Below are 55595 nucleotides of genomic sequence, written 5' to 3' on the forward strand. Positions count from 1 at the left end.
TCCGGATCAGCCGGTAGTCGAGCAGATCAAGTCGCTCTTCCACATTGCGTGGCCGCTCTTGTTCGGCGCCCTCTGGGTGATGATCCTGTTTGCGGCCTATTACATCGCCAGCCGCATCGTCCAGACGTCCGGCAAGGGCCTGCGTCCGCGCGAGGACATGCCGTCGACGCTGCGCATGCACCGCTATGCCATCTTCGCCTTCCTCGGCGGCCTGGTTCTCGCCTTCATGGGCGGCACGCCGGCCGTTATCGGCGCACTCATCTGCGGCACCTTCGGCGCGGGCTTCCTGCTTGCCGGGTTCGCCGTCTTCCATTTCCGCACGCGCGGCAAGTCCTGGCGGCTGCCCGTTCTGTGGATCGGCTACATGTCGGTTCTGATCTTCCAGGTGCCGGCATTCTTCTTTCTCCTGTCGGGTCTGATGGACACGCGGCGCGCCATCGCGCTGTCGCCGGCAGGGAAAACAACTGACACTGAAACAAAAGAACTCTGAACAGACAAACGAAAGGATATCATCATGCAAGTCATTCTTCTCGAACGCGTTGCCAAGCTCGGCCAGATGGGCGAAACCGTCAAGGTTCGCGACGGCTTTGCCCGTAACTACCTCTTGCCGCTCGGCAAGGCGCTGCGCGCCAACGAAGCCAACAAGAAGCGTTTCGAAGCCGAGCGTTCGACGCTCGAAGCCCGCAACCTCGAGCGCAAATCCGAAGCCCAGACCGTTGCCGAACAGCTGGACGGCAAGTCCTTCATCGTCGTTCGCTCGGCCGGCGAAACCGGTCAGCTCTACGGTTCGGTCGCTGCCCGCGACATCGTTGACGTTCTGGCTGCCGAAGGCTTCAACATCGGCCGCAACCAGGTCGACCTCAACAACCCGATCAAGACCATCGGCCTGCACAACGTCGTCCTGCACCTGCATGCCGAAGTCGAAATCAAGGTTCAGATGAACGTTGCCCGCTCGGCTGAAGAAGCAGAACGCCAGCTCAAGGGTGAAAGCCTCACCTCCGCCGACGCCATCTACGGCGTTGACGAAGATGCCCTGAAGCCGGAAGACTTCTTCAACCCGGAAGCAGAATTCGAAGCCGAAGAAGAGTAAGCCTGAAGAGCGGCGGCGCCGGAGCCGGCGCCCTCTTCGACAAACAGAAAGGCCCGCGATTGATGTCGCGGGCCTTTTTTCGTTCTCGCGCGCCGCTTGCTTTTCCCGGCACGCTGCAGTTTTTCCATGCCATCCCGCAGCAAAAACTCCTGCAAGTAAATTCAAGAGGCGGTAGAATCCTGCGTAGACGTCGACGGCAGTGATTCGGGCGAAACCCGGTCAATGACCAATGCCCCGTATCGACGGAATTTTCGCGTTCAACTGTGAAGCCCTGTGAACAACGGTGACGGCTTGCCCCCGGATCAAATGCGTCGGCAGCTGTTGCAACCATACACTAGACCCCTGGCCGCAATGCCCGCACATCGGTACCCGCACCCATGAGACCACGCGAGACAGAGACGGAACGCCATGAACGAAGCAGCGCGCAGACTTGTCCCCATTGCCAAGGACCAGGCCGAAGCACAGTATCGCGAAGCGCCGAACAATCTCGAGGCCGAGCAGGCGCTCCTGGGCGCCATTCTCGTCAATAACGATGCCTTCTATCGCGTCTCGGACTTCCTGAAGCCGGTTCACCTCAACGAACCGTTGCATCGCAAGATCTTCGAGGTCGCCGGCGACATCATCCGCATGGGAAAGACCGCCAACCCGGTCACCATCAAGACCTTCCTGAAGGCCGACGAGAAGGTCGGCGACATGACGGTGGCGCAATATCTCGCCCGTCTCGCCTCGGAGGCCGTCTCGATCATCAACGCGGAAGATTACGGCCGGGCAATCTATGATCTGGCGCTGCGCCGCTCGCTGATCACCATCGGCGAGGACATGGTCAACATTGCCTATGACGCGCCGCTCGACATGCCGCCGCAGAGCCAGATCGAGGATGCCGAACGCCGCCTGTTCGAACTCGCGGAAACCGGGCGCTACGACGGCGGCTTCCAGTCGTTCAACGACGCGGTGGCATTGGCGATCGACATGGCGGGACAAGCCTTCGAGCGCGATGGTTCGCTCTCGGGTGTCTCGACCGGCATTCACTCGCTCGACGCCCGCATGGGCGGCCTGCAGCGCTCCGACTTGATCGTGCTTGCCGGGCGTCCGGGCATGGGCAAGACGTCGCTTGCAACCAACATCGCCTATAACATCGCTGCCTCCTATGAGGGCGAAGTGCAGGCCGACGGTTCGATGAAGGCGAAGAACGGCGGCGTCGTCGGCTTCTATTCGCTCGAAATGTCGTCAGAGCAGCTGGCAACGCGTATCATTTCAGAGCAGACGGAGGTCTCCTCCTCGAAAATCCGCCGTGGCGATATTTCCGAGCACGATTTCGAAAAGCTCGTCGCCTGCTCCCAGCACATGCAGAAGGTGCCGCTCTATATCGACCAGACCGGTGGCATCTCGATCGCCCAGCTTTCCGCCCGCGCCCGCCGGCTGAAGCGCCAGCGCGGTCTCGATTGCCTTGTGGTGGACTATATCCAGCTGATGACCGGCTCGGGCAAATCCAGCGACAACCGCGTGCAGGAAATCACCCAGATCACCACCGGTCTGAAGGCGCTCGGCAAGGAGCTGAACGTGCCGATCATCGCGCTTTCCCAGCTCTCCCGTCAGGTGGAAAGCCGCGAGGACAAACGGCCGCAGCTCTCCGACCTTCGCGAATCCGGCTCGATCGAGCAGGACGCCGACGTCGTGCTCTTCGTGTTCCGCGAGGAATACTACGTCAAGAACATGGAGCCGCGCGACGAGTTCGACCCGAAATATGAAGAATGGAAGATGCAGTTCGAAAAGGTGAAGGGCACCGCAGACGTGATCATCGCCAAGCAGCGTCACGGACCGACCGGCACCGTCAAGCTCGCCTTCCAGTCGGAATTCACCCGCTTCACGGACCTCGCCGATCCGTCCTTCACCCAGTACGAGCATTGACTGGAAAAGACCGCTCTGGGGGGCAAATGGGGTTCGGCACGTTGCAAATTGCCGGACTTCCGGGTAAGCGGAAAGAAAATTAGCTGAATAGCCACGGCTGCAATGGCTGCGGTACAACATCTTTAGTCTGGGGAAATCTGTTCATGGACGCCTTTATCGCGCTGCTGCAGGTGCTTGCGATCGACCTCGTGCTCGCAGGCGACAACGCCATCGTCATCGGTCTGGCGGCCGCCGGCCTTCCCAAGGAACAGCGCGGCCAGGCGATCCTGATCGGGATCGGGGCTGCGACTGTGCTGCGTATCGCCTTTGCGCTGCTTACGACGCAATTGCTCGAAGTTCTCGGCCTGCTGCTCGTCGGTGGTATCCTTCTGCTGTGGGTCTGCTGGAAGATGTGGCGTGAGCTCAGGACTACCTACAAGCAAGAAGAAGAAGGCGTGGAGACGCTGACGGGCGAGGATATCGATCAAAACGGCGTTGTCGGCGATCGCGCGCCGCGCAAGTCGCTGAAACAGGCAGCCCTGCAGATCGTCGTTGCCGACGTCTCGATGTCGCTCGACAACGTGCTCGCCGTTGCCGGTGCCGCGCGCGAACACCCCAACATCCTTATCATTGGCCTCGCCGTTTCAGTCGCGCTGATGGGCATTGCCGCGTCGTTCATCGCCAAGCTGCTGCACCGCTATCACTGGGTCTCCTATGTGGGTCTCGCCATCATCCTCTTCGTCGCGCTGAAGATGATCTACGAAGGCTTCATGGAAGTGGAACCGATTCTGACCTCGTCGTTCATGTAGTCGGCAAATGGCTGCCGGCGGGAAAGACCGCCGGTTGCCACTATGAAAATACTCCGGGGAGCGGCTACCGGCTACCGACTTGCCGCTTCCGCGAATGCTGCAATTGCAGTTCGGGACACTTGGCTGTATCCCTTTTGCCATGGCCCAATCGCACGATCCCTCCTCCGCCCTTCCCGCATTCGATGCTGCCTCCAACCGTTTGATCATTGATCTCGGTGCGCTCGCTGACAATTGGCGCAAGATGGACAACCTGTCCGGCAAGGCGCGGGCGGCCGCTGTGCTGAAGGCCAATGCTTATGGCATCGGCATCGAACCGGCAGCCGAAACCCTTTACGCCGCCGGGGCCCGGGATTTCTTCGTCGCCAATGCCGAGGAAGGGGCTGCACTGCGCCCGCTGGTGCCGGACGGGCGGATCTACATCCTCGCCGGCATGTGGCCGGGCAACGAACAGCTTTTCTTCGACAACGGCCTGGTGCCGATCATCAATTCGGAAGAACAGTTGGCCTTCTTCATGTCGGTACTGTCGGAACGCGGTGATCATCCTTGCGTGCTGCACGTGGATACCGGCATGAACCGGCTGGGACTGAACGCTTCCGAGGCTCTGGCGCTGGCAAACGACCCTGCCCGCCCGGCAAGCTTTTCGCCTGTCCTGGTGATGAGCCACCTCGCCTGCGCCGACGACCCCACCCATCCGCTGAACCGCCGTCAGCTTGAATCATTCCGGATGGTTGCCGCCGCTTTCGAAGGCATCGAAGCAAGCCTGGCCAACTCGGCCGGCGTCCACCTTGGACCGGATTTCCATTTCGACCTCACCCGTCCCGGCATTGCCGTCTACGGCGGCGAGGCCGTCAACGGCGTACCGAACCCGATGAAACCGGTGGTGACGGCTGAGGCACGCATCCTGCAAATCCGCAGCGTCAGGACGGGCGAGACTGCGAGCTATGGCGCCTCGGCGCAGTTTTCCCGCGACAGCCGCGTGGCGATCGTCGCCATCGGTTATGCCGACGGGTACCATCGCTCGGTGTCCGGCGGCGGCGTGACCTTGCGCCAAGCCAGGCCATCGGGCGCATTCGGGTTCCTCAACGGTCACAAGGTGCCGCATCTCGGTCGCGTGACCATGGATTTGAGCCTGTTCGACATCACAGACCTGCCGAAAAATGCGGTCCGGCCAGGGGACTACATAGAGTTGTTCGGCAAAAATATCGCGATCGATGACGTGGCGCGGGCGGGCGGCACGATCGGCTACGAGATGCTGACGAGCCTTGGGAGCCGATACGAGCGTGCCTATATCGAAGCATAGGCGGGTAGGAACTGTTCCCACCTCGTGTTAGATTGACGGCAAAGGAGTTTCCCCATGTCCAACGCGAAAAAATCCTTTGTCATCGGCGATCACTTTGACGGCTTCATCGAGGAACAGGTGAAGTCGGGCCGTTTCAACAATGCAAGCGAAGTCGTGCGGGCGGGGTTGCGGCTGCTCGAGAGGGACGAGGCGAAACTCACGGAATTGAGGCGGCTGATCAAGGAAGGCGACGACGACATCGCGGCGGGGCGTGTCTATGAGTATGAAGATGGCGAGGCGCTGCTGAACGATATTATGCTCGGGCAGCATGACGATTAACAGCCGCAAACCAATCTTCTCGCAGGCGGCTCGCGCGGACCTTCGTTCGATCTTCAAATACATCGCGATCAAAAATCCTGAAGCAGCCGCCAACTTCGTTCTCGACATCAACCTGAAAGTTCGCTCCATCGGCCAGGCCCTTCGCGGCTTGCCCTATCGCGACCGATGCATCTATTTCCGCGTGACGGATTCCCATATCTACATCGTCCGCATCCTCCACGGCCGCCAGGACATCTCTTCCGAAGACTTCCCCGAAAGCGAAATTTGATGGCGAAAGCCCGGACACAATTCATCTGCCAGAACTGCGGCACCATTCACCCGCGCTGGGTGGGAAAATGCGAAGGCTGCGGCCAGTGGAACACCATTGTCGAGGAAGACCCGATGGGTGGCATCGGCGGTGGCCCCGGCAGGACGCCGAAGAAGGGCCGGCCGGTGGCGCTGACGACTCTTTCCGGCGAGATCGAGGACGCGCCGCGCATCACCACCGGCATTTCCGAACTCGACCGGGCGACCGGCGGCGGCTTCGTGCGCGGCTCGGCCGTTCTGATCGGCGGCGACCCCGGCATCGGCAAATCGACCGTGCTGATGCAGGCGGCAGCGGCGTTGTCGCGTTACAAACATCGGGTCATCTATGTCTCGGGCGAGGAAGCCGTGGCGCAGGTTCGCCTGAGGGCTCAAAGGCTGGGGGCAGCCGATACCGACGTGCTGCTGGCGGCCGAAACCAATGTCGAGGATATTCTGGCGACGCTGGGTGACGGCAAGCGGCCCGATCTCGTCATCGTCGATTCGATCCAGACGCTGTGGAGCGACATCGTCGATTCGGCCCCGGGCACGGTGACGCAGGTGCGCACCGGCGTCCAGGCGATGATCCGTTTTGCCAAGCAGACGGGAGCGACGGTCGTGCTCGTCGGCCACGTCACCAAGGAAGGCCAGATTGCCGGGCCGCGCGTCGTCGAGCACATGGTCGATGCCGTGCTTTATTTCGAAGGCGACCGCGGCCATCACTACCGTATCCTGCGCACCGTCAAGAACCGGTTTGGCCCAACCGACGAGATCGGCGTGTTCGAGATGTCGGACAAGGGGCTGCGCGAAGTCAGCAACCCGTCGGAGCTTTTCCTCGGCGAGCGCAATGCGAAATCTCCGGGCGCTGCCGTCTTTGCCGGCATGGAGGGAACGCGGCCGGTGCTGGTCGAGGTCCAGGCGCTGGTCGCGCCGACATCGCTCGGCACGCCGCGCCGCGCCGTCGTCGGCTGGGACGGGGCGCGGCTGTCGATGATCCTTGCGGTCCTGGAAGCGCATTGCGGTGTGCGGCTCGGCCAGCACGATGTTTATCTCAATGTCGCCGGCGGATACCGCATTTCCGAGCCCGCCGCCGATCTTGCCGTCGCTTCGGCGCTGGTTTCATCGCTTGCCGGTCTTGCCCTTCCCTCCGATTGCGTCTATTTCGGCGAAGTCAGTCTGTCCGGCGCCATCCGGCCGGTTGCCCATACAGCGCAGCGCCTTAAAGAAGCCGAAAAGCTCGGCTTTTCACAGGCCGTCCTGCCGTCCGCCTCCGCCGACCTGCCCAAGGGCAACGGCATGAGCTGGAGCGAGATGGAAAGCCTGCCGGATCTGGTGGCGCGCATCGCCGGCTCGAAGGGAGCCTTGAAGCAGGCTGACAACGATGATTGAGGAAAACGCCGCTGAAAATTCGGCGAATTCCGGTGAAAACAGTGTTCAACGATGAACCATCGAAAGACGCCTTCGGCGTGATGATATATGGTTCGCGGAAAATCAGCGTGGGGTCGCGCTGCATAGTTTTTAAATCGCCGTTCGATTTAAAAACTATGCAGCAGATACAAAGGGGTGCTGCGTCCTTTGCGCGTCCGACTGGACGCGCGGCGCAGCAGGCGGTTTCGGAGTAGGACAACATGCCCATTACAATTCTCGACGGTATCGTTCTCGGCGTCGCGCTTTTCTCGGCCATCCTGGCAATGGTCCGCGGCTTTTCCCGGGAAGTGCTGTCGGTCGCAAGCTGGGTCGGCGCCGCGGCTGCTGCCTATTTCCTCTACCCCTTTCTCCTGCCTTATGCGAAGAACTACACCAGCAGCGACACCGTCGCGATGATCGGCTCGGCCGGCGTGGTCTTCCTCGTCGCCCTGATCGTCATCTCGTTCATCACCATGCGGATCGCCGATTTCATCATCGACAGCCGTATCGGCGCGCTTGACCGGACGCTCGGCTTTCTCTTTGGCGCGGCCCGCGGTATTCTGCTGGTCGTCGTCGCCATGCTGTTCTTCAACTGGCTGGTCGCGCCGCAGCAGCAGCCGGAGTGGGTAACAACCGCGAAATCCAAGCCGCTGCTCGACAATCTCGGCGGCAAGCTGATCGCGCTCCTGCCGGAAAATGCCGATGCGACGATCCTCGACCGCCTGCGCGGCAAGGATACGACCGGCGAAGGCGAGAACGAAGGCACTGGCGGCACGACCACCCAGCCGCCGGCCGAGGAAACGCCCGCGACCAATGGCGCGGCGACCAACGGCTAAGGCCGAATGATTGAAAAATATGGGCCCGCTCCGGCGGGCTCCGTCCATTTTGCAATGATGGCATGCAATTCCCTCAAGTCCTTGTGGCTTGAAGGGCCGATGACCCGATACAATATGCGCAACGCGTTCCTGCCCTTAGGATGAAGGCCAACAGCGATGACCCATTTGCGATCCGAAGAGATCAACGACGAATTCGATGGCGACACGCTGCATGAGGAATGCGGCGTCTTCGGTATCCTGGGGCATCAGGACGCCGCGACGCTGACGGCGCTCGGCCTGCACGCGCTCCAGCATCGTGGACAGGAAGCGGCCGGCATCGTCACCTTCGACGGCAAGCAGTTCCGAACCGAAAAGCGCATGGGCCTCGTCGGCGACCACTATACCGATCCGGCGATCCTGGCGAAGCTGCCCGGCGCGATCGCCATCGGCCATACGCGCTACTCGACCACCGGGGAAGTCGCCCTGCGCAACGTTCAGCCGCTGTTTGCGGAACTCGAAGTCGGCGGCATCGCTATTGCCCATAACGGCAACTTCACCAACGGCCTGACGCTCCGCCGCCAGATCATAGCCACCGGCGCCATCTGTCAGTCGACCTCGGACACCGAGGTCGTGCTTCACCTGATTGCCCGCTCGCGCCACTCGTCGACGGTGGACCGCTTCATCGACGCCATCCGGCAGATGGAGGGCGGCTACTCGATGCTCGCCATGACGCGCACCAAGCTCATTGCCGCGCGCGACCCCACCGGCATCCGGCCGCTGGTCATGGGCGAGCTCGACGGCAAGCCGATCTTCTGCTCGGAAACCTGCGCGCTCGACATCATCGGCGCAAAATACGTCCGCGACGTCGAAAACGGCGAAGTCATCATCTGCGAGACACAGCCTGACGGGTCAATTTCCATCGATGCCCGCAAACCGGCCAATCCGCAGCCAGAGCGCCTTTGCCTGTTCGAATATGTCTATTTCGCACGGCCCGATTCGGTCGTCGGCGGCCGCAGCGTCTATGTGGCGCGCAAGAATATGGGCATCAATCTCGCCAAGGAATCCCCTGTCGAGGGCGACGTTGTGGTTCCGGTGCCGGACGGCGGCACACCGGCGGCGCTCGGCTATGCGCAGCAGAGCGGCATCCCCTTCGAATACGGCATCATCCGCAACCATTATGTCGGCCGCACGTTCATCGAGCCGACGCAGCAGATCCGCGCCTTCGGCGTGAAGCTGAAGCATTCGGCCAACCGTGCCATGATCGAAGGCAAGCGGGTCGTGCTGGTGGACGATTCGATCGTGCGCGGCACCACCTCGCTGAAGATCGTGCAGATGATCCGCGATGCGGGCGCAACCGAAGTCCATGTCCGCGTTGCAAGCCCGATGATCTTCTATCCCGATTTCTACGGCATCGACACGCCGAACGCCGACAAGCTGCTCGCCAACCAGTATGCCGACGTCAAGGCAATGGCGAAGTACATCGGCGCCGACTCGCTGGAGTTCCTGACCATCGACGGGCTCTACCGTGCCGTCGGCGACGAGAACCGCAACCCGGCCCGCCCGCAGTTCACCGATCACTATTTCACCGGCGACTATCCGACCCGGCTTCTCGACAAGAACGGCGAAACCACCGGCCTCAAGCTGTCGGTGCTTGCCACCGGCGGCTGATACGGCTCCTCGAATCCAACAGGATTCGAGGACCGTCCTTCGCCCGCCGAACGTGCCGAGCCAAGCCTTGCGTCCGGACCTGGAGGTGTGGCACAGCAGGCCTGCATCAATGAATTCGGAGTCATCCAGACATGATCGATCTCACGGGCCGCATAGCACTGGTCACCGGCGCCTCGCGCGGCATCGGCTATTTCACAGCGCTTGAACTGGCAAAGGCCGGCGCCCAGGTGATCGCCTGCGCCCGCACCATCGGCGGGCTGGAAGAACTGGACGATGCGATCAAGGCCGCCGGCGGCCTGCCGGCAACACTGGTTCCCTTCGATCTTGCCGACATGGCGGCGATCGACAAGCTCGGCGGTGCGATCCACGAGCGCTGGGGCAAGCTCGACATCCTCGTTGCCAATGCCGGCATGCTCGGCGTCATCTCGCCGATCGGCCATGTCGAGGCCAAGGTTTTCGAGAAGGTGATGACCATCAATGTCACCGCCACCTGGCGCCTGATCCGCTCCGTCGATCCGCTGCTGCAGCAATCGGATGCCGGCCGCGCGCTCATCCTTTCCTCCAGCGCCGCACACAAGTGCAAACCGTTTTGGGGCCCCTACTCCGCCTCCAAGGCCGCCGTCGAGGCCCTGGCGCGCACCTGGGCCGGCGAGACGCAGCGCCTGCCGCTGCGCATCCTCAGCGTCGATCCAGGCCCCACCCGCACCGCCATGCGCGCGCAGGCCATTCCCGGCGAAGACCCCTCAACCGTGCCGCATCCTTCGGAAGTGGCCGCCAAGCTGCTGCCGCTCGTCGGACCGGACCAGACGGCGACCGGCAAGCTCTTCATCCTGCGCGAAAACCGAATCGTTGATTACCGGATGCCGGATTGATCTTCGAACACAGAAACTAAAAAAGCCGCCGCGGTTTCTCGCGGCGGCTTTTTTTGTTGGGCGGTAGAGACCCTACTTCTTGTCTTCCGGCAGGCCATCTTCGACCGGCACCGGATGATCCGGATGCAGCGGCCAGTCGCCGTATTTCTTCTGCCACTTGCGCGCGCCAAACGGCAGGCTGATGAGATAGCCGACCGCCGTGATCGCCATGGTCTCCCAGGTGAAGCTCATCAGGGTTGCGACATAGAGCACGACGAAGAGGATGATCGGCAGGACGAGATCGCGGCGCACGCGGTTTTCGGACTTGCCGGACCAGACCGGCAGGCGGCTCACCAGCAGAAAGGCGATCAGCACCGTGTAGCCGGATGAGACGAGAGCAACGACGCGATCCGGTGCAAGGCCAAGAAGGCCGAGATACATCGGCAGCAGCACCAGCATGGCGCCGGCAGGTGCCGGCACGCCGACGAAATATTCCGACTGCCAGGAGGCCTTCACCTCGCGCTCGGCCATGACGTTGAAGCGGGCAAGACGCAGGCCGGCAGCGATGACATAGATCAATGCCGCGATCCAGCCGAGCGAGCGGGCCTGGTCGAGAACAAAAGCATAGAGAACGAGCGCGGGCGCAACGCCGAAATTGACGATGTCGGCAAGCGAATCCATCTGTGCGCCGAACTTCGAGGTCGCCTTCATCAGCCGCGCCACGCGGCCGTCGATGCCATCGAGGAAGGCTGCGACCAGCACCATGGCGACGGCAAGTTCGAAGCGGTTTTCGAACGCCAGCCGGATGCCGGAGAGGCCGGCGCAGATGGCAAGCACGGTGATCACGTTGGGCACGATCAGCCGCAGCGGAATTTCCCTGAGGCGCGGACCGCGCGCCTCCTCGTTCGGGCCATTCGGTTCAAAGGACGGAAAGGGCGTTTCCATGACGTGCTCCTGTTCCTGTTTCTGAGCGCCCGCCATCAACCGCGGCGGCTGATGACCGGACCCTTGGCGGAGCCGAATTCCGCGAGCACGGTTTCGCCGGCAATCGCGGTCTGGCCGAGGCTGACGCGCGGTTGCGCGCCCTCGGGAAGGAAGACGTCGAGGCGGGAACCGAAGCGAATGAGACCAAAGCGCTCGCCGGGCTGCAGCGTATCGCTCTCCGCCGACCAGCAGACGATGCGGCGGGCAACAAGACCGGCGATCTGGACAACGCCGATTTCGCCATGGGCGGTGTCGATGACGAGGCCGTTGCGCTCGTTTTCGTGGCTTGCCTTGTCCAGATCGGCATTGACGAACTTGCCGGCGCGATAGGCGATGCGGCGGATGGTGCCGCGCATCGGCGAGCGGTTCACGTGGCAATTGAAGACATTCATGAACACCGAGACGCGCAGCATCGGGTTGGTGCCGAGGCCGAGTTCGTCCGGCGGCGTGACGAGCGCGATCGAAGAGACGCGGCCGTCGGCGGGGCTGATGACCAGATCGTCATCGAGCGGCGTCATACGTTCCGGATCGCGGAAGAAATAGGCGCACCAGGCCGTCAGGATGAAGCCGAGCCACATCAGCGGCTCCCAGAGAAATCCGAGGAGCAACGAGACGACGAAGAAGCCGGCGATGAAGCGATAGCCTTCCTTGTGCACCGGGACCAGCGTGCTGCGTACCGAATTGATCAAGCTCATGAACAGGGATCTCCAGATTTTCGTTCGGCTAGGACGTACAGGGAAAAGGCAGCAGTTGGTAGTCGTTAGTGAGTAGTGAGCAGTGAGAAGTTCTTAGAAAGCCCGCTATCCACTACTCACTGCTCACTAATCACTCCCATTCACACCGCCGCCGCACCGCGCAACACAACCCCAAGGTCGTCGCTCTCGCGGACCTTCTTCAGCGTTTCCTCGGCCTGCGTCGCTTCGCGCTGGCGTTTCCACATGGAGGCGTAAAGGCCGTCGCGGCCGATAAGTTCCCCATGGGTGCCGCGCTCGGCGATGCCACCATCCTTCAGGACGATGATCTCGTCGGCATGGACGACCGTCGACAGGCGGTGGGCGATGACCAGCGTCGTGCGGTTCTGCGAGACGATATCGAGTGCTGTCTGGATCTCCTGTTCGGTGCGGGTGTCAAGCGCCGAGGTCGCCTCGTCGAGGATCAGGATCGGCGGGCTTTTCAGCACCGTGCGGGCGATGGCGACGCGCTGCTTCTCGCCGCCCGACAGTTTCAGGCCGCGCTCGCCGACCATGGCGCCGTACCCCTCCGGCAGGCTCTCGATGAACTCGCCGATCTGGGCGATATCCGCCGCCGCCTCGATCTCTGCCTGCGTAGCGGAAATGCGGCCGTAGCGGATGTTATAGGCGATCGTGTCGTTGAACAGCACCGTATCCTGCGGCACCATGCCGATCACGGCGCGCAGGCTCTTCTGCTTCACGTCGCGCACATCCTGACCATCAATGGTGATGGCGCCCTCCTGGACATCGTAGAAACGGTAAAGAAGCCGCGACAGCGTCGATTTGCCGGCGCCCGAGGGCCCAACGACAGCGACGGTCTTGCCGGCCGGGACCTCGAAACTGATGCCCTTGAGAATCGGGCGGGCTGGATCATAGGCGAAGTGCACGTCCTTGAAGGCAATCGCACCGCGATTGATCACCAGTTCCTTCGCGTCCGGACAGTCGACGACCTCCGCCTCGACGTCAAGCAGGTCGAACATCTTCTCGATATCGGTCAGGCCCTGGCGGATTTCGCGATAGACGAAACCGATGAAGTTGAGCGGAATGGCAAGCTGTATCAGCATGGCATTGATGAAGACGAAATCGCCGAGCGTCTGCTCGCCGCGCTGGACAGCAAGCGCCGACATCACCATCATGACCGCGGTGCCCGCGCCGAAAATCAGCGCCTGGCCGAAGTTGAGCCAGCCGAGCGAGGTCCAGACCTGCGTCGCGGACCGCTCGTAGCGCGCCATGGACTGGTCGAAACGCTTGGCCTCCATCTCCTCGTTGCCGAAATATTTGACCGTCTCGAAGTTCAGAAGCGAATCGATCGCCTTGGTATTGGCGTCCGTATCGCTGTCGTTCATCGAGCGGCGGATCGAGATGCGCCAGTCGCTCGCCTTGATGGTGAACCAGATGTAGAGCCAGACGGTGATGGCGGTCACAGCCAAGTAGCTGAAGCCATAGCCCCACCAGAATACCACGGCCGTCAGCAGGAACTCGATCAGGGTCGGCATCGTGTTGAGGATGGTGAAGCGGACGATGGTCTCGATGCCCTTGGTGCCGCGCTCGATGATCCGCGACAGGCCACCGGTGCGGCGTTCCAGATGGAAGCGCAGCGACAGCTGGTGCATGTGGACGAACGTGCGATAGGCAAGCTGGCGCACCGCGTGCTGGCCGACGCTGGCAAAGAGAGCGTCACGCAGCTGGTTCAGCCCCGCCTGCAGCAGGCGCGCCAGGTTATAGGAGAGCACGAGCATCACGGCGCCGGTAAAGACGGCAGGAACGGCGCCGACGATGTCGGTCTTGCCGTTCAGCGCGTCGGTCGCCCATTTGAAGAAATAGGGTACGAGCAGCAGCACGATCTTGGAGGCCAGCAGAATGACCGTCGCCCACACCACGCGCATCTTGAGGTCGCTGCGGTTGCTCGGCCACATATAGGGCCAGAGATTGATGATCGTGTGCAGCGGATTGCCTGCGTCCGCCGATACCGTCTTCTTCTGGGCTGCCATTTTGTGTTTCCGCCTTCGTTCTTCGGCTGCTTTTCACAACAGCCGTCCTTGCGTGCTTTGCATGTCACGACGATGAACATCGATAGGAAAGCGCGCCCGCAATCTCCAATCAAAAAGCGGCGCCTTTCGCAAGGCGCCGCGCTTCGTTTGAAATAGGCTTCACGGGGACCGACCGCAATGGAGCGGCCGGTAAAAAGCGCTCAGCGCAGATCCTTCATGCGCTTGCGGTGCAGCTCCCGTGATTCGTCTTCCGACATCGCCTCGTCCGGCACGCCGAAGATCTGGCCGGGCAGGATACGGTCCGGATTGGTGATCTGGTCCTCGTTGGCAAGATAGATCGTCGTGTAACGAACACCCGCACCATAGACGCGGCGCGAAATCTGCCAGAGCGTATCGCCGCGGCGGATGATCACCGAAGCCTTGCTCTGCTGCAGCGGCGCCTGCTGCACCGTCTGCGGCTCGGCAGCAGTCTGCCCGGTTGCCGGTTTCTCGGCCGGTGCGGCGCTGTCGCCGCCTGCCGTGGCGGCAGGCTTCTCAGCCGTTTCCGCTGCCGGCTTGGCGACATCCTGTGCGGGCGTCGCCGGAGTATCGGTCGCGACCGCATTGCCACCGGTGCCGTCGGTGCGCGGCATCAACGCCGAACCGACCGCCGCCTCGATCTTGCCGAGCGATGCGGAAACGGTGGCGGCATCCGCTGGCAGCGCCTTCAGCACGGCAAGCGCATCGGCCGCGGCCTTGGCTGTCTTCGCCGCCATTTCCTTGACGCTGGCATCGAGATTGTCGGCGACCTTGAAATCGGCGAGCGATTTCAGTGCGATTTCGGTTGCCGAGCGCGCCGCCGCCAGCTCTTCCGCCGTCGGCACCTTGCCGTCTGCAAACAACCCCTTGAGCAGGCCTAGCGCCTTTGTCGCCTCCATCCGCAGACCATCGAAAGTGCCGCCCTCAAGAGGCGTAACGGTGCCTTGCGCGTTGGGTTGAGCCACCGCTGCCACCTGATCGCCGACCGGACGATCGAAGGGAACAGCGACGCGCATCACAACCGTGCTACCGTCGGCGCCCAACACATCGGCGCGGATCGTGTGGTTTCCGACCGGCAGGTCGATCGTACCCTCGACAACGAAACGTCCCTGCTCATCGGCCTTCATCTCGCCGACAAGCTTGTCATCAGCATAAATGCGAACCAGCGCACCGGCCTTGGCGCTGCCGGCAACGAAAATCTTCCTGCCTTCGATCTCGACGGCTGAGACAGCGACAGCCGGCTTCTCGCCGGTTGCCGGCGTCTCGGCCGAAACGGCAGTGTCGGCCGCCGTGGCGGATGCCTCGGGCGCAGGCTCTGCCTTTGCGACTTCACTCGTGGCGGTCGTCGACTGGGCATCGGCAGGCGTTACCTCGGCCACCGGTTTGGTGATGATGCGACTTGCCTTGCCCGGCTTCGAGACCATGGCGAGCAGTTCGCCGGTCTTGTCCTTGGGGATCGAGACGGTAGCGACTTCCTCCGAAGACTTGGTTACGCCGTTTTCGCCGACGCTGCGCAGCGTCAGCTGATAGTCGCCGGCCGGAAGCGGCTTGTCGAAGATCGCCGCAAAATCACCCGTCGCCCCGACATCGGCCGTGCCGATGACGTTATCGCCGCTCATGATTTCAAGCTTGGTGTTGGGCTGCGCCCGTCCGGCAATGACTGTCGAGCCATCCGGCTCGACACGTAGGACATCGAAGCCCGGCACCGTCCATGAAGCAGCGGGATCGGCAGAATTGGCGGTATCGGTCGCCGCCTCGCCCTCAGCCGCGGCGCTCTTCGCATCGGTCAGCTTTGCCGGGCTATCCACCGGGGCATCGGCGGTGAGCGTGTCCTTGCCCTTGTTGATATTCGGCAGGACAAAGAAAACCATCAGCAGGGATGCAATTGCCAGGACGATAAGGGCCACCCAGCCGGCCTTGTTCTTCATCATGCACATCTCCAAATGGCCGGGAGCCGGCAGCGCCCGAAATGGACGCCAGCGAACGGCTTTCCCGAAGCCTATATGCATGCCGCTTTCCGGTTTCCTAACCAGCCGGAATCAGCCCCTGCACATATCGTCAGCTTACTCCTAAAAACGCTAACGATTTCCGTCGCTTTCTACAAGCATCGCCTCATGTCCGGACCAAGCCGGGCCCCGGTTTTCCGTCATTTTTCTTGACGCCTGCTGCGGTGGGATGTCTCTTTGGATCATGAACGAGAAAAATATCCCGATTCGATCCATCTGCGTTTACTGCGGCTCCCAGCCCGGTCGCGATAAATCCTACATCGATGCCGGCCGCATTCTGGGCAAATCCATCGCCGACAACCATCTCCGGCTCGTCTATGGCGGCGGCACGAAGGGCATCATGGGCGCAGTCGCAAGCGGCGTTCTTTCGCACGGTGGCCGCGTTACCGGCATCATACCAGAATTTCTGATGGATATGGAGGCCACCCGCCATTCGCTCGGGCAGCTCAGCGAACTGATCGTGACGCCGGACATGCATGACCGCAAGCACAAGATGTTCGAGCGTGCCGACGCCTTTGTCACCCTGCCGGGCGGCATCGGCACGCTGGAGGAGATCGTCGAGATCATGACCTGGGCGCAGCTCGGCCGTCACCGCAAGCCGATCGTGCTCGTCAACATCAATGGCTTCTGGGATCCGTTGATGACGCTCATCGAGCACATGGCGGAAGCCGGCTTCATCCACACCGCCCATCTCGTCCAGCCACTCGTCATCGACGCGGCCGAGGAGGTCGTTCCGGCGCTGCTGGCTCACTGGGCAAGCGATGTCGACCGCGACGGCGAGCCCGGGATTATCGCCAAGCTTTGACGTCTGGCTGTGGCCCGGAATTATTCCGCCGGGTTTGCCATCACCGCGCGCCGCGCGCGGCTTTCCATGAGCATCGACGTCGAATAGACCGCGAGCGCCGCCCAGATCAGAATGAAGGCGATCAGCTTCGGCGTGCCGAAGGGTTCGTGGAAGACGAACACGGCGATGATGAAGATCATCGTCGGAGCGATGTACTGCATAATGCCGATGGTGGAGAGCCGGAGCAGCTTGGCGCCGTTGGCATAGATCATCAGCGGCACGGCAGTGACGATGCCGCAGGCGAGAAGCAAGGCGACATCGACCGAGCCGGTATCGAAGAAATGCCCCTGCCCCGACGCTTCCAGATAGACGATATAGCCGAGCGCCGGCACGCTGAGCAGCAGCACTTCCAGGAAGAACCCCTGATTCGGGCCGACCGGAAGGGTCTTGCGGAAGAAGGCATAGAGCCCCCAGGAGAGCGCCAGGCCGATCGAGACCCAGGGTAGACCACCCGCATCGAAGGCGAGCACAACGACGGCGACGCCGGCAAGAACGATCGCGACGATCTGCGCCGGATTGAGCTTTTCCTTGAGGAGCACGGCGCCGAGGAAGATCGAGAACAGCGGGTTGATGTAGTAGCCGAGCGCGGTCTCCAGCGCGCGGCCTGCCCCGATCGCCCAGACATAGATGCCCCAGTTGATGGTGATGAGAACGGCTGTCAGCATCGCCATCTTCAGCATGCGCGGCGAGCGTAGCGCAATCTTAATGTCATCCGTGCGGCCGAGCAGGACGAGGACGGCGCCGGCAAGCGGCACCGACCAGACGATCCGGTGGGCGACGACCTCAAAGGCGGGGATATGCGCGACAGCCTTCATGAAGAAGGGCAGGAATCCCCAGAGGAGATAGGCCGTCAGCGCGAAGGCGAAGCCGCGCGGCGAATCGCCGTTCTGCACCACCGGTGTTTGTTTCGCATCAGCCATGGCGTTTCATCCCGTCGAGAATTTCTATCGTTTGGCCCGTCCTACTCCAAACACCGTTGATCAACCAATTCATTTCCGTGAACCTTGCATGCAATAAACCTGACAGAGACTTCAGCTAAGAAGAGGAAAATAGGTGATATTTTGCGGGGTGCATTCCGCAGCTTCCCACCATAGGTTTCAGCCAGGCAATGACCGGTCAGACGAAGGGACTTCACATGTCTTCCAACCTCGCGCTCCATCCGATAACCCGCCGTTCGCTGCTGAGCGGTGCCGCCGCCACGTCCGCCCTCATCCTGCTGCATCCCTTTGCTGCGCGTGCGGCCGCCAACCAGGCGCATCTGCGCATCATGGAAACGACCGACATCCACGTCCACGTCTTCCCGTACGACTATTACGGCGACAAGCCGAACGACACGATGGGGCTTGCCCGCACTGCCTCGATCATCGACGCCATCCGCGCCGAGGCCGGCAATTCCTTCCTTATCGACAATGGCGATTTCCTGCAGGGCAACCCGATGGGCGACTACATGGCCTATCAGCGCGGCATGAAAGAGGGCTACGTGCATCCGGTCATCAAGGCGATGAACGTGCTCGGCTACGAGGCGGGTACGCTCGGCAATCACGAGTTCAACTATGGTCTCGACTATATGTTCAAGGTGCTTGGCGGCGCCAATTTCCCTTACGTCTGCGCCAACCTGACCAAGGGCCAGCTAGCGTCCGATCCAAAGGACGACAAACTCTTCTTCAAACCCTATGCGATCGTCGAGAAGATCGTCACCGACGGTTCGGGCGCCACCAGCCCGCTGAAGATTGGCATCATCGGCTTCGTGCCGCCGCAGATCATGCTCTGGGACATCAAGAACCTCGAGGGCAAGGCTGAGACCCGCGACATCGTCGAGGCGGCAAACGCCTGGGTGCCAGCGATGAAGGAGGAAGGCGCCGACATCGTCATCGCACTCTCCCACTCCGGCATCGACGGCAGCGGGCAGAGCGAGCGGATGGAAAATGCCTCGCTCTATCTCGCCGGCGTCGAGGGGATCGATGCGGTCTTTACCGGCCACCAGCACCTCGTTTTTCCCGGCCCCAAGAGCTTCGACGGTATCGAGGGCGTCGATCCCACCAAGGGCACGCTGCTCGGCAAGCCGGCGGTGATGGGCGGTTTCTGGGGATCGCATCTCGGGCTGATCGACCTTCTCATCGAAAAGGACGGCAAGAACTGGAGGATCGTCGATTTCACCACCGAGGCGCGGCCGATCTACCACCGCGAGGACAAGGCGATCGTCGCCGACGTGGCGGACCGGGCGGACGTGCTGAATGCCGCCAATGCCGAGCACGAGGCGACGCTCGCCTATATCCGCACGCCCGTCGGCAAGACCTCGGCGCCGCTGTACTCCTACTTCGCGCTGGTGGCTGACGACCCATCGGTGCAGATCGTCTCCAATGCGCAGACCTGGTACATCAAGGAGATGCTGAAGGATACGGAATACAAGGATCTGCCGGTGCTTTCGGCCGCCGCCCCGTTCAAGTCCGGCGGGCGCGGCGGCGCCGATTACTACACCGATGTTCCAGCCGGCGACATCGCCATCAAGAACGTCGCTGATCTCTATCTCTATCCGAATACGGTGCAAGCGGTCGTCATCACCGGCGCGCAGGTGAAGAACTGGCTGGAAATGTCGGCCGGCATGTTCAACACCGTCGAGCCGGGCGTCAAGGACGCAGCGCTGCTCAATCCGGAGTTCCCATCCTACAATTTCGACATCATCGACGGCGTGACCTATCAGATCGACCTGTCGCAACCAGCAAAGTACGACAAGGACGGCAACGCGGTGAACCCGGGTTCAAACCGAATCCAGAACCTCTCCTTCGAGGGAAAACCGATCGATCCAACACAGAAATTCGTCGTCGCGTCCAACAATTACCGCGCTGGCGGCGGCGGTAAATTCCCCGAAATCGCCACCGACAAGGTGGTCTTCGCAGCCCCCGATACCAACCGCGACGTCATCGTCCGCTACATCATCGCCGAAGGCACCATCAACCCATCGGCCGATGGCAACTGGAGCTTCAAGCCGGTGGAAGGAGCGACCGCGATTTTCGAGACCGGGCCGAAGGCACGCGGCCTGATCGCCATGGTCAAGGGCGTTAAGATCGAGGCTGCGGGGGACGGCGCGGATGGATTTGCGAAGTTCCGGCTGGTGCTGTGAGCCTCGTCAAACCACTTCGATCAATGTTTCGCCGCACACAAGCGCGGCGACGATCGTGGGTAGAACTACTTCGAACCGGACGAGAAGTTGGTGGCGTCGCGTATTAGGCCACCTGATCCAGACCACAGCCGGGCCAGCTTGCGTAAACACCTTGTGCTGGGCAAAGTCCTCGTCCTTCGTCACGATGACCCAGCCCTCATTCAAAGCGCAGTCCCAGATCAGCCGGTCGGTCGCGGCTTGCATTCCCTTTTCAGAGACATGCACCGCTTCGTAGCCGCGCACAGTCAGCCAACGCGCGAGCGCCGGCAGCAACTGGGCATCGACCAGGAAGCGCATTACGCGACGTGAAGGACAGGATGATCGCTTTGGCGCGCGGCATATTCGAGCGCGGCCTGGACGTCGCCCTCTTCGAGCGCGGGGTAATCCTGAAGGATCTCAGCATGACTGGCTCCTGCCGCCAGCAGGTCCAGCACGTCCTTGACGCGGATGCGAAGGTTTCGAAGGGTCGGGCGACCGCCGCACTGCTCAGGATCGACGGTAATCCGATAGATTTCGCTCATTTCGCTTCCTCGATATTGTCTCGCCGCATGTTCCAACGAACATAACATGTCGCAAGCAGACGGTCGCGTCCTCCTGTCATTTACTCCGCCGCCGCCAAGCCCGCCTGGTCGCGGTTCTTCAACAGCTTGAACACGATCGAATCCATCAGCGCCTGGAAGGAGGCGTCGATGATGTTGTCGGACACGCCGACCGTCCACCAGCGGGCGCCGGTGGCGTCGACCGATTCGATCAGGACGCGGGTGACGGCTCCGGTGCCGCCATTGAGGATACGCACCTTGTAGTCCACCAGTTCCAGATCCTCGATCTCCGACTGGTATTTGCCGAGGTCCTTGCGCAGTGCCAGATCGAGCGCATTGACGGGGCCATGGCCTTCGGCGACCGACATCATCGTCTCGCCGTCGACCGAGACCTTCACCACGGCTTCCGAGACAGTCTTCAGCTTGCCGTTGGCATCGAAGCGGCGCTCGACCATGACGCGAAAACTGTCGACCAGGAAGAATTCCGGCACCGAACCGAGGATCCGCTGGGCGAGGATGGCAAAGCTCGCATCGGCACCTTCGTAAGCATAGCCGGTCGCCTCGCGTTCCTTGACGATGGCGATCAGCTTGTCGAGCTTTGGATCATCCTTGGAGACGACGATACCGCGCCGCTTCAGGGCATTGATGAAATTGGCCTTGCCGCCCTGATCCGACACCATGACCTTACGCAGATTGCCGACGCTTTCCGGCGTCACATGCTCGTAGGTGCGCGGGTCCTTCAGCAACGCGGAAGCATGAATGCCGGCCTTGGTGGCGAAGGCAGACGCGCCGACATAGGGCATCTGGTGGTCCGGCGAGCGGTTCAGGAGTTCGTCGAAGGCATGGGAGAGTGTCGTCAGCTCCTGCAGCCGATCGGCATCGATCGCCGTCTCGAAACGGCGGTTATAGGCTTCCTTGAGTGCGAGCGTCGGGATCAGCGTGACGAGATTGGCGTTGCCGCAACGCTCGCCGATGCCGTTCAGCGTGCCCTGGACCTGGCGCACGCCGGCTTCGACCGCGGCCAGCGAATTGGCGACCGCCTGGCCGGTGTCGTTATGGGCATGGATGCCGAGATTGGCGCCGGGCACGCCGTCATCGATGACGGCGGCGACAATGTCGCGGATTTCCGGCGGCTGGGTGCCGCCATTGGTGTCGCAGAGCACCACCCAGCGGGCGCCGGCATCGTAGGCGGTCCTGGCGCAAGCCAATGCATAGGCGGGATTGGCCTTGTAACCGTCGAAGAAGTGCTCGCAATCGATCATCGCCTCGCGGCCGCTCAGGATGACGGCTTCGACGGACGTGCGGATCGCTTCGAGATTTTCCTCGTTGGAACAGCCGAGTGCCACGCGGACATGGTAATCCCAGCTCTTGGCGACAAGACAGATCGCGTCGCTTTGCGCCTGCAGGAGCGCCGTCAGCCCGGGATCGTTGGACGCCGACACGCCGGCGCGCTTGGTCATGCCGAACGCAACGAAGCGTGCCTTCCCGGTGCGCTTCTTCTCAAAAAACTCCGTATCGGTCGGGTTGGCACCGGGATAGCCGCCTTCGACATAGTCCATGCCGAATTCGTCCAGCATCCTGGCGATGGCGATCTTGTCCTCGACGGAAAAATCGATGCCGGGCGTCTGCTGCCCGTCTCGCAGCGTGGTGTCGAAGAGATAGATGCGTTCTTTCACAGCGATGCCTCCGATGATGGGGCGCTCTGAGTTCGCCGCGCCTTACCCCCCTCTGTCGGCGACGCCGACCTCTCCCCCTCAGGGGGGGAGATTGACCGTCCGCATCGTGCACCCCTTACGAAGTCGGCGAGGAAAAAGAATGATCTCCCCCCTTGAGGGGGAGATGTCACCCAGTGACAGAGGGGGGTAGCTTGCGGCAAATTCAAAACCATCGACAATTCCACCTCGTTACACCTTCCCCGCAAACCGGTCGGTCGCCCGGATGAGCTTGTCGAGAATGCCTGGCTCGGAATAGGCGTGGCCTGCCCCTTCGATCAGGTGGAACTCGGCCTGGCCCCAAGCCTTGTGCAGCGCCCAGGCGTATCTCGCCGGACACGGCATGTCGTAGCGGCCGTGGACGATGACGCCGGGAATGCCGTGCAGCTTGTGAGCGTCACGCAGAAGCTGCCCTTCCACCAGCCAGCCGGCATTGACGAAGAAATGGTTTTCGATCCGGGCGAATGCGTAGGCGAACTCGTCTTCCTCGAACTTGTCACTGGTTGCGGGTTCCGGCAGCAGCGTGATGGTCTCGCCTTCCCAGATGCTCCAGGCCTTGGCGGCGGCAAGGCGTGTCGCCTTGTCATCGCTGGTCAGGCGCCGGTGATAGGCGAGCATCATTTCGTGGCGTTCTTGTTCCGGGATCGGCGCGATGAAGCGCTCCCACTTGTCCGGGAACATTTCCGAGACGCCGAACTGATAGTACCAGTCGAGTTCGGCCCTCGTCAGCGTATAGATGCCGCGCACCACGAGTTCCGACACCCGCTCCGGGTGCTTCTCGGCATAGGCGAGCGCCAGCGTCGAGCCCCAGGAACCGCCGAAGACGAGCCACTTCCCAACGCCGGCCATTTCGCGCAGCCGCTCGATATCGGCGACCAGATGCCAGGTCGTGTTGGCCTTCAGCTCCGCATGCGGCGTGGACTTGCCGCAGCCGCGCTGGTCGAACAGGATCACGTCGTAAAGCTTGGGATCGAACAGGCGGCGGTGGCTCGGCGAGATGGTGCCGCCTGGGCCGCCATGCAGGAAGACGGCGGGCTTGGCGCCGGGGGTCCCGGCCTTCTCCCAATAGATGACGTGACCATCGCCGACATCGAGATGGCCGGACGCGTAAGGCTCGATTTCCGGATAAAGCGTGCGCAGTTCTGATGTCATAGGTTCAAGCCATGCGTGGGCCATTCGGCCGTCTCGTGATCGGGATGCTGGAAGGAGATGATCTGTTCCTGCTTTGAATAGTAGTCGGGATCATCATGGACCGGCTGGTCGAAGATCGTCGTCACCCAGGGCAGCCGGGCGGCGTAGTTGACCTGGATCTGCGGCGCGAGATCGGAGCGGTCGTCGAAAGCGCCGATAGCGATTTCGAGGCCGCCGGGATGGCGATAGGTCAGCGGCGTGCCGCAGGATGAGCAAAAGCCGCGGCTGATGTTCACCGACGACTGGAAATAGTTGGGCTCGTTGCGCGTCCACTCGACGCCGCCTTCCGGCGCCGTCACAAGCGGGCCGAAAAAGCCGCCAAAGGCCTTCTGGCACATGCGGCAATGGCAGATCGACGGGCGGCCAAGCTTGCCCTTCAGGCGGAAACGCACGGCGCCGCACTGGCAACCTCCGGTTCGAATGGTCTCGGTCATGTCTATTCCTCCGGTGGCCAATGTTCAGTATCGAAATCGGGATGCTGGCGGTTCGATTCAAGGATCGCCAGATGCCGTTCCGCGCCCGCCTCGTTGGCGGCATCGGTCTCCTTACCCGGCAACTCCGGCAGGTGCGAAAACCAGGGTACGCGCGATTCCACGCCGGACTGCTTCAACGGCCGCACGTCATAGGGATCGTCGAGCGAACCGAGCACGATATTGATGAAATCCGCCCCCGGCATGTCATAGAATAACGGCGTGCCGCAGGCGGCGCAAAATCCGCGCCGGGCGAATTCGGAGGAGTGAAACCAGCTCGGCTCCCCCCGCGTGATGCGGAACGACGCGCGCTTCGCATTCGCAAGCGGCATGAAATAATTGCCGGCCGCCTTCTGGCACATGCGGCAATGGCACAGATGCGGATCACTGAGCGTGCCTTCCGCCCGATAGCGAACCGCGCCGCACTGGCAACCGCCGGTATAGATGCGGGAGATGCTCATCCGCGCTCCTTTGGCGGCCATTCTGCGGTATCGTGGTCCGGATGCTGGTAGGAAACAAGCGTCGCGAGAAAGGACGCTGCATCCTGATCCGCCATAGTCTCCTCGCCCGGCAGGTCCGGTATGTGATCGACATAGGGAAGCTTTGCCTCGATGCCCCACTGGATTTTCGGGACGATGCCCTCCGGCTTATCGAAGGCAGCGATCGCAAGAGCCATACCATCCGGTGCCTCATAGGTCAGCGGCGTGCCGCAATCGCTGCAGAAGCCGCGGAATACCGCATTGGACGACCGAAAGCGCTTCGGTGCCCCCCGCGTCCAGGTGAGCTTGGCGCCGCGCACGGAGACCAGCGGCAGATAGAAATTCCCGGCCGCCTTCTGGCACATCCGACAATGACAGACGGAGGCGTCGCCGAGCGTGCCTTCGACGCGAAAGCGGACCGCACCGCATTGGCAGCCGCCGGTGTGAACGAGGTCCGTCATGGGTGATCCTTCCTCAAAATCTTGAGGATATGGGCGCAAACACCGCCGATATCCTTCAGAACGTCTTCATTCCAGAAGCGAAGCACGATCCAGCCATCGTTTTCCAGACGCTTCGTGCGCACAGCATCAAAGATGGCATTCCCTTCGATCGCGCGCTGCGATCTCCCCCCTTGTGGGAGGGATGTCACGAAGTGACAGAGGGGGGTGGCGATCGTCACCGCTTGACCTCCCAGGTCGTGACCCGCTCGCCGGTCGCCGCATCCTTGCCGTCCTTTAGCTGGATGCCTTTGGCGGAGAGATCGGCACGGATCTTGTCGGCTTCGGGGAAGTTCTTGGCCTTGAGCATTTCCAGCCGCATGGCCACCAGGGCGTCAACGGCGAACGCCACGGCTTCGTCGACTTCGGGTTCCTTCGGCTCAACGCCGAGCAGAGCCGCGCTCGCGGCAAAAGCGGCAAGCAGAGCCGGATCAGTATTGGCGGCCTGGGCAAGAGCGTGCAACGCCTGCACCGCCGCGACCGTATTGAGATCGTCGGCGAGCGCACTGACCACCGTCGCGTCGGGTGCCGCGCCGCTTTCCTTGACCACCGGCCATTTGGCGAGGAGCCGCTCCGCCTCTTCGAGCCGCTTGATCGAAAAATCGATCGGCTCGCGGTAGTGGGTCATCAGCATCGCCAGACGCAGGACCTCGCCCGGCCACTTGCGGCCGCCCAATGTTTCCGTGTGCAGCAATTCGTAGATGGTGACGAAATTGCCCTCGGACTTTGACATCTTGCGGCCCTCGACCTGCAGGAAGCCGTTGTGCATCCAGACATTGGCCATGACATCCGTGCCATGGGCGCAGCGCGACTGGGCGATCTCGTTTTCATGATGGGGGAAGATCAGGTCAAGTCCGCCGCCGTGAATGTCGAAGACCTCGCCGAGATAACGCTCGCTCATCGCCGAGCATTCGATATGCCAGCCCGGACGACCACGCCCCCACGGGCTGTCCCAGCCGGGCTCGCTGTCGGACGACAGTTTCCACAGCACGAAATCGCCCGGGTTCCGCTTGTGTGCATCGACGGCCACGCGGGCACCGGCCTGCTGGTCGTCGAGATTGCGCTTCGACAGTTGGCCGTAATCGGCCATCGAGCGGGTATCGAACAGCACCTCGCCTTCCGCCGCATAGGCATGGCCCTTGGCGACCAGCTTTTCGATGATATCGATCATCTGGGCAATATTGTCGGTCGCGCGCGGCTGCACGGTCGGATCGAGGCAGCCGAGCGCCCTGGCGTCCTCGAGGTACTGCGTCTCGGTCTTTTCGGTGACGAGGCGAATGGCCTCGTTCAGCGGCAGGCCGGGATGGTCGCGCAAGGCCCGCGCGTTGATCTTGTCATCGACGTCGGTGATGTTGCGGGCATAGGTGACGTGGTTTTCGCCGTAGACGTGGCGGAGCAGCCGGAACAGGACGTCGAAAACAATGGCGGGCCGCGCATTGCCGATATGGGCGTAGTCATAAACGGTCGGACCGCAGACATACATGCGGACATTCGTCGGGTCGATCGGCGCGAAAACCGCCTTCTCCCGTGTCAGCGTGTTGTACAGTTTCAATGTCGGCTGCCCGCCCATTCCCAATCTCCCATTCCGCATCACTCCAAATACACGCAATCGCCCGGTTGGACCTTCGCGTTGTCATCTTGATGTTTGGGAGACGAAAACGGCCAGGCCAGCGGTGAGGCTAGCGAATAATAATCCGGCAGATGATGCAGATAACCGTTTTCATGGTCAGCGTTATCGCGCTTCGATTGCGCTCGGTCAAGAGGTCAGCTGCGTTCCTGCATCATATGTTGGGATGCTGGAGAATTCGTCATTGTTTTGTCATGATTGGGCTTATCTGGAGACGCCAGACGCTCGGGGAATCAAGGCGTTCAGGCACTTGCACATTGCTGCCTGTTTCCTGGGGCACAATAAGGAACGCCGTTTTGGTGGAAAACACACCGGAACGAAGCGCTTCCAGCTAGGGAAAGCACCAAAGGAGAGTTTGAAATGCCTGGGAAAAAGACCGACAAGAACAGTCCGCGCGCCGCGGCCAATCTTGTCGAGCAGTACCGTCCGCTCGGCCTGAAGGCCGTCCTTGCCGCTGCTCTGCAGGTCAAGCCGAAGCCGGTCAAGAAACCCGCTTTGCCGAAGCAACCGGCCTGATCCCTAAAATAGCGATAGTTGACGGTCCTCCGGCGGCTCGTTGGACTTTGAGGCGGGCCTTGCGGCAACGCTCACCGGGGCCTGGAGATCGGCGCCGGTATTTGCCACCTTGTTCACCTTGTCGGATACGGCGATGGCTTCGAAATAGTCGTCGCTCGCCGGCACCATGAGGTCCACGATGTCGCGCGGCTCCTGCGTCCTGCATTCAAGCCAGCGGGCAAAATCCTCGGGCTTGATGACGACCGGCATACGATCGTGAATATCCGCGATCCGGGCATTGGCGCGCGTGGTCAGGATCGCGCCGGTATCGACCTCTGAACCGTCCGCCGAAGACCAGGTCTCCATGAGACCGGCGAAAGCGACGATGCCGCCATTTTTTGGGCGAATCCAGTAAGCCTGCGATGGCTCGCCGCTCTCCTTGGGCGGGCGATGCCATTCGTAGAAGCCGGAAGCCGGAACCAGGATGCGCCGATGGCGCATCGCTGCCTTGAACGAGGCCTTGCCGATCGCGGTTTCAGCACGTGCATTGATCAGCAGCGGAAAATCGCGCGGGTCTTTCACCCATGACGGCGTAAAGCCCCAGCGCACGAGCAGCGCCCTGCGCTCCGGCAGGTTGCTGCCTGACAGCCGGCGGTCCCCGGCAATGACGACGAGAATGGGTTGCGTCGGCGCGATGTTGAACCGCGCCGGAAAGTTCTCCGCCTCCAGGAGGCCGAGAAACTCCGCCACTTCTTCCGATGTCGCCGTCAGCGCAAATCGTCCGCACATGGAATTCAAATCGCACTTCGCCTAAGGTGGGTCAATATTTCAATTAAGTGCAGAGTTCCCCGGCATGACACCTCCCCAACTCGCTTCCTCCGCCATTCTCGAGCGTGACGGCCGTTACCTGCTTGTGCGGCGGGCCAATCCGCCGTCGGCGGACATGTATGCCTTTCCCGGCGGGCGGGCTGAGGCCGGGGAGACCCCGCCAGACACGGCGGTGCGCGAGTTTCACGAGGAGACCGGCATCCGGCCGCGCAATCCGCAGCTGTTCGAAACCTATGACCTGCCACCACGCGAAGCGGATGGGTCGGGAGCGCGGCATTTTTTCCTTTCCGTCTTCAGGGTGGAGGCAGATTCGGACCTCATTGCCGTCGCGGGCGATGATGCGGCCGGCATCGGCTGGTACACAGCCGCCGAAATCCTCAACCTGCCGATCCCCGACAGCGTTCGCCAATGCGTGGAAAAACTCGAGGCGCTTCGCCGTTGATAATCGCTGCGCCGAGAATCAACTTGCTTCAGGCAGCGATTCGGGGCTTCAAAGGACCATGATCCGCTGCCTGGCCATTCGATCGTCTCTTTTGCTGGCTCTTGTTGCTCCGCCATCTGGCGCCCAGGCGCAGGACATGCCGGCAACCGGCACCCCGGCGGTGACCGCGGAAAAACCTGCGCCCTATGACGCCCGGCTGTTGCGGCTTTCGGAAATCCTCGGTTCCGTTCATTATCTGCGCACACTTTGCAAGGACGCGGCGGCGGACAGTTGGCGGCAATCAATGCAGGATCTGCTCGACAAGGAAGCCGGCGGCGAAGCACAGAGGCGCGCCCGCATGACGGCCGCATTCAACCGCGGATACCGGACTTTTGCCTCCGTTTACACGACCTGCACAGCCGCAGCGGTGGTCGCCGACGAGAGATACCGTGCCGAAGGAGCAACACTTGCATCAGAAATAACCGCCCGCTTTGGAAATTAACCGGAAATTAACCTCTTTTTTGAGGAGCCCGTGTCGTTTTGGGAAAAGGCTGCTAAGGTCGTTAAGAGAGTGGTAAGAAGTGGCGCCACCTCAAGTCAGGTGCCAGGTAAAGAGCGTGAAACGGCATGGAACGAATGATGGAACCCAGTCTGAATGACATCGACGACATGATCGTTCATGAGAAGATGCAGGCAGCCCTGGAACACCAGAATGAAGCTTGGGCGGATGGAATGGCTGACGGCATCGAGCCTGAGATCATCGCCGATGCGGCCATTGCCCTGGCTATGCGCGAAACGATCCGCCTGCACGGCGAAGACGGCGCGGAAGCCATGCTGAACTCGCTGCGCGAGCGCATGCTGGCCGGAGAATTCTCACCGGAACGTACTCTGCAGTAGTTTCGAGGCAGCCATGTTACGCCAGATGTCAGCAAACCGGCCAGTTGCGGTTCGATTTTCTGCGTTACTGCTTGCCGGGCTCGCTGCCTCCTCCTTTCTTTCTCCGCACGCTGCGTTTGCGCTCAGCGAGCTCAAGGAGATTCCCGGACAGGTGAACGAGGACGACAAGGGCAAGGACGACAGGGGCAAGGACGTCCCCGAAGTGGATGAGCCCGACGACGTGGGACCGATGCAGATCCCGATGCCCGACCCGCTCGTGAACAAGCCGGCTCGCGACGAACAGGACGATGCGGTCGAAGATACGGCACCGGCCGCTCCCGTCGAAGTGCTGTCCGATGTGTCGAAAATTCCGCAGGCCGTCGCCCGCATGCGCGAGTTGATCGTCGAGGCTGCGGCGTCCGGCGACATCGAACGGTTGCGATCGCTGCTCGGCAAGGGTCCGACGCAGACGCAGGTGGGCGAGAACGGCACCGATCCCGTCGAGGTCCTCAAGGGACTGTCCGGTGATCCGGAGGGAATCGAAATTCTGGCGATCCTGCTCGATGTTCTGTCGACAGGCTTCGTGCTGGTCGACAAGGGCACGCCGGACGAAATCTATGTCTGGCCCTATTTCACCGAAAAATCGCTTTCCTCCCTCTCCGCGCCTGAAAAGGTCGATCTCTTCCGACTGGTGACCGCCGGGGACGTTGCCGGGATGGAAGAGGGCGGCAACTACAATTTCTATCGCGTCGGCATCACGCCGGACGGCCAGTGGAAATTTTTCGTCGCGGGAGACTGACCAGCGGCGCAAAGCGCTTGCTCAGCCTCGCATGAAATCCTACCTGTTCATGTGATGAACAGGACAAATCTCATGCAACCCATTGCCCTTCCCGATCGCGCCATCGTCACCGTGTCTGGACAGGGTGCGCAGGATTTCCTGCAGGCGCTGATCACCACCGATCTCGGACGGTTGGAAGATGGCGAAGCCAAGCCGGGCGCATTGCTGACGCCGCAGGGCAAGATCCTTTTCGATTTTTTGGTGACGCGCGACGGCGAAGCGATCCGGCTTGAAACCGGGGTGGACCAGGCCGATGGCCTGTTGAAGCGGCTGACGATGTACAAGCTGCGGCTTCCGATCACACTCTCCGTAGCGTCGCCGGCTGCGGTTACCATCCAGTTTGCCGAGACATCTGGCGGTTATCGCGATGCCCGTTTCGCCAAGGCGGGCCACACCGTTTATCGCGCCTATGGCAAGGAGATGGGAGCAACCGGCATCGATGAATACGAGCGCCTGCGGATTGCGAGCGGCATTGCGGTTTCCGGCGGCGACTATGCGCTGCAGGATGCCTTTCCGCATGACGTGCTGATGGACAAGAACGGTGCGCTGTCGTTCAAGAAGGGATGCTACGTCGGACAGGAGGTCGTGTCCCGCATGCAGCATCGCGGCACGGCGCGCAAGCGCATCGTCACCGTCACGGCGGATAGCGCCCTGCCCGCAACTGGCACGCCTTTGACTGTCAAGGACCGGCCGATCGGCACGCTCGGCAGCGTCATCGGCGCCTCCGGTCTGGCGATCGTCCGCATCGACAAGGCGGGCGAGGCTATTGCTTCGGGTGAGGCAATCCTGGCTGGCGACGTGCCGGTAAAACTCGCCCTGCCCGCCTGGACGGGGCTTGAATTTCCAGCCGAAGCCGACGAGGCGAGCGCCTGATGTCTGCCCGCGCCTGGCAACGCATGCTCTCCGGACGGCGGCTCGACCTGCTCGATCCGTCGCCGCTCGATGTGGAACTCTCCGATATCGCCCACGGGCTCGCCCGTGTCGCCCGCTGGAATGGCCAGACGGAGGGCGATCATGCCTTTTCCGTCGCCCAGCACAGCCTCGTCGTCGAGGAAATCTTTCGCAGGCAATACAATGGTACGCCGGACGAATGCCAGATGGCGCTTCTGCACGATGCGCCGGAATATGTGATCGGCGACATGATCTCGCCCTTCAAGGCGGTGGTGGGCGGCGGCTACAAGGTCGTGGAGAAGCGCCTGGAAGGCGCCATTCACATCCGCTTCGGGCTTCCCGCGACGACACCGGCAGAGCTCAAGGTCAAGATCAAGAAGGCCGACCAGATCGCCGCCTATTTCGAGGCGACGGTGCTTGCCGGGTTTTCGCTCGAGGAAGCACGGAAATTCTTCGGCCAGCCGCGCGGCATCACCCGCGAGATGATCCTGATCGATCCGCTGCCGGCAATCGAGGCGCAAAGGCTCTTTGCCGCGCGGTTCGAGGCCATCGAGGCGCTGCGCGCCAACGCGCGGGCGGCATCCTGATGCCGCAGATCGTCGTCTCACCCCTCTCGCGCATCGCCGAAATGGCCGTTCGCCACGGCTGCCGCGAAATGATGAGCCTGCTTGCCAAGGACCAGAACTTTCATCGCCCGGCGGTGATCGACGCGACGCGTCATCTTCTGCTCAGCGTCAACGACATCAGTTTCGGTGGCAATGACGGGCTTGTGGCACCGCAGGAAGCTCATGTCATGCAGATCATCGGCTTTGCGCAGCAGTGGGATCGGGCAGCACCGCTGCTTGTCCACTGCTGGATGGGGATTTCCCGTTCGCCGGCCGCCGCCGCCATCGCCGCCTTGGCGGTGGAACCCGATCAGGACGAGATGGAACTGGCACGGCGCCTGCGCGCCGCCTCTGCCTATGTCACGCCGAACAGCCGCCTGATCGAGATTGGCGACCATCTTTTGTCGCGCAACGGGCGGCTGGTGGCAGCGGTCAAGGCGATCGGCCGGGGAGCCGACACGGACGGCAATGTGCCTTTTGTCTTTTCGCCACTGCCGGAGCCCGTCTCCCATGCCGGCTGACGATGTGATCACCGTCGAGATCGGCCTCAACGCGGCGATCGTCGCCGTGACCAGCCGCTCGCCGCGCATCCTTGCCGTCAGCGAAGGACAGGAGGACGGCCGCGACGGCCTGCCCTTCGGCCCCTTCGATCCCGCCCGTCACCGCACCTTCGAGACCAGCCTGCGCGCCAGCGTCGAGCAGCAGACGGCGCTTGATCTCGGCTACATCGAGCAGCTCTACACCTTCGGCGACCGCGGCCGGCATCGCTCTCCCGGGGAAAGCGGCAAGCATATGGTGTCGGTCGGCTATCTGGCGCTGACGCGCACCGACGCGGAAAACAATGCGCGGCTGGCGGATGCCGGTGCCCATTGGCGCGACTGGTACAACTACCTTCCCTGGGAGGACTGGCGACAGGGCCGGCCTGCAATCATCGATCAGATCATTCTTCCCGCCTTGCGGCTATGGGAAAAAACCGGGCATCAGGATGAGCGCATGGGCCTGCCGCAGCGACGCACGCGTATGCGGCTTGCCTTCGGGCTTGATGATTTTCCATGGGATGAAGAGCGCGTACTGGAGCGCTATGAGCTTCTCTACGAGGCGGGGCTGGTCGGCGAGGCAGTGATCGACGGGCGGGCGGTTGCGACGGCGACACCGCCGATCGGGATCACCATGCGGCACGACCACCGCCGCATCGTCGCCACCGCCGTCGCGCGGCTGCGCGGCAAGATCAAATACCGGCCGGTGATCTTCGAGCTGATGCCTCCGGATTTCACGCTGACGGACCTGCAGGCCACGGTCGAGGCCATTTCCGGCCGCCACCTGCACAAGCAGAACTTCCGCCGCCTGGTCGAGGGGGCCGAGCTGGTGGAGCCGACCGGCATGTTGACGGCCGCCACCGGCGGCCGGCCGGCGGCCCTCTTCCGCTTCCGCCGTCAGATTCTCGACGAACGCCCCGCCCCGGGATTGAAAGTCGGCGGCCGATAGCGCCGCGGATTGCACCCATCTTCCACACCATGCCCTCACCTATTGCAGCGAGCCGCAGGAGCACGACCGCTATTCGATCACGGCGCAGGCCAGGCGCTCGCCGGCATCGCCGGAGGGCTGGCTGCGGTTGTCGTCGGATTGGGAATGGATCATCAGCGCCCGGCCGCGAATGCCGTTTTCGGCATTGTCGAGCACCACCATGCTGTTGAACACCTGGGCACGCAAGACGCCGTCACTGCCGACATACTGGTTCGGCAGATCGCCGGCATGCGGGCCGTTGGCAGCGAGGAACCCGTGTTCGGTCTTGCCCGGATTGAAATGGTTGCCGGCCGACTCGTGGCCTTGCGCAGCATCGCATCTGCCGGTTTCATGGACATGGAATGCCACCCATTTGCCCGGCGGCAGGTCAGTAACCTCGACTTCAATGAACACGCCGTTCTTGGCCGCGGTCAAGGCCGCCCTGCCTGTCTCCTTGCCATCCTTGCCGATAAAATTGGCGACCGCCGTCTGCGACGAAGGCTGTGCAAAGATGGGTGTTGCGACACAGGCGGCCAGCGCCACCGTCAAGATGAGGTTCTTCATCTGGATATCCTTCCGGTTGATCGAACGCGTGCGATCAACCCCAACGCACGGATGTCCTTGCGGTTCCGGCTGGAAGACGAGAAGGAAGCCACACAGTGATGTATCCGCCATACGCGATATGAAGAGGGGACAGGAACCGAGTTAAACCGGTTCGGCACGACGCGGCGGAAGCACCTAAAAAAACCTGATCGCCGACGTCACCATGATGACGAGGGCAACGGCCATCATCAACGGTCGTACCGGCAGGTGTTTGACAACGAGAGCGCCGGCCGGCGCCGCAAGGACGCCGCCGAGGATGAGGCCTATCGCCGAGCCGAGCTCGGACCAGCCGAGGGTCAGGATGAACGTCAGCGAGATCGTCAAGGTCACGACGAATTCGGTGAGGCTGGTGGAACCGATGACCTTCTTCGGCTCATGGCCGCGGCCGATCAGCGAGGTCGTGACGATCGATCCCCAGCCACCACCGCCAGCCGCGTCCAGCGCACCACCGCCGAAGCCGACAAAGGGTACTGCCCAGTCCTTGACCTCCCGCAGCCAGAGCGGCCGAAAAGCCTTGAACAGAATATAGATGCCGACCAGCGCCAGATAGCCCGAGACATAGGGTTCGAGCATCTTGCCCTCGACATTGGAGACCCCATAGGCACCCAGGGCCCCGCCGATCATACCGGCCGGCGCCAGGCGCAGGACGAGCCGCCAGTCGATATTGCGATGATAGATGTGGGAGGCGCCGGAAGCCGCGGTGGTGAAGATTTCGGTAATATGGGTCATGGCGCTTGCGGTTGCCGGCGGCACGCCAAAGGCCAGCAGGCTCGTGGTGGACAGAAGGCCGAAGGCCATCCCCAGCGCACCATCGACGAGTTGCGCAAGGAAACCAATGGTAACGAAAACCCAGAAATCTGCCGACACGAACAGTCCTTTTAAATTGCGCCGCTCGAACCGAGGCTCGTTTGCGCCAACTTCCCAGCGTGGTAAAGGTTCCCCGTCGACAATGCATGCATGTCAACAGGCAGCGAGGTCCGAATCGATGCAGACGATTGTTCTCCTTCTCGCCGGCTCCCTGCTCATAGCGCCAGAGGACAAGCCGAACATTCCCGATTATTTTGACAGCAACGGCGCATCGGACCAGCCGAAGATCACCATATGCAACCTGAATGGCGAGGATGTGAATGGTCCCTTCAAGACCTGCCGCTACGATTGCGGCAAGTCGCTGACGATCGGCGCGCGCCTTGTCTGCCCGTTCGTGCTGCAGCAGTAGGAGACGGCGATGAAGGGCTTCGACTGGCATGCCGACGCGATCAATCGCGATACCGCTGTCACGGCGACATACCGCAACACCCAGAATGTCCGACGCTTCCTCACGAAGCAGTGCGGCGAAAACTTCGCCTTTGATCGGCCCTTCATGGCCTGGATCAAGGACGGCAGGGCAAAGACAATGGGCGACGTCGCGGATGAGTGGACGGGACGGCGTGCTGCGGCAAAGCGGCTGTGACGCCCTTCAGCCAATGACGACGTCGAGCCCGATGTCCAGCGTCGGCGCCGCCATGGTGATCTTCGAAGTCGAGATGTAATCGACGCCGGTTTCGGCGATGGCGCGGATGGTCTGGAAATTGACGTTGCCGGAAGCCTCCAGCCGGGTACGGCGGGGATCGGCCGCATAGGCGTCGGCCGAAAGCTGCCAATGCGCCGCATTGACCGCGACGGCTTCGCTCAGCAGGTCCGGCCCCATATTATCGAGCAGGATAACATCCGGACTGGCGGTCAGGGCCTCGCGCATCTGCTCCAGGCCATCGACCTCCACCTCGATCTTGACCAGATGGCCGCAATAGGCGCGTGCGGCGTTGACGGCGCTGGCGACACCGCCGGAAACGGCGATGTGGTTGTCCTTGATCAGGATCGCATCGTCGAGGCCGTAGCGATGGTTGGAACCGCCGCCGAGTCGGACAGCGTATTTCTCGAGCGCCCGCAAGCCCGGAATGGTCTTGCGGGTGCAGCAGACCCTGGCGCGGGTGTGGGCGATCTCGGTGGCGAATGTCGAGGTATAGGTGGCGATACCGCAGAGATGCATGAGGAAATTCAGGGCGACGCGCTCGGCCGACAGAAGCCCGCGCGCGGGGCCGGAGATGCGGGCAAGCACCGTGCCCGGATGAACGTGGTCGCCATCCGCCACCAGTGCATCGAAGCGAATTGCCGGATCGATCAGCCGGAAGGCCGCGCGGGCCAGTTCCATACCGGCGACAACGCCGTTTTCGCGGGCGTTCATTTCCGCGGTGGCTGTCCTGTCAGGCGCGATCGTCGCGTAGGTGGTGATATCGCCGGCGCGACCCAGGTCTTCGAGCAGGGCGGCGCGAACATGCTCCTCGGCCATCAGGGCGGGCAGTTCGGGACGAAGGGGCGTCAGGGGCATTGCGGTTCCTCTTCAAAGTGCTGCGACGAAGGTTCCAGTTTCTCGTAAACCGGCTCCCTCCCTCCCATCGTCACCCTCGGGCTTGACCCGAGGGTCCAGGCACGACCTGCATGGACCCTCGGGTCAAGCCCGAGGGTGACGGAGTAAGATGGCTTGTGGAAAGCAATTCTACGCCGCCTCCGTCTCCGCCACGTCCGCGACGATGCGGTCGGCCTCAGCGAGCGTCAGATACGTGCGGCGTTTCCATTCGGCGCGCGGCTCCGGGCAATCCGAACGGAAATGGCCGCCGCGGCTCTCAGTGCGCTGGAGGGCGGCAACCGCCATCAGCTTTGCCGTGGTGAGGATGTTACTGAAACGCAGGCGGGTGTTCTGGTGCTCGAGATTGGCGATGGCGCGGATGGCGCGGGCCAGACTGTCCTTGTTGCGGATGACACCGACATGGTCACTCATGACATGCCGCAGCGCCGTCAGCGGCGGGCTGTCTTCCAGCGTCACCGGATCGTCGTTCTCGCCGGCATTGTTGCCCCAGCCGGTGATTTTCGGCTCGGGCAGCATGCCCTTTATGTTTTCGGCGATGCGGGCGGCGAAGACGACGGCCTCCAGCAGCGAGTTGGAGGCAAGTCGGTTGGCGCCGTGGACGCCGGTCGAAGTCACCTCGCCCGCTGCCCACAGCCCGTCGATCGCGGTGCGGCCTTCGGCGTCGGTGAGGACGCCGCCCATATGATAGTGCACGGCCGGGACGACCGGGATCGGCTGGGTCACCGGGTCGATGCCGGCTGACATGCAGGAGGCGTAGACGGTCGGGAAGGCCTCGGGGAAATGCGCGCCCACGGCCTTCGTGCAGTCGAGGAACGCGCCGCGTTTGGCCAGCACCTCGGCGAAAACGCCGCGCGAAACGATATCGCGTGGCGCAAGTTCACCGTCCGGATGGATGTCGAGCATGAAGCGATGACCGGCGGAATTGATCAGGTGTGCGCCGTCGCCGCGCAGCGCTTCGGTCGCGAGCGGCGCCGGATCGCGGCCGATATTGATCGCGGTCGGATGGAACTGGATGAATTCCGGATCGGCAATGATCGCCCCGGCACGGGCGGCCATGCCGACGCCCTGCCCGCAGGCTTCGGTCGGGTTGGTCGTGACCGAAAAGAGATGGCCGACGCCGCCGGAGCAAAGCACGACGGCACGGGCCGGGAACGAGACGCGCTTCTTCGACTGGCCGGCATCCGGCCGGGCGATGACGCCGGAGATGAAGCGGCCCTGGCGCACCAGTTCCTCGACGACATAACCTTCGAGCACGCGGATCGACGGCGTGTTGCGCACGGCCGCGATAAGAGCCTCCATGATCGCCTTGCCAGCCATATCGCCCTTGACGCGGACGATGCGGCGCTCGGAGTGCGCGGCCTCGCGCGACAACAGCAGCTTGCCTTCAAGATCGCGGTCGAAAGGCACGCCGTAGCCCAGCAGATCGTGAATGCGCGCCGGGCCTTCGGCGACCATCAGCCGCGTCATCTTCTCATCGACGATGCCGGCACCGGCGTTGAGCGTATCGGCGACATGCTTGTCGATCGTATCGCCGAGACCCATGGCCGCGGCAATGCCCCCTTGCGCCCAGGTGGAAGAGGCGCCGTGGCCGATCGGCGCGGCGGCGAGCACGGTGACGGGACGCGGGCTGAGCTTCAGCGCGCAGAAAAGGCCGGCAAGACCGCCGCCGACAATGACGATATCGTCGATGCCGTTGAAGGATTGCGGGCGGAAATGGTCAGTCAGCATTGCTTCAGGCTCCCACGGTCGCGGACTGATCTCCCCCCTTGAGGGGGAGATGTCACGAGGTGACAGAGGGGGTTTCCACGATTGAGGGCGGCGCCAGGAACACCCCCCTCTGCCCTGCCGGGCATCTCCCCCTCAAGGGGGGAGATCGCAAGCCGGGAGCTCCCGGTTCCAAATCCGTTGTCCGTGCTGTTTCGCATTTCGCCCCTCCCGACTGAACCAAAATTACTGCTTCAAATTCACCATCCGCTCGACGGCAAGGCGGGCGCGGTCGGCGATCGCCGGATCTACAAGCACCTCCTCCGTCATGTTGAGCAGGCTGTCGAGAATCTTCGGCAGCGTGATGCGCTTCATGTGCGGACAGAGATTGCATGGCTTGATGAAATCGACGCCCTTGACCTCCGCCTGGATGTTCGACGCCATCGAGCATTCGGTGACGAGCAGCACGCGGGCCGGACGCTTGTCCTTGACATAGTTGATCATGCCCGACGTGGAGCCGGCGAAGTCGCAGACGGCGATGACGTCCGGATGGCATTCAGGGTGCCCAATGATCTCGATCGAAGGATCGGCCTCCTTGTAGGCAAGCAGTTCGGCTGCCGTGAAGCGTTCGTGCACCTCGCAGTGGCCCTTCCAGGTGAGGATCTTCTTCTTCGTCTGCTTGGAGACGTTCATCGCCAGATATTCATCGGGGATGCAGAGCACAGTGTCGCTCTCGAGGCTTTCGACGACCGCCAGAACGTTGGACGACGTGCAGCAGATATCGGTCTCGGCCTTCACGTCGGCCGACGTGTTGACATAGGTGACCACCGGCACGCCGGGATAACGCTCCTTCAACAGCCGGACATCGGCGCCAGTAATCGATTCTGACAGCGAGCAGCCGGCCTTGGCATCCGGGATCAGCACGGTCTTTTCCGGATTAAGCAGCTTGGAGGTCTCGGCCATGAAGTGCACGCCGCACTGGATGATGATCTCGGCATTGACCTTGGTGGCGTCGCGCGCAAGCTGCAACGAGTCCCCGACGATATCGGCGACGCAGTGAAAGATGTCCGGCGTCTGGTAATTATGGGCGAGGATGACGGCACCGCGCTCCTTCTTCAGCTGGTTGATGGCGTGCACATAGGGCGCATAGACCGGCCACTCGAAGGCGGGAATGAATTGCTTCACGCGCTCGTAGAGATGGGCCGTTTCGCGGGCGATCTCAGGCGTAAAGGTCAGGTCCGGCTTTTCGATGATGCCGAAACGTTCAGCGGCGGTCTGGAATGCGCCGGAAGTCTCAAGGGCCGCATTGGTCTGTGCGATCGTCATCGAACTGCTCCTCTCACCGCCCCTCCGGCGGTAAAACCCATTTTGCTCAACTTGAGCATAACAGGATCAAAACAAAACCGGCAGTGCCGGTGGACGAGACTTAGAAAGTTTTGTGACAATTTTCAAGAATGCCCTCCCGCTATTTCTGCGGGAGGGGCCAAGAATTTGCGGGGTGTCAGGCGATCGCCGGGCGGGCGACGGGCTTCTCCTCGATCGGCCAATGGACGAAGGCGGCGAAGATGCCGAGCGCCACGCCAAGCCACCAGACCGGATCATAGGAGCCGAAGCGGTCATAGAGATAGCCGCCCATCCAGACGCCGAGGAACGAGCCCACCTGGTGCGACAGGAAAACGATGCCGCCGAGCAGGCCGAGATGCCCCGTGCCGAACATGATGGCGACGAGACCATTGGTCGGCGGCACGGTCGACAGCCACAGGAGACCCATGACGACAGCGAAGATGATGACCGACGTCGGCGACTGCGGCAGGAGCAGGAAGAGAGCGACGGCGATCGAACGGCCGATATAGATCAGCGACAGGAAATAGGGCTTTGAATAGTGCTGGCCGATGATGCCAGCCGATAGCGAGCCGATGATGTTGAAGAAGCCGATCAGCGCGAGTGCGATCACCGCATAGCGCGCATCGATGCCGATATCGCCGATGTAGGCCGGGAAATGCGCGGTAATGAACGCCACCTGATAGCCGCAGACGAAGAAGCCGGATACGAGCAGCAGGTAGCTCTTGTGGGCGAAAGCCTCCTTCAAGGCCTCGCCGATCGACTGCTTGTAGAGCGCTTCCTTCTGACTACCGGACGAGGAATTGCCACGCAGCGGGATCGCGAACAGCGGCACAAGCAGCATCAGAAGGCCGAGATAAACGAGACTGTCCGACCAGCCATATGCGGAGATCAGGCCCTGGCTCAGGGGCGCGAACAGGAACATGCCGGCCGAACCCGCCGCCGTGCCGATGCCGAAGACCATGGAGCGCCGGTGCGGCGTGACGTTGCGGGCGAAGGCCGACAACACCGTGCCGAAGGAGCCAGCACCGACCGCCAGGCCCACCAGCACGCCGCCACCGATATGCAAGGTGGCGGGCGAGCCGCCTAACGACATCAGGACCAGCCCGGCGGCATAGAGAAGCCCGGAGATGGCCAACACCCGCCACGTGCCGAACTTGTCGGCGATGGCGCCGAAGAAGGGCTGGCTGAGACCCCAGCAGAGATTCTGCAACGCCATGGCAAGGCCGAAGGTGGTTCGGTCCCAGCCGGTATCGGCGAGCATCGGCAACTGGAAGAAGCCCATGGCCGAGCGTGGGCCGAAGGTGAGCAAGGCGACGAGCGACCCGGCGGCAATGATCAGCCAGGGAAGACCGTGGCTGGCGGCGGGTGCGCGCGTCGTGGATTGGGAAATAGCGGACATGAGCGGCTCCCGGTTATTGAGGCGCCAAGCTACCCGCCCTGGAGGCTCCCAAAAAGTGAATTAAAATGACCTTGTGATCAACCAAATTGATGGATGGCCGGACGATCCTGGCGGCAAGGCGTTTTTCGTTTCTGAAAAACATCCTCCGGTCCTTTGCGTTTCTCGACTGGAGGACGGCTGATAGCTTCGCCAAAAATTACGCGGAGGCGATCATGCTGACAAAAACGAAATCGACGGACATCACCCTCTGGGACGGACGCGCGATCCCGCGGCTCGGCATGGGCTGCTGGGCGATCGGCGGGCCGTTTCATGCCGGCGACGTGCCGCTTGGTTGGGGCGATGTGGACGATGCGGAATCCATCCGGGCGATCCGCCGCGCCATCGATCTGGGTATTTTCTTCTTCGACACAGCATCGAACTACGGTGCCGGCCACTCGGAGGAAGTGCTGGGAGAGGCGCTGGCCGGCCGTCCCGACATCGTCGTGGCGACGAAATTCGGCTTTGCGACGGACTATGCAACGAAACAGGCAACCGGCGCCTTCGCCTCGCCGGATTTCATCCGTGCGTCGCTCGAAACCTCCCTCAAGCGGCTGAGGCGCGAGCGGATCGACCTGTTGCAATTCCACCTCAACGAATTCGATCCCATCGAAGCCGATGACGTCTTCGATACGCTCGACGCGCTGCGCGCCGAAGGTAAGATCGCGGCCTATGGCTGGAGCACGGATTGGCCGGAACGGGCCGCCCGCTTTGCCAATCGCGAGGGCTTCATTTCCGTTCAGCACACGATGAATGTGCTCGAACCGGTGCCCGAGATGATCGCGCTCATCGAAAGGGAGAGCCTCATCTCCATCAACCGCGGTCCGCTGGCAATGGGCCTCTTGTCCGGCAAATTCAAGCCGGGCGACCGGCTGGCCGCAAACGACGTGCGCAGCGCCGATTTCTATTGGCTGAAATATTTCCGCGACGGCGCCGTCGATCCGGATTTTTCCAGGCGGCTCGATTCGATCCGCGAGCTATTGCGCTCGGACGGGCGGACGCTGACGCAGGGCGCGCTGGCATGGCTATGGGCACGCTCACCGAACACGCTGCCGATTCCGGGTTTCCGAACGGTTGCGCAAGTGGAGGAAAATGCCGGGGCGCTTGAGAAAGGGCCGCTGTCGCCGCCCATCATGGAGACTATCGAACGGGCGCTGAAACGACAGTGATGCTGATGCCTGAGCCGCTGCCGGATCACTCCCTCACCTTCATCGGCCAGCGCTCCTCACGAACCTTGAGGACCCGCATGTCGTCGCCGAGGCTGAGCGTCCCCTCGCCACGCGGCACGGCGTTCCAGCCGAACAGGACGCCCGGAACGCGGCGGTCGGCCGACATGCGTTTTTCGGCGAGCCCCTGGATCGGGTTGCCGCCGATGCGCTCGCCGGTCGCCTGGTCCTGCGTCGTCATGATGCATCGGGCGCAGGGTTTGACGAGATCGAAGGCGATGCCGCCGATCTCGACGCTTTCCCACAGGTCTTCTTCCCAAGGGTCGTCATTGTCGATGAGGATATTGGTGCGGAAGCGGTCCATGCCGACCGCCTCCTGCCCCTTGGCGATCAGCGAGACGTTGAGATCGGCGAGCGAGGCGGTTGTCGTGATCAGCACCTGGTAGCCGTCGGCAAAGCTCATCGGGCTCTCAGGCCCCGCCCATTGCGGATTGGCACACCGGCTGGCGGCGGCATCGATATGGACGAGCTTGACCGGTTGGCCGAACCAGCCCGACAGTGTCGTGTTGACGGCCTCCGTTGCGACTGCCGCGTTGACGTCGCTCGACCAGACGCGCACGTCCATGCGGTTGGCGGGATCGAACGAGGCAGTGACGGCGCAGGCCCCCATCGTCAGGTGAATGCCGCCGCTGACATGCGTCGCCTCGACCTGGGCAAGCGACTGCAGTTCGCGCTGGGTGATGAACCGGCCATCCGGATCGACGATCATGAAACGGCGATCGCCGGCAAGGCCGTCCAGTTGGACGGAGACGGAGGTCTGCGCGTTGGCACGACCACTTTTCAGCGGGTGAATATTGAGACCGTTCACCTTCATGTCGGTATCCCTGCTGTTCAGAGTGTGATTCAAGTCCATCGCAGACCGATTCCGCCGATCGACGTAAGTCATTGTCTGTCTTTGCTATATTTCCTTGATCAGCATGGCAAGCACCGCGCGCAGCCTCTCCTGCCGCTGGCGGGCAAGCGCGCGGCCCGCGGCCGTCTGGAAGCCGTCCGTCAGCTTGAACAGCTTCGTCTCGAAATGGTCAATGGCATAGGCCTTGTCATCGAGCGGACGGTCTTCTGCCAGAGGGTCGAGCGGATCGTAGAGCCCGCTTCCCATGCGACCGGCAATGTAGAAGCAGCGGGCCGCGCCGATCATGCCGATGGCATCGAGCCGGTCTGCATCCTGCAGGATTTTCGCTTCCAGACTTTCCGGCGGGAGGTTGGCTGAGAAACTATGCGTGAGGATCGCATGCGCAACGGCGGTGATCTCTGCGGTGCGCCATCCGAGTTCGTCGAGCAGTTCGAAGGCCCTTTCGGCGGCGAGGCGCGACGCCTGGGCCCGTATGGGCGAATTCTTCTCGACAGAAACGCAATCATGCAGCAGCACGGCAGCAGCAAGGATGCGCAGGTCGCCGCCTTCGGCCGCATGGATACGCCGCACATTCTTCCACACACGAATCAAATGGGCCGCATCATGCGAGCCATCATCAGCGGAAGCGCCGTGCGGCAGAAGCCGTTCGGCGAGAGCTTCATGAGGCGCGAATGCAGCGGCAAGCGAAGACAGGTGGCCCATGCGAAAGCCCTCCGAGGGGAGACAGGAGAATCGAAGCGATCAGGCTGTTTGGCCCGGTTCCGCGTCGATGTCCACAGGCGTTTTCGGCTCTGGTGGAATGCTCACCCTCCCGGACAGTATCCGCTGGTAGAACAGGCCGATGCCGATCAACACGCCGCCGAGGCCGATGAACGAGAGCGCCCGCAGGAAGCCTTCGAGATTGGCCATGTCGATCAGGAAGACCTTCAGCACCGCGACGAAGACCAGCACCGCAGAGGCGACGCGGATGCTCTTGGCGTTGAAACGCGAACCGAGCGCTAGAAGCAGAACGCCGAGAACGAGCCAGACGACGGAATAGGTATAGGTCTCGCCCTGCAGGAAGCCTTTCCAATCGGCGATGCTTTCGCCTTGCCAGAAGCGGCGCACGGACAGCGTGGCCCAGGAAAAGGCGAGGACCGCGCCCGTCACCGCAAGCGCTGTAACATAGGGCATCGGCCGTTTTCCGCGGGCATACCAGGCAAGGCCTACATAGCCCAGTCCCGGCAACAGATAACCGATCAGCAGCAGGTCGAAGAACGGCACGGAGCCGAGCAGTTCGCCGCTGAAATAAGGATTGAGGCCGAGCAGATGCGCACCAAGGATCGAGAGCATCGACAGGACGCCGGCCGCCATGCTGCCATAGCGGAAGACAGGACTCGGCGATTTCATGTCGAACGTCATCAGGATGCCGGAGGCGCCGATCGCAAGCAGGGTGTAGATCGACTGTTCTGCCAGTGTTGGCACCGAACTGTCGAGCACGCCATCGTTCATCGCGTGGCGCACCAAGATGGCGACGGCCAGCAGCGCAAACAGGCTCGCCAGCGCCTGCAGCAGGTTTCGGGCGCGCAGGTCAGGCCAATTCCTGAGTTCAAAGGCGGAGAGGACGAGAAGCAGCGCCGGGATACCGTAACCGGCGAGCAGCGCGTTGAAGACCGGCGTCGTGCCAAGACTCTGCGGCCCGACAATGGTCGGTTCCCAGGCGATGCGGGCAAGCACCACAATCGCGGCACCCACCATCATCCAGGGCAACGCCGGCCAAGCGCGCAGACGTGTTGCCGCGACATAGGCGCCCCCCAGGAAGGCGATCAGGGTGGTGGTTGCAAGACCTTCCGTCAGCGCATGCAACGCGATGACGAACAGGCCAAGCGATCCGGCGACCACAAACATCTGCGGCAGAGCGATATTTTCCTGCGGCACATCGCGGCGCGGCAGCCATTCGGCAAGACCGAGCAGGACAATGCCCGCGGCAAGCGAAAACAATCCATGCGGCAGGTCGAAGGTCAGGTTACCGGTCATCAGCAGCGACATGCCGGTGAGCGCGAATGGCACGATCGCCATGATCGCCGCCCATAGTGTGGCGAGAGGCGGATGATCGGTCAGATGCAGACGGTTTGCCAGGGCTCCGAGCGCGATGAAGACAGAGGAGAGCGCCATGCTGGCGAGCATCGCGGTTCGTCCGGATACGGCAATCGTCGCAATGGCCCCGGGAAAAGCTGGATCGATGAAGGTCAGGAGGCCGCTCAGCGCCGTGATGCTCCAGAGGCCCGCGATCGCGGTAAAGGCGGCAGACAAGGCGGGATAGACGGCGTAACCGCGCAGAGCGCCCAACCCCGCTAGCGCGGAAACGACCACACAGAACACCGCGACCGGATAATCGGACGCCGCAGCGATTGGGCTGATCATGGCGAGCGCGGTCAAAAGCGTGGAGATGCCGGTCGTGACCGTAATAGCGGCCAACGGTGGCGCCATCACACGATCCCACGACGTGCGCGGCAGCGCCGATCGTTGACCATCCACCGCCTCCGGCAGATCGCCGCCAGCGATGCGTCCCGGCCAGATAAGCCCGACCCCGGCGATCATCACCAGCATCACCAGTGTCACCGGCAGCGTCGCGAACGGCGTTGCCGAGGCGATATAGGCGAGCGCCCAGAGGCAAAGGCCGATATTGGCGAGCGAGGGAACAATCGCCCAGCGGCGAATACGGGCCGCAAGCAGCGTCGCACTCCAGGCGATGGCAAGGAAGCCGAACAGGCTCCAGGGGCTGGGGCTCTCGGACGACACCAGTGCCGGGGTGACGAGCGAGGCGAGAAGGCCGAGCCCGGCAAGCGCCTGGCCATGCAGCAGGGAAAGGCCGACCGTCGCGAGCGACACCAGCGCCAGCAGCGCGAAGGCAGCGGCCGGGCCGATGAAGCCGTAGATGCCGTGCGCGGCATAGCAGACGCCGAACAGGGTCACCGCGCCCGCTGCCGTCAGGATGCCGGGGATCATCGCATTCTGGAACGTGTCGGCGACCAGCGGCACGGCGCGGCGACGGACCAGTTCCCCGATGCCGATCAGCAGGAGACCGAAGATTGCCGCCATGAACAGCCGCACCGCGGGGCTGAGCAGACCCGCGTCGATCGAATATTTGACCATGAAGACGCCGCCAAGCGCCAGCGCGATGCCGCCGACCCAAACGGCCCAGCGCGCACCAAGGCGGCTTTCGAGGCTTTCCTTCGGTCGTGGTGCGACCGCGTCGATCACGGACGCTGGTGCGGATCTCGCCGCCACCGGCTCACCGCGCGACGCCTTTTCGACGATATCCTGGCTGGGCGGCGGCCCGCCGAAGATCGCGTCGCCCTTGCTGATTTCGGCGAGGCGCTTCCGCTCCACGGTTGCGGTCCGAACCGCTTGCCTGGGGCGTTCCGCCGGTTCGGATTGCGCGGCGCTCTCCGTCCCCGCAGCGGCTGAAACAGCGGGCCGCAGTTCCTCGATCCGTTTCAACTCTTCCTTGAGTGCCGCAATCTCCGTCTCCAGCCGCTCGGCCGTCTTGCGTCCGTTGAGAAGCGCCGCCAACGCGATGCCAAAGGCAACGAAAGCAATGACTTCGATCATGTTTTCCCCTCAGGCCGGTGCGGCGCAACGGCACCGACCATACAGCTTTTCACCCGCAGTCAAAATCCAGGACGGTTGAAGAAAGCAATCTCTTCGCCAGATTGTCGCGAACCTGTCATTGTCCGGCGGCTATGCATGTTTCGATGCGCCTCTGCGCAGTTTCCGGACAAAGAGGAGAATGAACCATGGATCACGTTGCTGCCCCGACAACCGCACCCGAAATCGAGACGCTGACCGACCGGCGCGAAGCGCTCGAAGACATCGGCCAGAACTGTTCCACCAACCCGACCATGGGCGACATCATCAACCGCCGCTTTTCGCGCCGGTCGTTCATGGCCGGTTCGCTTGCCGTGGCCGCGATCTCTACCACCGTAAGCCCGCTCGCGATCCTGACGGCAGAGGATGCACGCGCCAACGGCCGCCTGTCCGGTTTCGATTTCACCGAGATCGAGGCCGGCGTCGATGAAACCCATCACGTCGCCGAAGGCTATGACGCCAATATCCTCCTGCGCTGGGGCGACAAGCTGTTTGCCGACAGCCCGGATTTCGATCCGCTGAACCAGACGGCCGCGGCGCAGGAAAAACTGTTCGGCTACAACAATGACTATGTCGGGTTCATTCCGCTTGAGGGAAATCCCGATCATGGCCTGCTCGTCGTCAACCACGAATACACCAATGCCGAAATCATGTTTCCGAAGTTCACGTCCATCGTGAAGGAAACGAAGGATGGCAAGGAAGTCGAGAAGGTCCAGCTCGGCGAATACACCAAAGAGCTGGTCGATATCGAAATGGCCGCGCATGGCGGCACGATCGTCGAAATCCGCAAGGTCGATGGCAAATGGCAGCCGGTGCTCGACGGCAAGTACAATCGCCGCATCACCGCCAAGACCGAAATGCAGCTTTCCGGCCCGGTTGCCGGCCACGAGCGGGTGAAGACGCCGTCCGACCCGACCGGCAAACAGGTCTTCGGCACAATCAACAATTGCGCCGGCGGCGTCACCGCCTGGGGCACGTATCTGATGTCGGAAGAGAACTTCAATGGTTATTTCGGCGGCGAGATCGCCGAGGACCATCCGGAGTTCAAGCAGCTGAAGCGCCTCGGCGCGCCCGGCGGCAGTTATGAATGGTCGAAATTCTACGACCGTTTTGACGTTTCAAAGGAGCCGACCGAAGCCAACCGTTTCGGCTGGATCGTCGAAGTCGACGTCATGGACCCGAACTCGGTGCCGAAGAAGCGCACCGCGACCGGCCGCTACAAGCATGAAGGCTGCGAATCGATCGTCAACAAGGATGGTCGCGTCGTGCTCTATTCCGGCGACGACGAGCGTTTCGACTATGTCTACAAGTTCGTGACCAAGGCTGCCTTCAATCCGAACGATCGCGCGGCCAACATGGACATTCTCGACGAGGGCACGCTCTATGTCGCCAAGTTCGATGCCGACGGCACCGTCGAGTGGATGCCGCTCATCCATGGCGAAGGTCCGCTGACTGAAGCGAACGGCTTTGCCTCGCAGGCCGACGTTCTGATCAACACGCGTCTTGCCTCCGACGCGCTCGGCGCCACCAAGATGGACCGGCCGGAAGATATCCAGCCTAACGCGAAGACCGGCAAGGTCTATGTGATGCTGACCAACAATACCAAGCGCAAGGACGACCAGATCGACGCTGCCAACCCGCGCGCCAAAAACGCCTTCGGTCACATCGTCGAGATCACCGAGACCGACGGTGACTATACCTCGACCAAGTCAAAGTGGGACGTTCTCCTGAAATGCGGCGATCCGTCCGTCGCCGAAGTCGGCGCATCCTTCTCGACGGCCACGACGAAGAACGGCTGGTTCGGCATGCCGGACAACTGCGCCATCGACGCCGACGGCCGCCTCTGGGTCGCAACCGACGGCAACAATGAGAAGGACACGGGCCGCACCGATGGCATCTGGGCCGTCGATACCGAGGGCGATGCCCGAGGCACGTCGAAGCTGTTCTTCCGTGTGCCGGTCGGCGCTGAAATGTGCGGACCGAGCTTCAACCCGACGTCCGACACGTTCTTCGTCGCGGTCCAGCATCCGGGTGACGCGGGACTTGCAACCTTTGAAAATCCCGCCACACGCTGGCCGGACTTCAAAGGCGACATGCCGGTGCGCCCGGCCGTGATCGCCATCACCAAACAGGGCGGCGGCAAGATCGGCTGATATCTTTCTTGAAGGGAGAAATGGCGCTGCATTCGCGGCGCCATTTTTCGTTGTTTCGCAGCCGCAGGGGACGATCCTGCCTTCGCAGAACACCTTGCCCATGCAGGTCCGGGGATTCCTTATGAGTGCGCGACGGTATCTTGAGGCTTCAGCGCCTTCAGGGCGGCCTGGACGAAACCGTCGCGCGCCGTCGAGAGGGCAATGCCACGCGGCTCATAGACATGGCGATGAAGGAAAAAGGCCGTCATGCGGAAGGCCGCCAGCAGGCTGTCGTAGTCGGCGGCACCACCTTCGGTCAGAAAAGCAGGCAGCGCCAGCATCTTGTCGGCATAGGGCGCGCCCGCCTTGCGGCTGACGGCGCGGCCGGATTTCGGAGAGACATAGATCAGATCGGAGCGCTCACCGGTTGCAACACATTCCGCCAGATCAAGACCGAAGCCGAGATCATTGAGCACGGCGATCTCGAAGCGCACGAACAATTCGCCGGCGTCGCGCGGATCGTGGAGATTTTCGAGGATGACATTAAGCGCTTCATAGAGATGCGGATGCGGATCACGTTCCGGGAGAAGCCTCAGAAGTGCCCCCATGGCCTGGACGCCGTAGACCGATGTCGCCGCCTCCATCAGGCGTGCCGCACGCAGGCGCACCGGCTCGACGCGGAATTCACCGAGATGCTCATCGAGCCGCGCCCGCCAGATGACCTCGACCTCGTTTCCGGGCTGCAAGACCGGCTGCATCGTCCGCGAACGGCCGCCACGCACGAGCCCGAGATGACGCCCGTGCGCGCGGGTCATGAGCTCGGCAATGACGGAGGTTTCGCCATGCCGCTTGACGCCGATGATGATGGCCTGATCGCTCCACTGCATGGAACTGTTCTACCCTTGGCGACTGATGAAAACAACGGCGAGGCGCTTCAGGCTTCAGAACAAGCACGTTTGCGCGGCATGAAAGTGGAGCTTCAAACGCCCGACTTTCCGCCGCAACTGCACGAAGCGCCACGTTATGCACGCAATCCCGGGCGGTGAACGTCGGACTGCTATTTCCGCTTCATCGCCTCGGCCAGGGCCGCTCCGAAGGCGCCCTGCGACGGGGCCTGCGGCTTCGGCTGTGGCGCGCGAGCCTGGTTCTGGCGGCTCTGATGGGCTGCCTTTGCGTCGCCCCTCGCCTCGCGTCCGCCCGGCTCTGCGGCACCGTCCTTGCGCATGGTAAGCCCAATGCGCTTGCGCGGGACATCGACCTCGGTCACACGCACCTTGACGACATCGCCGGCTTTCACAACCTCATGCGGGTCCTTGATGAAGCGATCGGCGAGCTGGGAGACGTGGACCAGTCCGTCCTGGTGGACGCCGATGTCGACGAAGGCGCCGAAGGCCGCAACGTTGGTGACGGTGCCTTCGAGCAGCATGCCGGGCTTCAGGTCCTTGATATCGTCGACACCGTCGGCGAAGGTCGCGGTCTTGAAGCTTGGGCGCGGGTCGCGGCCGGGCTTTTCGAGTTCGGCGAGAATGTCCTTGACCGTCGGCAGGCCGAAGCGCTCGTCGACGAAGGTGCGCGGATCAAGGCTTTTCAAGATCGCGCTGTCGCCCATGATGGCCCGCACGTCGCGGCCACAGGCGGCGACGATCTTCTTCGCGACGCCATAGGCTTCCGGATGCACGGAAGATGCATCCAGCGGCTCCTTGCCGTTCGGGATGCGCAGGAAGCCGGCGCATTGCTCGAAGGTGCGGGCGCCGAGCCGCGGCACCTTCATCAGTTGCTTGCGGCTTTCGAAGGGGCCCGTCGCATCGCGATGGGCAACAATCGCCTCGGCGGACGATTTTCCAAGTCCGGAAACACGGGCGAGCAGCGGCGCCGACGCAGTGTTGAGATCAACCCCGACGGCGTTCACCGCGTCTTCGACGACGGCGTCGAGCGAGCGGTTGAGACGGCCCTGGTCGACATCGTGCTGGTATTGGCCGACGCCGATCGATTTCGGCTCGATCTTGACCAGCTCGGCCAGCGGATCCTGCAGGCGGCGGGCAATCGAGACGGCACCGCGCAGGGAAACATCGAGGCCCGGAAATTCGTCAGCCGCCGTTTGCGAGGCCGAATAGACCGAAGCGCCGGCTTCCGAGACGATGACCTTGGTCGGCTTCGGTCCCGCTGGCAGCTGGCTCAGCATGTCGGCGACGAGACGTTCCGTCTCGCGGCTGCCTGTGCCGTTGCCGATGGCGATCAGTTCTATCCTGTGTTTGCGCACGAGGCTTGCAAGTTCGGCCTGCGTGCCGCGAATGTCGTTCTTCGGCGGGAACGGATAGACCGTCGTCGTCTCGAGCAACTTGCCGGTGCCATCGACCACCGCGACCTTGACGCCGGTGCGGATACCGGGATCGAGACCCATCGTCGCGCGCGACCCGGCGGGAGCGGCAAGCAGCAGGTCCTTGAGATTGCGGGCGAAGACATGGATCGCCTCCTCTTCCGCGCGTTCACGCATTTCGCGCATCAGATCGAGCGACAGTGACATCGACAGCTTGACGCGCCAGGTCCAGCCGATCACCTCCATCAGCCATTTGTCGGCCGGCAGCGTGGCGCCGACATTGTAGACGGCGGCGATGGTGCGCTCGACCGGCTTGACCGGCGACGTGTCGTCCTGATCGACGACGATATCGACGGAGAGAAACTCCTCGTTCCAACCGCGCAACATGGCAAGTGCCCGGTGGCCAGCGACGGTTGCCCAGCGTTCGGAATGGTCGAAATAGTCGGAGAATTTGGCGCCGGCCTCCTGCTTGCCGTCGACCACCTTGGCGCGCAGAAACGCGACCTGCCGCATATGGGCGCGCAGCCGCCCGAGCAGGTCGGCATTTTCGGTGATGCCCTCGGCAATGATGTCGCGGGCGCCATCGAGCGCCGTCTTGACGTCCGCCACCTCCGCCGTGATGAAGGCCGATGCGCGGTCTGCCGGCGCGACGGAGCGGTCGGCCAGAATGGCCTCCGCCAGCGGCGCCAGTCCACGCTCACGAGCGATTTCCGCCTTGGTTCGCCGCTTCGGCTTGTAGGGCAGATAGATATCTTCCAGCTCCGCCTTCGTGGTGACGGCGGCGATCTTGGCTTCCAACTCTTCCGTCAGCTTGTCCTGGCTACGGATCGAGTCGAGGATCGAGATCCGGCGGGCTTCCAGTTCGCGCAGATAGACGAGACGTTCGGCCAGATCGCGCAACTGCGTGTCGTCCAGACCGCCGGTCACTTCCTTGCGATAGCGCGCGATGAAGGGAACGGTGGCGCCCTCGTCAAGCAACTCGATGGCTGCAATCACCTGCGCAGGCGTCGCCTTGATTTCCTGGGCGATGAGGACGGCAATGGGCTTTGAAGGCAGGGGCATGGCATTCCGTGTCTTGATGATGATGATGATGATGATGTGGCAGGCACCATAGAGGCACATGCCATCAAGGCCAAGTGCTCCACCGGTTAATGAGCGTCCACAGAAGGATCATGCCGTCCTTGCCAGCAGTCGACTCAGAACTCGACCGGCTCCAGCGGCGGGCGCGTCTTTTCGAATTCCCGCAGCGCCGCCTCGCGCTCGCCAATGTAGTTTCGAGTATAAGGCACGGCATCCTGCTCACGCGAAAGCTGGATCTGGAAGATCAACAGCTTGTCGTAAAGAAACGCGGTCTCGGACGCCGCAAGATAGAACTCCCACATGCGGAAGAAGCGCTCGTCATAAAGCCGGATCGCTTCCTCCTTGCGCGCCGTGAAGCGGTCGCGCCAGGCCCTTAGCGTGTGGGCATAATGCATCGGCAGGATCTCGATATCCTTGATCATCAGCCGCGCTTTCTCGATCGCCGGCAAGACTTCCGAGAGGGCCGGCATATAGCCGCCGGGAAAGATGTATTTCTCGATCCAGGGGTTGGTCGCCCACGGCTTTTCCGCCTGACCGATCGAATGCAGCAGCATCACCCCCTTCGGAGCAAGCAGGTCTGCCATCTTGCTGAAGAAATTGCCGTAATTGGCCATTCCCACATGCTCGAACATGCCGACGGAGACGATGCGGTCGAACGTTTGGTTCGCCATCGTCCTATAGTCCTGCAGTTCGAAACGAACACGGCCGGCGAGCCCGCGCTTTGCCGCCCGCCCGCGGGAAACCTTCAATTGCTCTTCGCTGAGCGTGATGCCGGTGACTTCGACGCCCGAGGATTCGGCAAGGTACATCGCCATGCCGCCCCAGCCGGAGCCCACATCCAGCACGCTTTGGCCGGGCTCCAGCAGCAGCTTTGCCGCGATATGGCGCTTCTTCGCCGTCTGCGCCTCATCGAGGCTGATGCCGGGCGGATCGAAATAGCCGCAGGAATATTGCCAGTCCTGATCGAGAAACAGATCGAACAACTTACCGTCGAGATCGTAGTGATGGGCGACATTGTGCTTGTTGCGGTTGACCGGCAGGCGGCTTTTGACCTGCTGTTCGGCGACGTGCAGGAGGGCGGTGACGGTGTTGCTGACGGTCGCCGCCCGTTCGAGGCCATTGGCCTTCATCATCGAAATGACATCGAAAATGTTGCCCTCATCGATGACGAGGCGCCCGTCGACATACATCTCGCCGAATTTCAGGCCCGGATCTCGCAGGATCGCTTTTTCGGCTTCTTCATCGACCGTCCGGAACGCGATAGGCTGACCGGAGCCATCCCCCAGGATAGCCTGTTCTCCAGACGAAAGGGCAATGCGCAGATTGCCTTTTTGAACCAGCCGGCGAAGCAGTTTCAGAAATGTTGTGCTCATTCCATACCTCAGCCACAGCCCATCGGATCGTTCCGCTGGATACTCGCGCGGCTCCCGGTCTCGACATGTCGCCGGAAAATCCGGTGACGGGAAAGCCGGAGCTGGAACGCCATCGGGGCCGCCAAAACCAAGCCTTGCTGGAAGAACAGTGATACCGCCAGTCGGCATGCCGGGCAGATCGTCTGGGCGCTCCCGATCGGGAACCATCAGAACGGGTATTAAACTAGCGCGATTTCGCTTTTCCGCAATGGCCTTCGGCTGGGCCCTCAAGATTTATTTGCTTGGTAAAATTAGCAAAATCAAAGGGTAACTACGCCCCGCCCGTCGAGACGTGCCCTGTCGTGCGGCCGGTCGAGGTCCAGCTCGGGGCCGATGGGGACGATCCGCGTCGGGTTGATATGAGCGATGGAATAATAACCGCGCTTGATCTGATCGATCCGCGCGGTCTCGCGGATGCCTGGCCACTGGTAGATCTCTCGCAGATAGTCCGACAGGTTCGGATAATCCTCCAGCCGCCGCAGATTGCATTTGAAGGCGCCGTGATAGGCGGCATCGAAGCGGATCAGCGTTACGAACAGCCGGATGTCGGCCTCGGTGAAGTGAATTCCGGCGATGTAGCGGTTCCGCGACAGGTGCGCTTCGAGCCTGTCGAGCATGTCAAAAAGGCTTGTCACCGCCTCCTCGTAGGCACATTGCGTCTTGGCAAAACCAGCCCGGTAGACGCCGTTGTTGACCTTCTCATAGATCGGCGCGTTCCAGCGGTCGATTTCCGGGCGCAGAGTCTCAGGGTAGAAATCAAGCCTGTTGCCCGTCAGATGATTGAAGGCCGTGTTGAGGATGCGAATGATATCGGCGGATTCGTTGTTGACGATGCGGCCTTCCTTCCGGTCCCAGACCACCGGGACGGAGACCTTGCCGGTATAATGCGGGTCGGATGCCGTGTAGAGTTCATGCTGATAACGGATCTTCCCGACGCGCGGGCCAGCATCCTGCGGCTCGGCATAGCTCCAGCCGTTTTCGCCCAGTTCCGGTTCGGCGATGGAAACGGAGATAATGTCCTGCAGGCCCTTCAGATTGCGCATCATCAGCGTGCGGGACGCCCAGGGGCAGAGGAAGGAGACGAAAAGCTGATAGCGTCCGGTCTCGGTGGGAAGCGCCGCCTGGCCGTCCGGCCCCGGCGATCCATTGGGGGTGATCCAGCTGTGGAAACGGGTCGGTTCGCGATAAAAGGCGCCGTCCTTCATCTCGCTGGCAGCGACATCGCCTGTTTCCCATTTTCCATCGACCAGTTGCGGCATCGTGTCTATCCTATTCAAACCCAAAACGCCGAGCGCTTCATTTTGTTCGGAAATCCCACGTGCCTGCAGAAACGACAAGACGGTGTTTCCTCGACAGACTGTTCGACGATCGGCGCAGAGTGCCGACATGACAGTTCCAGCTTGACGCGGTATCATCATGTCGATAATTCTCGACATATGGACAATAATAACGCCGTCAATGCTTTTGCCGCTCTCGCCCAGGGTACCCGCCTGGATGCCTTCCGGCTGCTCGTCTCCCACGAACCCGGTGGCCTGCCCGCCGGGGAAATCGCCCGGCTGCTCAGCATTCCGCACAATACCATGTCGACGCATCTGGCGACGCTTCAGCGGGTCGGCCTCGTCACAGCCGAGCGGCAAAGCCGGTCCATCGTCTACCGCGTCAGCCTCGACAGCCTGCGCAATGTCGTGACGTTTCTTCTCAAAGATTGCTGTTCCGGCCACCCCGATCTCTGCGCGCCGCTGATTGCAGACCTCGTTCCCTGCTGTACTCCAAAGGAAAAGGCTATGTCTGAACGCATCTACAACGTGCTCTTCCTGTGCACCGGAAATTCCGCCCGCTCCATTCTCGCCGAGGCCATTCTGAATGCCGAAGGAAAAGGTCGCTTCAAGGCCTATTCGGCGGGCAGCTATCCGAAGGGGACCGTTCATCCCCTCGCCCTGAGGGAACTCAGCGCTCTGGGCTACCCGTCAACAGGCTTCAGTTCCAAGAGCTGGGATGTCTTTGCCGCAGACGACGCGCCGCAGATGGATTTCATCTTTACGGTTTGCGACAACGCAGCCGGCGAGGCCTGCCCCGTCTGGCTCGGACATCCGATGACGGCGCATTGGGGCGTCGAGGACCCTGCAGCCGTCGAAGGCAGCGAGTTCGAAAAGGAACGCGCCTTCTCGCAGGCCGCCCGGTTCCTGAAAAACCGCATCACGGCGTTCCTCGCCCTGCCGCACAGCTCGATCGACAAGCTGGCAATGGAAACACATCTGCGCCAGATCGGCGCCATGGAAGGGGCAACGATCAGCCCGGCGAAGGCCGGGTGATGTCAGCATT

General features: G+C 62.2%; 57 protein-coding genes and 1 pseudogene (2 of these 58 only partly in view). 30 read left to right on the top strand and 28 right to left on the bottom strand.

Translation table 11 applies throughout. The annotated features are described in order from the left end of the window. The 11 genes from ACSQ2W_RS01140 to ACSQ2W_RS01190 form a co-directional block, all read left to right on the top strand. Window positions 1–490 carry the 3' portion of a DUF2232 domain-containing protein gene (locus ACSQ2W_RS01140; RefSeq protein ID WP_436084587.1) on the top strand. Its footprint begins 488 nt before the window's first position, so 490 of the gene's 978 nt are visible here — the last part of the coding sequence; its start codon lies beyond the left edge, outside the window; the stop codon is at window positions 488–490. A 24-nt stretch (window positions 491–514) separates the two neighbouring features. Then, window positions 515–1090 carry a 50S ribosomal protein L9 gene (gene rplI / locus ACSQ2W_RS01145; protein WP_436084588.1) on the top strand — a complete coding sequence of 192 codons (576 nt, stop codon included), beginning with the start codon at window positions 515–517 and terminating at the stop codon, window positions 1088–1090. A 408-nt stretch (window positions 1091–1498) separates the two neighbouring features. After that, complete coding sequence (locus ACSQ2W_RS01150) at window positions 1499–2998, top strand: replicative DNA helicase (protein ID WP_436084589.1); 1500 nt, start codon at window positions 1499–1501, stop codon at window positions 2996–2998. A gap of 143 nt (window positions 2999–3141) precedes the next feature. Then, the gene (locus tag ACSQ2W_RS01155) at window positions 3142–3786 is read left to right on the top strand and encodes a TerC family protein (protein ID WP_436084590.1); all 645 of its coding nucleotides are present in this window, start codon (window positions 3142–3144) and stop codon (window positions 3784–3786) included. A gap of 139 nt (window positions 3787–3925) precedes the next feature. After that, complete coding sequence (alr, locus tag ACSQ2W_RS01160) at window positions 3926–5086, top strand: alanine racemase (protein WP_436087635.1); 1161 nt, start codon at window positions 3926–3928, stop codon at window positions 5084–5086. Window positions 5087–5140: 54 nt separating this feature from the next. Further along, window positions 5141–5404 carry a type II toxin-antitoxin system ParD family antitoxin gene (locus ACSQ2W_RS01165; protein WP_436084591.1) on the top strand — a complete coding sequence of 88 codons (264 nt, stop codon included), beginning with the start codon at window positions 5141–5143 and terminating at the stop codon, window positions 5402–5404. Next, window positions 5394–5672, top strand: coding sequence for a type II toxin-antitoxin system RelE/ParE family toxin (locus ACSQ2W_RS01170; protein ID WP_436084592.1), 279 nt, complete (start codon window positions 5394–5396; stop codon window positions 5670–5672). Before ACSQ2W_RS01165 ends, ACSQ2W_RS01170 begins: the two co-directional genes overlap by 11 nt. After that, on the top strand, window positions 5672–7075 hold the full coding sequence (gene radA / locus ACSQ2W_RS01175) for a DNA repair protein RadA (protein ID WP_436084593.1): 1404 nt from the start codon (window positions 5672–5674) through the stop codon (window positions 7073–7075). Before ACSQ2W_RS01170 ends, radA begins: the two co-directional genes overlap by 1 nt. A gap of 239 nt (window positions 7076–7314) precedes the next feature. After that, on the top strand, window positions 7315–7929 hold the full coding sequence (locus tag ACSQ2W_RS01180) for a CvpA family protein (protein WP_436081969.1): 615 nt from the start codon (window positions 7315–7317) through the stop codon (window positions 7927–7929). Window positions 7930–8085: 156 nt separating this feature from the next. Next, on the top strand, window positions 8086–9576 hold the full coding sequence (purF, locus tag ACSQ2W_RS01185) for an amidophosphoribosyltransferase (protein ID WP_436084594.1): 1491 nt from the start codon (window positions 8086–8088) through the stop codon (window positions 9574–9576). Between the two features lie 131 nt (window positions 9577–9707). Continuing rightward, a complete protein-coding gene (locus tag ACSQ2W_RS01190; RefSeq protein ID WP_436084595.1) occupies window positions 9708–10448 on the top strand; it encodes an SDR family NAD(P)-dependent oxidoreductase in 741 nt (246 codons plus the stop codon). 72 nt (window positions 10449–10520) lie between these two features. On the opposite strand, the gene pssA is transcribed toward ACSQ2W_RS01190, so the two are convergent. From pssA to ACSQ2W_RS01210, 4 genes are all read right to left on the bottom strand, one after another. Continuing rightward, complete coding sequence (gene pssA, locus ACSQ2W_RS01195; protein WP_436084596.1) at window positions 10521–11372, bottom strand: CDP-diacylglycerol--serine O-phosphatidyltransferase; 852 nt, start codon at window positions 11370–11372, stop codon at window positions 10521–10523. Window positions 11373–11407: 35 nt separating this feature from the next. Next, window positions 11408–12106 carry a phosphatidylserine decarboxylase gene (locus ACSQ2W_RS01200; RefSeq protein ID WP_436084597.1) on the bottom strand — a complete coding sequence of 233 codons (699 nt, stop codon included), beginning with the start codon at window positions 12104–12106 and terminating at the stop codon, window positions 11408–11410. Between the two features lie 140 nt (window positions 12107–12246). Next, entirely contained in the window at window positions 12247–14133 is a 1887-nt protein-coding gene (locus tag ACSQ2W_RS01205) for an ABCB family ABC transporter ATP-binding protein/permease (protein ID WP_436084598.1), read from the bottom strand. Window positions 14134–14333: 200 nt separating this feature from the next. Continuing rightward, window positions 14334–16082 (bottom strand): LysM peptidoglycan-binding domain-containing protein, encoded by a 1749-nt coding sequence (locus ACSQ2W_RS01210; protein ID WP_436084599.1) that lies wholly within the window; start codon window positions 16080–16082, stop codon window positions 14334–14336. A gap of 259 nt (window positions 16083–16341) precedes the next feature. Between ACSQ2W_RS01210 and ACSQ2W_RS01215 the strand changes: the two genes are divergently transcribed. Beyond that, the gene (locus ACSQ2W_RS01215) at window positions 16342–16962 is read left to right on the top strand and encodes a TIGR00730 family Rossman fold protein (protein ID WP_436084600.1); all 621 of its coding nucleotides are present in this window, start codon (window positions 16342–16344) and stop codon (window positions 16960–16962) included. A 20-nt stretch (window positions 16963–16982) separates the two neighbouring features. On the opposite strand, the gene rarD is transcribed toward ACSQ2W_RS01215, so the two are convergent. Beyond that, entirely contained in the window at window positions 16983–17921 is a 939-nt protein-coding gene (gene rarD / locus ACSQ2W_RS01220) for an EamA family transporter RarD (protein ID WP_436084601.1), read from the bottom strand. Window positions 17922–18136: 215 nt separating this feature from the next. On the opposite strand from rarD, the gene ACSQ2W_RS01225 reads away from it, so the two are divergent. Further along, window positions 18137–20122, top strand: a complete 1986-nt coding sequence (locus ACSQ2W_RS01225; protein ID WP_436084602.1) for a bifunctional 2',3'-cyclic-nucleotide 2'-phosphodiesterase/3'-nucleotidase — start codon at window positions 18137–18139, stop codon at window positions 20120–20122. Between the two features lie 6 nt (window positions 20123–20128). Here ACSQ2W_RS01225 and ACSQ2W_RS01230 read toward each other — a convergent pair whose 3' ends face one another. The 9 genes from ACSQ2W_RS01230 to cysS form a co-directional block, all read right to left on the bottom strand. Further along, a complete protein-coding gene (locus ACSQ2W_RS01230) occupies window positions 20129–20458 on the bottom strand; it encodes a DUF5615 family PIN-like protein (protein ID WP_436084603.1) in 330 nt (109 codons plus the stop codon). Next, window positions 20458–20682: a DUF433 domain-containing protein gene (locus tag ACSQ2W_RS01235; RefSeq protein WP_436081978.1), complete on the bottom strand. Its 225-nt coding sequence runs from the start codon at window positions 20680–20682 to the stop codon at window positions 20458–20460. The genes ACSQ2W_RS01230 and ACSQ2W_RS01235 overlap by 1 nt, the downstream gene beginning before the upstream one ends. A gap of 80 nt (window positions 20683–20762) precedes the next feature. Then, window positions 20763–22376: a citramalate synthase gene (cimA, locus tag ACSQ2W_RS01240; RefSeq protein WP_436084604.1), complete on the bottom strand. Its 1614-nt coding sequence runs from the start codon at window positions 22374–22376 to the stop codon at window positions 20763–20765. 228 nt (window positions 22377–22604) lie between these two features. Then, the gene (gene pip, locus ACSQ2W_RS01245) at window positions 22605–23564 is read right to left on the bottom strand and encodes a prolyl aminopeptidase (RefSeq protein ID WP_436084605.1); all 960 of its coding nucleotides are present in this window, start codon (window positions 23562–23564) and stop codon (window positions 22605–22607) included. After that, on the bottom strand, window positions 23561–24037 hold the full coding sequence (locus ACSQ2W_RS01250) for a GFA family protein (RefSeq protein WP_436084606.1): 477 nt from the start codon (window positions 24035–24037) through the stop codon (window positions 23561–23563). Before ACSQ2W_RS01250 ends, pip begins: the two co-directional genes overlap by 4 nt. A gap of 2 nt (window positions 24038–24039) precedes the next feature. Beyond that, window positions 24040–24534, bottom strand: a complete 495-nt coding sequence (locus tag ACSQ2W_RS01255) for a GFA family protein (RefSeq protein ID WP_436084607.1) — start codon at window positions 24532–24534, stop codon at window positions 24040–24042. After that, complete coding sequence (locus ACSQ2W_RS01260; RefSeq protein WP_436084608.1) at window positions 24531–25013, bottom strand: GFA family protein; 483 nt, start codon at window positions 25011–25013, stop codon at window positions 24531–24533. The genes ACSQ2W_RS01255 and ACSQ2W_RS01260 overlap by 4 nt, the downstream gene beginning before the upstream one ends. Further along, entirely contained in the window at window positions 25010–25231 is a 222-nt protein-coding gene (locus ACSQ2W_RS01265) for a DUF559 domain-containing protein (RefSeq protein ID WP_436084609.1), read from the bottom strand. Before ACSQ2W_RS01265 ends, ACSQ2W_RS01260 begins: the two co-directional genes overlap by 4 nt. Next, a complete protein-coding gene (gene cysS / locus ACSQ2W_RS01270) occupies window positions 25228–26619 on the bottom strand; it encodes a cysteine--tRNA ligase (protein WP_436084610.1) in 1392 nt (463 codons plus the stop codon). Before cysS ends, ACSQ2W_RS01265 begins: the two co-directional genes overlap by 4 nt. A gap of 417 nt (window positions 26620–27036) precedes the next feature. Here cysS and ACSQ2W_RS01275 point away from each other — a divergent pair, with 417 nt between their 5' ends. Further along, on the top strand, window positions 27037–27192 hold the full coding sequence (locus ACSQ2W_RS01275; RefSeq protein WP_436084611.1) for a hypothetical protein: 156 nt from the start codon (window positions 27037–27039) through the stop codon (window positions 27190–27192). A 3-nt stretch (window positions 27193–27195) separates the two neighbouring features. On the opposite strand, the gene ACSQ2W_RS01280 is transcribed toward ACSQ2W_RS01275, so the two are convergent. Continuing rightward, complete coding sequence (locus ACSQ2W_RS01280) at window positions 27196–27960, bottom strand: SOS response-associated peptidase (protein ID WP_436087636.1); 765 nt, start codon at window positions 27958–27960, stop codon at window positions 27196–27198. Window positions 27961–28024: 64 nt separating this feature from the next. On the opposite strand from ACSQ2W_RS01280, the gene ACSQ2W_RS01285 reads away from it, so the two are divergent. From ACSQ2W_RS01285 to ACSQ2W_RS01320, 8 genes are all read left to right on the top strand, one after another. Then, window positions 28025–28441: an NUDIX hydrolase gene (locus ACSQ2W_RS01285; RefSeq protein WP_436084612.1), complete on the top strand. Its 417-nt coding sequence runs from the start codon at window positions 28025–28027 to the stop codon at window positions 28439–28441. Window positions 28442–28499: 58 nt separating this feature from the next. Further along, a complete protein-coding gene (locus ACSQ2W_RS01290) occupies window positions 28500–28922 on the top strand; it encodes a TIGR02301 family protein (protein ID WP_436084613.1) in 423 nt (140 codons plus the stop codon). A gap of 125 nt (window positions 28923–29047) precedes the next feature. Beyond that, window positions 29048–29317 (top strand): hypothetical protein, encoded by a 270-nt coding sequence (locus ACSQ2W_RS01295; protein WP_113004128.1) that lies wholly within the window; start codon window positions 29048–29050, stop codon window positions 29315–29317. 13 nt (window positions 29318–29330) lie between these two features. Next, a complete protein-coding gene (locus tag ACSQ2W_RS01300) occupies window positions 29331–30095 on the top strand; it encodes a hypothetical protein (protein WP_436084614.1) in 765 nt (254 codons plus the stop codon). Window positions 30096–30167: 72 nt separating this feature from the next. Next, a complete protein-coding gene (ygfZ, locus tag ACSQ2W_RS01305) occupies window positions 30168–31007 on the top strand; it encodes a CAF17-like 4Fe-4S cluster assembly/insertion protein YgfZ (RefSeq protein WP_436084615.1) in 840 nt (279 codons plus the stop codon). Continuing rightward, window positions 31004–31612, top strand: a complete 609-nt coding sequence (locus ACSQ2W_RS01310) for a YfbR-like 5'-deoxynucleotidase (RefSeq protein ID WP_436087637.1) — start codon at window positions 31004–31006, stop codon at window positions 31610–31612. Before ygfZ ends, ACSQ2W_RS01310 begins: the two co-directional genes overlap by 4 nt. Continuing rightward, a complete protein-coding gene (locus ACSQ2W_RS01315; protein WP_436084616.1) occupies window positions 31612–32151 on the top strand; it encodes a tyrosine phosphatase family protein in 540 nt (179 codons plus the stop codon). The genes ACSQ2W_RS01310 and ACSQ2W_RS01315 overlap by 1 nt, the downstream gene beginning before the upstream one ends. Continuing rightward, window positions 32141–33115, top strand: a complete 975-nt coding sequence (locus ACSQ2W_RS01320) for an NUDIX hydrolase (RefSeq protein ID WP_436084617.1) — start codon at window positions 32141–32143, stop codon at window positions 33113–33115. Before ACSQ2W_RS01315 ends, ACSQ2W_RS01320 begins: the two co-directional genes overlap by 11 nt. 69 nt (window positions 33116–33184) lie before the next feature. Here ACSQ2W_RS01320 and ACSQ2W_RS01325 read toward each other — a convergent pair whose 3' ends face one another. Both ACSQ2W_RS01325 and ACSQ2W_RS01330 read right to left on the bottom strand, forming a co-directional pair. Continuing rightward, window positions 33185–33697: a superoxide dismutase family protein gene (locus ACSQ2W_RS01325; protein WP_436084618.1), complete on the bottom strand. Its 513-nt coding sequence runs from the start codon at window positions 33695–33697 to the stop codon at window positions 33185–33187. Between the two features lie 174 nt (window positions 33698–33871). Beyond that, entirely contained in the window at window positions 33872–34603 is a 732-nt protein-coding gene (locus tag ACSQ2W_RS01330) for a sulfite exporter TauE/SafE family protein (protein ID WP_436084619.1), read from the bottom strand. A gap of 118 nt (window positions 34604–34721) precedes the next feature. On the opposite strand from ACSQ2W_RS01330, the gene ACSQ2W_RS01335 reads away from it, so the two are divergent. Next, window positions 34722–34952, top strand: coding sequence for a hypothetical protein (locus ACSQ2W_RS01335; RefSeq protein WP_436084620.1), 231 nt, complete (start codon window positions 34722–34724; stop codon window positions 34950–34952). Between the two features lie 9 nt (window positions 34953–34961). Continuing rightward, window positions 34962–35186: a DUF6434 domain-containing protein gene (locus ACSQ2W_RS01340; RefSeq protein WP_436084621.1), complete on the top strand. Its 225-nt coding sequence runs from the start codon at window positions 34962–34964 to the stop codon at window positions 35184–35186. A 6-nt stretch (window positions 35187–35192) separates the two neighbouring features. On the opposite strand, the gene nadC is transcribed toward ACSQ2W_RS01340, so the two are convergent. The 4 genes from nadC to ACSQ2W_RS01360 form a co-directional block, all read right to left on the bottom strand. After that, window positions 35193–36095, bottom strand: coding sequence for a carboxylating nicotinate-nucleotide diphosphorylase (gene nadC, locus ACSQ2W_RS01345; protein WP_436087638.1), 903 nt, complete (start codon window positions 36093–36095; stop codon window positions 35193–35195). 174 nt (window positions 36096–36269) lie between these two features. Beyond that, entirely contained in the window at window positions 36270–37868 is a 1599-nt protein-coding gene (locus ACSQ2W_RS01350) for an L-aspartate oxidase (protein ID WP_436084622.1), read from the bottom strand. 222 nt (window positions 37869–38090) lie between these two features. Further along, window positions 38091–39170 (bottom strand): quinolinate synthase NadA, encoded by a 1080-nt coding sequence (nadA, locus tag ACSQ2W_RS01355; protein WP_436084623.1) that lies wholly within the window; start codon window positions 39168–39170, stop codon window positions 38091–38093. Window positions 39171–39345: 175 nt separating this feature from the next. Continuing rightward, window positions 39346–40587, bottom strand: coding sequence for an MFS transporter (locus ACSQ2W_RS01360; protein WP_436084624.1), 1242 nt, complete (start codon window positions 40585–40587; stop codon window positions 39346–39348). Window positions 40588–40799: 212 nt separating this feature from the next. Here ACSQ2W_RS01360 and ACSQ2W_RS01365 point away from each other — a divergent pair, with 212 nt between their 5' ends. Further along, window positions 40800–41792 carry an aldo/keto reductase gene (locus tag ACSQ2W_RS01365; protein WP_436084625.1) on the top strand — a complete coding sequence of 331 codons (993 nt, stop codon included), beginning with the start codon at window positions 40800–40802 and terminating at the stop codon, window positions 41790–41792. Between the two features lie 25 nt (window positions 41793–41817). On the opposite strand, the gene ACSQ2W_RS01370 is transcribed toward ACSQ2W_RS01365, so the two are convergent. From ACSQ2W_RS01370 to ACSQ2W_RS01380, 3 genes are all read right to left on the bottom strand, one after another. Next, window positions 41818–42663 carry an MOSC domain-containing protein gene (locus ACSQ2W_RS01370; protein WP_436084626.1) on the bottom strand — a complete coding sequence of 282 codons (846 nt, stop codon included), beginning with the start codon at window positions 42661–42663 and terminating at the stop codon, window positions 41818–41820. Between the two features lie 84 nt (window positions 42664–42747). After that, window positions 42748–43404, bottom strand: coding sequence for an HD domain-containing protein (locus tag ACSQ2W_RS01375; protein WP_436084627.1), 657 nt, complete (start codon window positions 43402–43404; stop codon window positions 42748–42750). A gap of 39 nt (window positions 43405–43443) precedes the next feature. After that, complete coding sequence (locus ACSQ2W_RS01380) at window positions 43444–46296, bottom strand: DUF2339 domain-containing protein (protein WP_436084628.1); 2853 nt, start codon at window positions 46294–46296, stop codon at window positions 43444–43446. 185 nt (window positions 46297–46481) lie between these two features. On the opposite strand from ACSQ2W_RS01380, the gene ACSQ2W_RS01385 reads away from it, so the two are divergent. Beyond that, window positions 46482–48485: a PhoX family protein gene (locus ACSQ2W_RS01385; protein ID WP_436084629.1), complete on the top strand. Its 2004-nt coding sequence runs from the start codon at window positions 46482–46484 to the stop codon at window positions 48483–48485. Between the two features lie 119 nt (window positions 48486–48604). Here ACSQ2W_RS01385 and recO read toward each other — a convergent pair whose 3' ends face one another. After that, a complete protein-coding gene (gene recO / locus ACSQ2W_RS01390) occupies window positions 48605–49351 on the bottom strand; it encodes a DNA repair protein RecO (protein WP_436084630.1) in 747 nt (248 codons plus the stop codon). A gap of 15 nt (window positions 49352–49366) precedes the next feature. Here recO and ACSQ2W_RS01395 point away from each other — a divergent pair, with 15 nt between their 5' ends. Beyond that, window positions 49367–49510: a hypothetical protein gene (locus tag ACSQ2W_RS01395; protein ID WP_436084631.1), complete on the top strand. Its 144-nt coding sequence runs from the start codon at window positions 49367–49369 to the stop codon at window positions 49508–49510. Window positions 49511–49521: 11 nt separating this feature from the next. On the opposite strand, the gene ACSQ2W_RS01400 is transcribed toward ACSQ2W_RS01395, so the two are convergent. The 3 genes from ACSQ2W_RS01400 to ACSQ2W_RS01410 all read right to left on the bottom strand — a co-directional run bounded on the left by ACSQ2W_RS01400 (window position 49522) and on the right by ACSQ2W_RS01410 (window position 54532). Then, the gene (locus ACSQ2W_RS01400; RefSeq protein ID WP_436087639.1) at window positions 49522–51843 is read right to left on the bottom strand and encodes a Tex family protein; all 2322 of its coding nucleotides are present in this window, start codon (window positions 51841–51843) and stop codon (window positions 49522–49524) included. Window positions 51844–51977: 134 nt separating this feature from the next. Then, the gene (locus ACSQ2W_RS01405; protein ID WP_436084632.1) at window positions 51978–53234 is read right to left on the bottom strand and encodes a class I SAM-dependent methyltransferase; all 1257 of its coding nucleotides are present in this window, start codon (window positions 53232–53234) and stop codon (window positions 51978–51980) included. Between the two features lie 299 nt (window positions 53235–53533). Continuing rightward, window positions 53534–54532 (bottom strand): glutathione S-transferase family protein, encoded by a 999-nt coding sequence (locus tag ACSQ2W_RS01410; RefSeq protein WP_436084633.1) that lies wholly within the window; start codon window positions 54530–54532, stop codon window positions 53534–53536. 177 nt (window positions 54533–54709) lie between these two features. On the opposite strand from ACSQ2W_RS01410, the pseudogene ACSQ2W_RS01415 reads away from it, so the two are divergent. The 3 genes and pseudogenes from ACSQ2W_RS01415 to ACSQ2W_RS01425 form a co-directional block, all read left to right on the top strand. After that, a pseudogene (locus ACSQ2W_RS01415) lies at window positions 54710–54946 on the top strand (ArsR/SmtB family transcription factor); the annotation flags it as partial. A gap of 111 nt (window positions 54947–55057) precedes the next feature. Next, window positions 55058–55585 (top strand): arsenate reductase ArsC, encoded by a 528-nt coding sequence (locus ACSQ2W_RS01420; RefSeq protein WP_436087640.1) that lies wholly within the window; start codon window positions 55058–55060, stop codon window positions 55583–55585. Further along, on the top strand, window positions 55585–55595 hold the start of the coding sequence (locus ACSQ2W_RS01425) for an MIP/aquaporin family protein (protein WP_436084634.1). Its footprint extends 664 nt past the window's final position; 11 of the gene's 675 nt are visible here — the first part of the coding sequence; the start codon lies at window positions 55585–55587; its stop codon lies off the right edge, out of view. The genes ACSQ2W_RS01420 and ACSQ2W_RS01425 overlap by 1 nt, the downstream gene beginning before the upstream one ends.

The organism is Pararhizobium sp. LjRoot255 (assembly GCF_964252905.1).
In the GTDB taxonomy this organism is placed as follows: Bacteria; Pseudomonadota; Alphaproteobacteria; order Rhizobiales; family Rhizobiaceae; genus Pararhizobium.

Excerpts from the sequence above, each read along its gene's own strand:
- ACSQ2W_RS01250 (WP_436084606.1), bottom strand. The coding sequence starts at position 24,037 with ATGACCGAGACCATTCGAACCGGAGGTTGCCAGTGCGGCGCCGTGCGT.
- ACSQ2W_RS01370 (WP_436084626.1), bottom strand. The coding sequence starts at position 42,663 with ATGAAGGTGAACGGTCTCAATATTCACCCGCTGAAAAGTGGTCGTGCC.
- ACSQ2W_RS01255 (WP_436084607.1), bottom strand. The coding sequence starts at position 24,534 with ATGAGCATCTCCCGCATCTATACCGGCGGTTGCCAGTGCGGCGCGGTT.
- rarD (WP_436084601.1), bottom strand. The coding sequence starts at position 17,921 with ATGGCTGATGCGAAACAAACACCGGTGGTGCAGAACGGCGATTCGCCG.
- ACSQ2W_RS01340 (WP_436084621.1), top strand. The coding sequence starts at position 34,962 with ATGAAGGGCTTCGACTGGCATGCCGACGCGATCAATCGCGATACCGCT.
- ACSQ2W_RS01350 (WP_436084622.1), bottom strand. The coding sequence starts at position 37,868 with ATGCTGACTGACCATTTCCGCCCGCAATCCTTCAACGGCATCGACGAT.
- ACSQ2W_RS01150 (WP_436084589.1), top strand. The coding sequence starts at position 1,499 with ATGAACGAAGCAGCGCGCAGACTTGTCCCCATTGCCAAGGACCAGGCC.
- ygfZ (WP_436084615.1), top strand. The coding sequence starts at position 30,168 with ATGCAACCCATTGCCCTTCCCGATCGCGCCATCGTCACCGTGTCTGGA.
- ACSQ2W_RS01210 (WP_436084599.1), bottom strand. The coding sequence starts at position 16,082 with ATGATGAAGAACAAGGCCGGCTGGGTGGCCCTTATCGTCCTGGCAATT.
- ACSQ2W_RS01325 (WP_436084618.1), bottom strand. The coding sequence starts at position 33,697 with ATGAAGAACCTCATCTTGACGGTGGCGCTGGCCGCCTGTGTCGCAACA.
- rplI (WP_436084588.1), top strand. The coding sequence starts at position 515 with ATGCAAGTCATTCTTCTCGAACGCGTTGCCAAGCTCGGCCAGATGGGC.
- ACSQ2W_RS01190 (WP_436084595.1), top strand. The coding sequence starts at position 9,708 with ATGATCGATCTCACGGGCCGCATAGCACTGGTCACCGGCGCCTCGCGC.
- radA (WP_436084593.1), top strand. The coding sequence starts at position 5,672 with ATGGCGAAAGCCCGGACACAATTCATCTGCCAGAACTGCGGCACCATT.
- ACSQ2W_RS01410 (WP_436084633.1), bottom strand. The coding sequence starts at position 54,532 with ATGCCGCAACTGGTCGATGGAAAATGGGAAACAGGCGATGTCGCTGCC.
- ACSQ2W_RS01205 (WP_436084598.1), bottom strand. The coding sequence starts at position 14,133 with ATGGCAGCCCAGAAGAAGACGGTATCGGCGGACGCAGGCAATCCGCTG.
- ACSQ2W_RS01180 (WP_436081969.1), top strand. The coding sequence starts at position 7,315 with ATGCCCATTACAATTCTCGACGGTATCGTTCTCGGCGTCGCGCTTTTC.
- ACSQ2W_RS01290 (WP_436084613.1), top strand. The coding sequence starts at position 28,500 with ATGATCCGCTGCCTGGCCATTCGATCGTCTCTTTTGCTGGCTCTTGTT.
- nadA (WP_436084623.1), bottom strand. The coding sequence starts at position 39,170 with ATGACGATCGCACAGACCAATGCGGCCCTTGAGACTTCCGGCGCATTC.
- ACSQ2W_RS01335 (WP_436084620.1), top strand. The coding sequence starts at position 34,722 with ATGCAGACGATTGTTCTCCTTCTCGCCGGCTCCCTGCTCATAGCGCCA.
- recO (WP_436084630.1), bottom strand. The coding sequence starts at position 49,351 with ATGCAGTGGAGCGATCAGGCCATCATCATCGGCGTCAAGCGGCATGGC.
- ACSQ2W_RS01405 (WP_436084632.1), bottom strand. The coding sequence starts at position 53,234 with ATGAGCACAACATTTCTGAAACTGCTTCGCCGGCTGGTTCAAAAAGGC.
- ACSQ2W_RS01215 (WP_436084600.1), top strand. The coding sequence starts at position 16,342 with ATGAACGAGAAAAATATCCCGATTCGATCCATCTGCGTTTACTGCGGC.
- ACSQ2W_RS01300 (WP_436084614.1), top strand. The coding sequence starts at position 29,331 with ATGTTACGCCAGATGTCAGCAAACCGGCCAGTTGCGGTTCGATTTTCT.
- ACSQ2W_RS01230 (WP_436084603.1), bottom strand. The coding sequence starts at position 20,458 with ATGCGCTTCCTGGTCGATGCCCAGTTGCTGCCGGCGCTCGCGCGTTGG.
- ACSQ2W_RS01380 (WP_436084628.1), bottom strand. The coding sequence starts at position 46,296 with ATGATCGAAGTCATTGCTTTCGTTGCCTTTGGCATCGCGTTGGCGGCG.
- purF (WP_436084594.1), top strand. The coding sequence starts at position 8,086 with ATGACCCATTTGCGATCCGAAGAGATCAACGACGAATTCGATGGCGAC.
- ACSQ2W_RS01420 (WP_436087640.1), top strand. The coding sequence starts at position 55,058 with ATGTCTGAACGCATCTACAACGTGCTCTTCCTGTGCACCGGAAATTCC.
- ACSQ2W_RS01165 (WP_436084591.1), top strand. The coding sequence starts at position 5,141 with ATGTCCAACGCGAAAAAATCCTTTGTCATCGGCGATCACTTTGACGGC.
- alr (WP_436087635.1), top strand. The coding sequence starts at position 3,926 with ATGGCCCAATCGCACGATCCCTCCTCCGCCCTTCCCGCATTCGATGCT.
- ACSQ2W_RS01275 (WP_436084611.1), top strand. The coding sequence starts at position 27,037 with ATGCCTGGGAAAAAGACCGACAAGAACAGTCCGCGCGCCGCGGCCAAT.
- ACSQ2W_RS01280 (WP_436087636.1), bottom strand. The coding sequence starts at position 27,960 with ATGTGCGGACGATTTGCGCTGACGGCGACATCGGAAGAAGTGGCGGAG.
- ACSQ2W_RS01385 (WP_436084629.1), top strand. The coding sequence starts at position 46,482 with ATGGATCACGTTGCTGCCCCGACAACCGCACCCGAAATCGAGACGCTG.
- ACSQ2W_RS01225 (WP_436084602.1), top strand. The coding sequence starts at position 18,137 with ATGTCTTCCAACCTCGCGCTCCATCCGATAACCCGCCGTTCGCTGCTG.
- pssA (WP_436084596.1), bottom strand. The coding sequence starts at position 11,372 with ATGGAAACGCCCTTTCCGTCCTTTGAACCGAATGGCCCGAACGAGGAG.
- ACSQ2W_RS01285 (WP_436084612.1), top strand. The coding sequence starts at position 28,025 with ATGACACCTCCCCAACTCGCTTCCTCCGCCATTCTCGAGCGTGACGGC.
- ACSQ2W_RS01360 (WP_436084624.1), bottom strand. The coding sequence starts at position 40,587 with ATGTCCGCTATTTCCCAATCCACGACGCGCGCACCCGCCGCCAGCCAC.
- ACSQ2W_RS01365 (WP_436084625.1), top strand. The coding sequence starts at position 40,800 with ATGCTGACAAAAACGAAATCGACGGACATCACCCTCTGGGACGGACGC.
- ACSQ2W_RS01375 (WP_436084627.1), bottom strand. The coding sequence starts at position 43,404 with ATGGGCCACCTGTCTTCGCTTGCCGCTGCATTCGCGCCTCATGAAGCT.
- ACSQ2W_RS01320 (WP_436084617.1), top strand. The coding sequence starts at position 32,141 with ATGCCGGCTGACGATGTGATCACCGTCGAGATCGGCCTCAACGCGGCG.
- ACSQ2W_RS01400 (WP_436087639.1), bottom strand. The coding sequence starts at position 51,843 with ATGCCCCTGCCTTCAAAGCCCATTGCCGTCCTCATCGCCCAGGAAATC.
- pip (WP_436084605.1), bottom strand. The coding sequence starts at position 23,564 with ATGACATCAGAACTGCGCACGCTTTATCCGGAAATCGAGCCTTACGCG.
- ACSQ2W_RS01200 (WP_436084597.1), bottom strand. The coding sequence starts at position 12,106 with ATGAGCTTGATCAATTCGGTACGCAGCACGCTGGTCCCGGTGCACAAG.
- ACSQ2W_RS01315 (WP_436084616.1), top strand. The coding sequence starts at position 31,612 with ATGCCGCAGATCGTCGTCTCACCCCTCTCGCGCATCGCCGAAATGGCC.
- cysS (WP_436084610.1), bottom strand. The coding sequence starts at position 26,619 with ATGGGCGGGCAGCCGACATTGAAACTGTACAACACGCTGACACGGGAG.
- ACSQ2W_RS01260 (WP_436084608.1), bottom strand. The coding sequence starts at position 25,013 with ATGACGGACCTCGTTCACACCGGCGGCTGCCAATGCGGTGCGGTCCGC.
- ACSQ2W_RS01155 (WP_436084590.1), top strand. The coding sequence starts at position 3,142 with ATGGACGCCTTTATCGCGCTGCTGCAGGTGCTTGCGATCGACCTCGTG.
- ACSQ2W_RS01170 (WP_436084592.1), top strand. The coding sequence starts at position 5,394 with ATGACGATTAACAGCCGCAAACCAATCTTCTCGCAGGCGGCTCGCGCG.
- ACSQ2W_RS01295 (WP_113004128.1), top strand. The coding sequence starts at position 29,048 with ATGGAACGAATGATGGAACCCAGTCTGAATGACATCGACGACATGATC.
- ACSQ2W_RS01235 (WP_436081978.1), bottom strand. The coding sequence starts at position 20,682 with ATGAGCGAAATCTATCGGATTACCGTCGATCCTGAGCAGTGCGGCGGT.